This window comes from Actinomadura kijaniata NBRC 14229 (genome assembly GCF_001552175.1).
Classification (GTDB): domain Bacteria; phylum Actinomycetota; class Actinomycetes; order Streptosporangiales; family Streptosporangiaceae; genus Spirillospora; species Spirillospora kijaniata.
On record NZ_BCQR01000008.1, the window covers coordinates 56,353 to 112,603 of the forward strand.

A 56,251-nucleotide genomic window follows, 5' to 3' on the forward strand; every position below is an offset into this window, starting at 1 on the left:
GCACTGGACGATCCTGCTGGGCCTCGGCGCGGTCTGGATCCTCGACGGCCTGGAGGTCACGGTCGTCGGCGTGATCGGCCCCCGGCTGACGGGGGAGGAGGGCGGGCTCGGCCTGAGCGACGCGCAGGTCGGCCTCGGCGCGTCGATCTACGTGATCGGCGCGTGCCTGGGCGCGCTGCTGTTCGGGCACCTCACCGACCGGTTCGGGCGCAAGAAGCTGTTCCTGGTCACGCTGGCGCTGTACCTGGCGGCGACGGTGGCGACGGCGTTCTCGTTCAACGCCTGGTGGTTCTACGCCTGCCGGTTCCTGACCGGGGCGGGCATCGGCGGCGAGTACGCCGCGATCAACTCCGCGATCGACGAGCTGATCCCCGCCCGGCTGCGCGGCACGGTGGACGTGCTGGTCAACGGGTCGTTCTGGCTGGGCACCGCGTTCGCCGCCGCCCTGTCGATCCCGATCCTCAACGGCGAGCTGATCCCCGAGGACCTCGGCTGGCGCGCCCTGTTCGCGCTCGGCGGGCTGCTGGGCCTCGGCGTGCTGGTCGTGCGGCGCACCGTCCCCGAGAGCCCGCGCTGGCTGTTCATCCACGGCCGCGAGGAGGAGGCCGAACGCGTCGTCGCCGGCATCGAGCGCAGGGTCCGCGAGGAGACCGGCCGGGACCTGGAGCCGGTCGAGGAGACGATCCGCGTCCGGCAGCGCCGCACCATCGGCTTCGGCGAGATCGCCCACACCGCCCTCAAGCGCTACCCGCGCCGCACCCTGCTGGGGCTGTCGCTGTTCGTCGGGCAGGCGTTCCTCTACAACGCCGTCTACTTCACCTACGCGCTGGTGCTGGCCAAGTTCTTCCAGGTGTCCGACTTCCACGTCGGCTACTACCTGATCCCGATCGGGCTGGGGAACTTCCTGGGGGCGTTCCTGCTGGGGCGGCTGTTCGACGTGGTGGGCCGCCGCACCATGATCGCGACCTCGTACATCGGCTCGGGCGTGCTGCTGGTGGGCACCGGGTTCCTGTTCCGCGCCGAGGTGCTGACCGCCTGGACGCTGACCGCCTGCTGGTGCGCGGTGTTCTTCCTGGCCTCGGCCGGGGCCAGCGCCGCCTACCTGACCGTCAGCGAGATCTTCCCGATGGAGACCCGCGCGCTGGCGATCGCGGCGTTCTACGCCGTGGGCACCGGCCTCGGCGGCGTGGTGGGCCCGGTGCTGTTCGGCCGCCTGGTGGAGACCGGCGACCCGGCGGCGGTGGCGGGCGGCTACTTCCTGGGCGCGGCACTGATGATCGCCGCCGGGATCGTGGAACTGCTGATCGGGGTGGAGGCGGCTCGGCGTTCCCTGGAGGACATCGCCCGCCCCCTGTCCGCCGAGCCCACCTGACCCGCGTTTTCCGCGCGCCCCCGGCGCCGACCGGCCCGGGGGCGCCGTGCCGCGGTGGATCCCTTCCCGCGCGCATGGACGGCGTCGTCCATGCGGCCGTGGAGGAAGCGACCGAGAGCCGGCACCGGCGCGACGCCTGGATCGTCGGCGGGCAGCCCGCCGAGGGCGGCCGGTCGTCACACGGGCGTGACGGTGGCCGGGACGGTCAGGACGCGGTCGGGGCCCAGGACGCGGACCGGGCCCTCCAGGGTGACCGATCCGCGCAGGGGCAGGTCCTGGCTGGAGCGGCCCACGGCGATCTCCACCACACCCGGTTCGACGACGCGCCGCAGGTCCGGGCCGGTGAAGGAGGTGCGGTCGGCGTGCACGGCGAAGGCCACGCGCGCCGCCCGCCCGGGTTCCAGCCGCACCCGCGCCCAGCCCGCCAGCCAGCGTTCGGGCCGCACGACCGAGGCGACCGGGTCGGCCAGGTAGAGCTGGACGACCTCGGTCCCGGCGCGGTCGCCGGTGTTGCGCACGACGGCGCTCACCGTCACCGTCCCGTCGGTGGGGGCCCGCTCGTCGGTCCGCAGGTCGGAGTAGTCGAAGCGGGTCCAGGTCAGGCCGTGGCCGAACGGGTACAGCGGCGCCGGGTCGACGGTGCTCCAGTCGTGGGCGGCGTCCATCCGCGACCGCAGGTACGGCACCGGCGGGGAGGCCGGGTCGCGCGGCACGCTCAGCGGCAGCCGCCCCGAGGGGTCCAGGCGGCCCGACAGGACGCCCGCGACCGCTCCGGCGCCCTCCTCGCCGGGGAAGAACGCCTGGACAAGCGCGGCGGCCCGGCCGGCCAGGGCCCCCAGCGCGTAGGGGCGCCCGCTGAGCAGCACCACGACCGTGGGCGTGCCGGTGGCCAGCACCGCCTCGGCCAGCTCGGCCTGGCGCCCTGGCAGCGCGAACGTCGCGGCGTCGCAGCCCTCCCCGGAGGTGCCGCGACCGAACAGCCCGGCGCGGTCGCCGAGCGCCAGCACGCACAGGTCGGCCTCCGCCGCGGCGGAGGCCGCGGCGGCGATGTCGGCGTCCGCGGGCACCCGCACGTCCCCGGCGGCCACCACCCGCACCTCGGCGTCGCCGAACTCGGCGCGCACCGCCTCGGCCAGCGACGGGATCGCCACCCCGAGCGGGAGTCCGGGGTGGTGGCCGCCGACATGGTTGGGGAAGCTGTAGCAGCCGAGCATGCCCGCCGGGTCGTCGGCGAGCGGCCCGACCAGCGCGATCGGGCCCCGCCCGGTCCAGGGCAGGACGCCGCCGTTGGCCAGCAGCACCACCGACTCCTCGGCCAGCCGCCGGGCCAGGTCCCGGTTGGCGGGCGGGTCCAGATCGGCCGGCGGCCCGTCCTCGGGCCCGTCCCCGGCGGTGGCGCCGTCGAGCAGTCCCAGTTCGGCCTTCAACGTGAGCACCCGGGTGACGGCGCGGTCCAGCAGCTCTTCGGGGACGGTGCCGCCGCGCACCCGCTCCACCAGCGGCTCGCCGTAGCAGCGGACGGTGGGCAGCTCCATGTCGATGCCGGCGCGCAGGGCCAGCGCCGCGGCGTCGCCGCGCGACCCGGCCACGCGGTGGCGGCTCTCCAGGAAGGAGATGCCGAAGTAGTCGGAGACGACGACGCCGGTGAAGCCGAGCTCGCCGCGCAGCAGCCCGGTCAGCAGGCGCTCGTCCGCCGCGGCGGGCATGCCGTCGGTGTCGGTGTAGGAGTGCATGACCGCGCGGGCGCCGCCCTCGCGCAGCGCCATGACGAACGGCTCCACCATGACGTCGGCGAACTCGCGCGGCCCCATCGGCGCCGGGGCCATGTTGCGCGCGGCGCGGGAGGCCGAGTAGCCGACGAAGTGCTTGAGCGTGGCGACCACGCCGGAGCGTTCCAGGCCGCGCACGTAGGCGGCGCCGACGGTCCCGACCAGGTAGGGGTCCTCGCCGACGCACTCCTCGGTGCGGCCCCAGCGCGCGTCGCGCACCACGTCCAGCACCGGCGCCAGCCCCTGGTGGACGCCCAGCCGCCGCATGTCCGCCCCGATCGCGGCGGCCACCTGCTCCACCAGCTCGGGATCGAAGCTGGCCCCCCATGCCGGCGGGGCGGGGTAGAGGGTGGCGCCCCAGGTCATGAGCCCGGTGAGGCACTCCTCGTGGACGATCGCGCCGATGCCGAACCGGTTCCCGGCCGCCACCCGCCGTTGCAGGTCACGCAGGCGGGCGGCCCCCTCGGCGGGCGTCACCGGGGCGGTGCCGAACACCCGGGTGAGCTGCCCGAGCCCGGAGCGGACGACCTCGTCCAGGGTGGCGGCGGGCTCGCCGGAGTCGTCCTCCATGGGAGCCACCGGCCCGCCGGGGGCGGCGGGCATCGCCCAGTACCCGGCGAGCTGTCCCGCCTTCTCCTCCGGGGTCATCCGGGCCACCAGGGCGGCGACCCGGTCGGCGACCGGCAGCGCCGGGTCGCGCCAGGGCCCGCCGACCGCGCCGGCGGCGGAGAGGGCTTCGGTCATCGGTCCCTACCTTCTTTCGGGGGCGTCCGAGGAGTGGGGCGGGGCGGTGGAGCCGCGGACGCGCAGCTCGGTGGCGAGCTCCACGCGCGGGGTCAGCGGCCGGCGCCCGTCCAGGAGCTGGAGCAGCGTGCGGGCCGCGATCCGGCCCATCTCCTCCAGGGGCTGGCGCACGGTGGTCAGCGGCGGCGACATCCACTCGCAGGCGGGCAGGTCGTCGAAGCCGACGACGCTGAGGTCCTCGGGCACCCGCAGCCCCGCCAGCCGGGCGGCCTGGTAGGCGCCCATCGCCTGCTGGTCGCTGCCCGCGAAGACGGCGGTCGGCGGGTCCGGCAGCGCCAGCAGCTCGCGGGTCCGCTCGAAGCCGCCCTCGTGCCGGAAGTCGCCGTAGCGCACCAGGTCCCGGTCCACCGCGATCCCGGCGCGCTCCAGCGCGCTGCGGTAACCGTCCACGCGGGCCTGGGTGCACAGCATGTCGGCGGGCCCGCCGATCACCGCGATCCGGCGGTGGCCCAGCCCGACCAGGTGCTCGGTGGCCGCCAGCCCGCCGGCCCAGTTGGTGGCGCCGACGCTGGCGATGTCGCCGTCGGGCAGGTTCACCGGGTCGACCAGCACCAGGCCGACCCCGGCGCGTTCGAGCTGCTCGCGCTGGTGCCGGGTCATCCGCGAGGTCACCAGGATGACGCCGTCGCTGTGGTGCTGGACGGCCACGTTCTGCCAGCTCGGCGGGCGGGCGTCGTGGTCGCCGACCTGGGAGACGACCATGCCGATGCCCTTCTCGGCGCACTCGGCCTCCACGCCCCGCATGATCTCGATCGCCCAGGGGCTGTCCAGCCCCTTGATGACCAGGTCGATCAGGCCGGACCGGCGGGCGCGGCGGGTGCCGCCCGGCCCGGGGTAGTTGTGGGTGCGCAGCAGCTCCTCGACACGCCGGCGGGTCTCGGCGGCCACGTCGGTGCGGCCGTTGAGGACCTTGGAGACGGTGGCGGGAGAGACCCCGGCCTCGGCCGCGATCAGGGCCAGCGTCGGCCGCCCCGGCCGGTCGGAGACGTCATCGGATGCGCGTGCGGACACGGTCTCTCCTCCCGAGAACGATTGCGAACAGTATCGCAATCTTTCGGGCTCGCCTAGCCTCCGCCGATACCCTCTCAGGCCCTGCGGGGAAGGGGGTTTCACGTTCGGCGGCGGAAACCGGAATGAGGTATTGACCACATTCGGGGTTCTCTTTAGAGTTCCACGGCAGTAACACCTTCGAAGCCTTTCGAAATGTTTCGGAAGATCGTTTTTCTGCCCTCGGCCCCGACCATCCCGAGCCCAGGAGGCCCCCATGGGCATCGCGTCACCCTCACGCCGCTCCTTCCTCTCCGCCGCCTCCGCGGGCGCGCTCGTGGCCGCGACCGGACCACTGCTCGGTGCCTGCGGGAACGACGGCGGCTCCGGGGCGGGCGGGAAGGTCACCCTGGAGTTCTGGAACATCGCCACCACCGAGCCGCAGAAGACCCAGTACCCCAAGGTCGTCCAGGCCTTCCAGGCGGCCAACCCCAACGTCACCGTCAGGATGACCGCCCTGGAGAACGAGGCCTACAAGGCGAAGATGACGGCGCAGACCACCTCCGGGAAGCTGCCGGACATCTTCGTCTCCTGGGGCGGCGGCGTGCTGAAGCAGCAGGTCGAGGCCGGCCTGGTCGAGGACCTCACCCGGCGGGCCGCCGACCTGTCGGCCACCCTGAACCCGCTGTCGATGGAGGCCTACCGGTTCGATGGCAGGCTCTACGGGATCCCGTACGACATGGGCATGGTCGGGTTCTGGTACAACAAGCGGCTCTTCGCCAAGGCGGGCGTCAAACAGCCCCCCGCCACCTGGTCGGCGTTCCTGGACGCCGTCCGCAGGCTCAAGGCCGCCGGCATCACCCCCATCGCGCTGGCGGGCAAGGAGAAGTGGCCCGGCCACTACTACTGGTCCTACCTGGCGATGAGGATCGGCGGCGGCGCGGTGTTCGAGCAGGCCGAGACGTCCAGGGACTTCTCCGCCCCGGTCTTCGTCGACGCCGGGCGGCGGCTGAAGGAGCTGGCCGACCTTCAGCCGTTCCAGCAGGGCTACCAGGGCGCCGGCTACCCGACGCCGGGCGGGCAGGCCGCCCTGATGGGCACCGGCCGCGCCGCCATGGAGCTCATGGGCCAGTGGGCACCCTCCGTGCAGGAGGACGCCGGCGGCGACCTCGGCGCCGACCTCGGCTTCTTCCCCTTCCCCACCGTCGAGGGCGGGAAGGGGACGCTCACCGAGGTGTTCGGCGGCGGCAACGGCCACGCCCTGCGCAAGGGCGCCCCCAAGGAGGCCATGGACTTCCTGAGGTTCTTCCTCAACGCCGAGAACGAGCGCATGTTCGTCTCCTCCGGCGCGTTCATGCCGGTGGTGAAGGGCGCCGAGAGCGCCATCACCGACCCCAACCGCAAGCAGGTGGCCCAGGCGATGACCGGGGCGACCGGCTTCCAGCTCTTCCTCGACCAGGCGTTCGCGCCCGCGGTCGGCCAGCAGGTCAACGACAGCGTCGCCGAGCTGATCGCCGGCCGTGCCACGCCCGAACAGGTCACCCGGTCGATCACGCAGGCCGCCAGGACCCAGTGACGGCCGTGAGCGGAACGAGCCGACGGCACCGGCCGGGCCGGGAACGGGAGGAAGGACGATGACCTCGGGACCGCCCGCGACACCGGGCGCCTCCGCACCGGCCACCTCGACCCCCGGAGCCCCACCCGGGGACGCGGCGGCCCCGGACGCGTCCACCCCGGACGCGTCCGGGGCGACCGTGCCCGCCCGGAGCGCCGCGCGGCCCCGACGGCTGCGCCGATGGCTGTCCAGCGCCTGGTTCCTGATCCCGGCCCTGGTGCTGTTCGCCCTGTTCGTGCTGCTGCCGATCGCGATCGCGGGGTACGCCGCCTTCTTCCGGTGGGGCGGGTTCGGGCCGCCGAGCGAGTTCGTCGGCCTGGACAACTTCACCCGGATGGCCGGCGACCCGATCTTCCGCGGCGACCTGTGGCGCGGGCTGGTGCTGGTCCTGCTGTCGCTGGTGCTGCAACTGCCGCTGGCCGTCGGCACCGCCGTGCTGCTCAACGGCCGCATGCGGGGCCGCGCCGTCTACCGGATGGTCTTCTTCGCGCCGTACGTGCTGTCGGAGGTCGTCACCGGTGTGCTGTTCGGCATGATCTTCCTGCCGGGCGGCGGGCTCGCCGACCACCTGGTGGAAGACCTGCCGCTGCTGGGCGGGCTGGCGGGCCGCTGGTTCTCCGACCCCTCCACCGCCATGCCGACCCTGTTCCTGGTGATGACCTGGAAGTACTTCGGCTTCCACATGATGCTCTACCTGGCCGGGCTGCAGAGCATCCCCGGCGAGGTGCTGGAGGCGGCCTCGATCGACGGCGCCGGGGCCTGGCGGCGGTTCCGCCACATCGTCCTGCCGCTGCTGGGACCGACGCTGCGGATCAGCGTGTTCCTGTCGGTCATCGGCTCCATCCAGCTCTTCGACCTGGTCTGGGTGATCACCGCCGGCGGGCCGTCGCACTCCACCGAGACGATGTCGATCACCATGTTCCAGTACGGGTTCAAGCGCTACCAGGTGGGCTACGCCAGTGCCATCAGCGTGGCCATGTTCGCCATCAGCCTGGTGTTCTCGCTGCTCTACCAGCGCTACGTCCTGCACCGCGACCTGCGCGGTGCCGTCACCGCCCCGGGAGCGCCCCGATGAGCACCGCCGCCCAGAGCACCCCCGCCCCGGCGCCCTCCGCGCCATCACGCCGGCCGCGCCGGTGGACGGGGAGCCTCGCCCGGCACCTGACCGTCTGGGTGATCGGCGCGTTCATCGTCGTGCCGCTCGGCTACGCGGTGCTGTCGGGCTTCAAGAGCACCGGCGACCTGTCGCGCGACCCGTTCGGGCTGCCCTCGCCCTGGCGGGGGTCCAACTACACCGGCATCCTGACCTCGGACACGTTCTGGCGGCAGATCGCCAACAGCGCCGGGATCGCGATCGCCACCACGGCGCTGACCGTGGGGGTGTCGGCGATGGCGGCGTTCGCGTTCGCCCGCTACGCCTTCCGCGGCCGGGAGATGTTCTTCACCCTGTTCGCGATGGGGCTGATGTTCCCGTTCGCGGTGGCGGTGCTTCCCCTGTTCGTGCTGCTGAGAGCGTTCGGCCTGCTGGACAACCCGCTGGGCGTGGTGCTGCCGCAGGCGGCGTTCGGCCTGCCCATGACGATCATCATCCTGCGCGGGTTCTTCCGGACGATCCCCGCCGAGCTGGAGGAGGCCGCCACCATGGACGGCTGCGGCCGGTTCGGGTTCTTCTGGCGGATCCTGCTGCCCATGGCGCGCCCGGCGCTCGGCACCGTGGCGGTGCTGGCCACCGTCACGAGCTGGAACAACTTCTTCCTCCCGCTGCTGGTGCTCAGCCAGCCCCGCTGGCAGACGATCCCGGTCGGCGTCCAGCAGTTCCAGGGCCAGTACGCCACCGACTACGCGCTCGTCCTCGCCTACATCGTGCTGGCGATGGTGCCAGCCCTGGCCTTCTACGCGGTGGCCGAACGCCAGCTCATCAGCGGCCTCACCGCCGGCGCGACCAAGGGCTGACTCCGCCTGCGGGCACCGTCAGAGCGTGCGCGGCCACTCCCTGGTCCGGCACCCGCGGCTCCCCTCCCGGCTGACGGGCCGCACGTGGAGCCGCGGGAGGTGCTGGAGGACCGCATCCAGCGCGAGGCCCACCACTACCGCGGCCGGGTTGAGGAGGACCTGACGGAACCGGTGCCGACGAGACCTTTCCAATTGGCTCCAACGTGGGAGGTCGACCACACGAGCGATGGTTCTCCGCACAGCGTCAGCTTCGCTGGAGCAGCGAGGCGGGCGGCTCGGTGGTTGACGGCTCGGTGGTTGACGGCTCACCACCGAGCCGCCCGCCTCGACCTTGATCGGCTCACCGCGGGGATCGTGCCGTCGCCCGGTTCGCGGTGGGGGTCAGGTGCGGGTCCAGCGTTGGTTGCCGCCGTTCCAGCAGGAGTAGAGCTGGATCAGGGCGCCGTTGGCGGTACCGGCGGCGTCCAGGCAGAGGCCGGACTGGACTCCGACGATGGATCCGTCGGAGTTGAGGCGCCATTTCTGGTTGTCGCCGCCCCAGCAGTTGTAGATCTGGACTTTGGCGCCGTTGGCGGTGCCGGCGGCGTCCAGGCACTTGTTGCCGTAGACCCTGAGCTCGCCTGCGGCGGTGGAGGTCCACTGTTGGTTGGTGCCGTCGTGGCAGTCCCACAGCTGGAGCTGGGTGCCGTCGGTGGTACTGGCGCCGGGCACGTCCAGGCAACGTCCCGAACCGACGCCCTTGATCGTCCCCGAACCGGGGGTGGGCGGCGAGGTGGCGTTGAGGGCGTTGAGGACCGAGGTGTAGGCGGCTTTCTTGTTGCCGTTGCCGTCGAACAGCAGCGGTGTGTGCTCGGGGCGCCAGGAGTCGGTGTCGCGCACACCCCAGACGGTGATGCCGAGGCAGCGCGGGACGGCCAGGCAGTCGTTGGTCACGTTGGCGTAGGTCGTGGGCGAGGCGCCCTGGATGTCCAGTTCGGTGATGGCCACGTCGACGCCGAGGGCGGCGAAGTTCCGCAGGGTGGTGCGGAAGTTGCCGTCGTAGGGGCTGCCGCTGTTGAAGTGGGACTGGAAGCCGACGCAGTCGATGGGCACGCCGCGCTGCTTGAAGTCGCGGACCATGGCGTACATGGCCTGGGTCTTGGCCCAGGTCCAGTTCTCGACGTTGTAGTCGTTGTAGCAGAGCTTGGCGGCCGGGTCGGCGGCGCGCGCGGTGCGGAAGGCGACCTCGATCCAGTCGTTGCCGGTGCGCTGGAGGTTGGAGTCGCGGCGGGCGCCCGAGCCGCCGTCGGCGAAGGCCTCGTTCACGACGTCCCACTGGGCGATCCTGCCCTTGTAGTGGGCCATGACGCCGTTGATGTGGTTGATCATCGCCTGGCGCAGCGCGCCGCCGCTGAGGTTCCGCATCCAGTCGGGTTGCTGGGAGTGCCAGGCCAGGGTGTGGCCGCGTACCTGCTTGCCGTTCTGGACCGCCCAGTTGTAGACGCGGTCGGCGGCGGTGAAGTCGAACCGGCCCTGCTGGGGTTCGGTGGCGTCGATCTTCATCTCGTTCTCGGCGGTCACCGAGTTGAACTCGCGGTTCGCGATCGTGGTGTACACCGGGTCGTTGAGCCTGCCCGAGGCGATGGCGGTGCCGAAGTAACGGCCGTTCTGCGCCGCCCCGGCGCCCAGCGTGCCGGCCGCGGCAGCTGCCGGAGCCGGTGTCACCAGAGCGACGGTCGCGCTGAGCACCCCGAGGGCGCATGTGACGAGGGCCCGCTTGCGGATTTCGAATCTGGGCATGGCGTTCGTAGGCACGTCTGTTCCTCCATGAATGAACGAGGAGTGGAGGCGCGGGGCATATCCCGCGCGACAGACGCCGCGTTCCGGTATGGGGAACGCACACACCACCAGGGCGTCGCGGACTCAGTGTGTGAGCGCCTACAGATCCTGTCAATAGTCGTGAAATATTCCAGCGCGTGTTTCCAGTCGCCGGGTGACGCAGGCGTTCTATCAGCCGGTTTGTGTTCGAAAACTTTTCGAAGGTCCGGGGCCCTTGACGATGCCGCTTCGCCTCGTATTTACTCCGGCCACCACCACCTCCCGATCACCGATGGAGAGAGGGCCTCATCCGACGCAGAATGTTAGCGCTAACATCCAGGTCGAACGGAAGGAAGTACTTCATGTTGAGGATCGGTGCGATCCTGGCATCGCTCCTGCTGTCGGCGTCCTTGTCCGTAACCAACACCCAGAACGCCGAGGCTGCGACAGTGGATGTGGACAAGTGGTACGTCCTGGTCAACCGCAACAGCGGCAAGGCCCTGGACGTCCACAACCTGGCGACCAACGACGGCGCCCGCATCACCCAGTGGACCAGGAACGACCAGAACCAGCAGCAGTGGCGGTTCGTCGACGCCGGCGGCGGTTACTACCGCGTCCAGTCCCGCCACTCCGGCAAGGTGCTGGACGTCCACAACTTCTCCACCGCCAACGGCGGCCCGATCGTCCAGTGGGCCGACCTGAACGGCGCCAACCAGCAGTGGAGGCTGGCCGACAGCCCGGGTGGCCACGTGCGGCTCATCTCACGCCACAGCGGCAAGGCCCTCGAAGCGCAGGGCGCCTCCACCGCCGACAACGCGAACATCGTCCAGTACGACGACTGGGGCGGCGCCAACCAGCAGTGGCAGCTCGTCCAGGTCGGCGGTCCCACTCCGACGTGCGACCTTCCGTCGACATACCGCTGGACGTCAACGGGCCCGCTGGCGCAGCCCAGGCCGGGGTGGGTCTCGCTCAAGGACTTCACCGTCGCCCCGTACGGCGGTAGGCATCTCGTCTATGCGACGACGCACGACACGGGGACGAGATGGGGTTCGATGAACTTCGGCCTGTTCACCAACTGGTCGGAGATGTCCTCGGCCGGCCAGAACGCGATGACGAATTCCGCCGTCGCGCCCACGCTCTTCTACTTCGCACCGAAGAATATCTGGGTGCTCGCCTACCAGTGGGGGAGAAGCGCCTTCTCCTACCGGACGTCGAGCGACCCCACCAACCCGAATGGCTGGTCATCAGAGCAGGTGCTCTTCTCCGGAAGCATCACCGGCTCCGGAACGGGGCCCATCGACCAGACGGTCATCGGCGACAGCACGAACATGTACCTTTTCTTCGCCGGTGACAATGGCAAGATCTACCGGGCCAGCATGCCGATCGGGAACTTCCCGGGCAGTTTCGGAACGACCTCTACAGTGATCATGAGCGATACGACGAACAACCTGTTCGAAGCCGTTCAGGTCTACAAACTCCAGGGCCAGAACCGCTACCTCATGCTCGTCGAGGCGATCGGCTCGCAGGGCCGTTACTTCCGCTCGTTCACGGCGACCAGCCTGAACGGTTCGTGGACACCGCAGGCCGCGACCGAGGCCAACCCCTTCGCCGGCAAGGCCAACAGTGGCGCCACCTGGACCAACGACATCAGCCATGGCGAACTGATCCGCACCAGCGCCGACCAGACCTTCACCGTCGATCCCTGCAATCTGCAGTTCCTCTACCAGGGGCGCAGCCCCAACTCCGGCGGCGACTACGGCCTCCTGCCCTACCGGCCGGGTCTGCTGACGTTGCAGCGCTGACGGCGTGACACAGGTCCATGGGGTGGCCGGCCCACCCCATGGACCGGGCCCACCCGCGGTCGGCGTGGTGGGCCCGGTGCTGTTCGGCCGCCTGGGGGAGACCGGCGGCCACTTCCCTGGCATTGTGCCGTTCGTTAATCACTTGTCCGGTGTTCCGGGCCGGGACTACCGTGCCGCAGTGGATCTCTTCTCGCGTTCATGGGCGGCTTTGCGCACGGCGGTCGCCGAACTTCCGGACGAGTACTTCGAACGGCCCTCCGGCTGCACCGGCTGGCTGGTGCGCGACCTGGTGTGCCACCTGGTCATCGACGCCCAGGACGTCCTGATCACCCTGGTCACCCCCGCCGACACCGAACCGACCGTGGACGCGGCCGGCTACTGGAGCCTCCTTGACGAACCCCCGACCGGCGACGACCCGCTCGACGCGCTGATCCCGCGGCTGGCCGCCGCCTACGGCGAGCCGCGGTGGCTGAAGTTCCACCTCGACGACGTCGGCTCCGCCGCGGGCCGCGCCGCCGAGCTCGCCGACCCCGCCGCCCGCGTCAGCACCCAGGACATGGTGCTGACCGTCGGCGACTACCTGTCGGCGTACGTGCTCGAATGGACGCTGCACCACCTCGACCTGATCGCGCACCTGCCGTCGGCCGCCGACCCGCCCGCCGAGACCCTCGCGGCGGCGCGCGCCGCGCTGGAGAAGATCGCCGGAAGCCCGTTCCCCGCCTCGTTCTCCGACGCCGACGCGCTGTTGGTCGGCACCGGACGCCGCGCACCGGCCGACGCGGAGAAGGCCGCGCTGAGCGACTTCCCCGCCAAGCTCCCCCTCATCCTCGGCTGATCCTCGGCCGCACGGACGTGACCGGCCTTCTGTCCCGGCGGTGGCGTGAAGGCGGCGCCCCGAGCCGGGCGGCCAGCGCCTCGGGCGCACGTCCGGCCGGAGGGGGAGGTGTGCGGGAACCCGTTATGCAACATTGATGTACAACGCTGTTACACATCCGCCGGTTTCCCGCTAGCCTGCGGTCATGCCCGGCATCCGCGAGTCCGCGTTCGCTCCCGCCCTGACCTTCGCCTTCGAGATCCGCGCCCGCCTGGCCCCGACCCTGCACGTCGGGCACGGCGAGGGCGAGAGGACCGAGTTCACCCCCATCACCGGCGGCACGGTCGACGGCCCGCTGCTGCGCGGGACCGTCCTTCCCGGTGGCGGCGACTGGTCCAGCACCCGTGGCCGCGTCTGCGAGCTCGACGCCCGCTACCTCCTCCAGGCGGAGGACGGCGCGGTCATCGACATCGTCAACCGGGGCTACTACCACGAGGGCGCCGACAGCCCCGACCAGCACGACGGCGACCTGCGGGTGACCGAGACGGGGGTGTACTACCGCACCTCGCCCACCTTCCGCACCGACGCCCCGGCGCATCGGTGGCTCGCCGAAACCGTCTTCGTCGGCCTGGCGCGCGAGGTGGAGGCCGACGTCGTCGCCATCCGCATGTACGCCCTCGCCTGACGTTCGCGGCGAACCGGCGTCCGGCTGGTCTCGTGCCCGCTCCGCCGGTACGGTCGCCGCATGAGCGATGGCAAGGTCCGGAGCGCCCTGCGGGACCTGGTCCACCGGTACGCCTCCGGGCTCGACCGGCGGCGGCCCGAGGTCGTCGCGGGCCTGTTCACCGAGGACGGCGAGCTGGTCGTCCACGAACGCGACGCCCCGCCGCGCGTCTACCGGGGCCGCGCCGAGATCGCCGAGGCGACCGCCGCCCTCGACCGCTTCGCGGTGACCCACCACCTGGTCGGCAACCACCTGCCCGACCTGACCCGCGACCCGCCGACCGCCGAGACCTACTGCGACGCGCGCCACGTCTACGAGACCCCGCGGGGGCCGCGCGTCTTCGTCATGGTCGCCCGCTACCTCGACACCTTCGCCCGCGACGGCGACGCCTGGCTGTTCGCGTCCCGGCACATCCACGTGGACTGGACCGAGGACCGCCCCCTCGTCCAGGACTAGAACGCCCCGGCGCCCGGCACGGTCACCACCGCGGGGTGGGCCACCAGGTCGTGGTGCCAGCCGGGGCGGCGGCCCACCGTGTGCAGGATCAGCGCGTCCCCGTGAAGTGGCCGCGACCTCGGCGGATCCTGCGGTTGACACGGGCGTTCATCGTGCGCTGCATCCAGCGGGACACCGGTCCGGGCGGGTCGCGGGGTCAGGAGAAGAACTCGGTCAGGTGCCGGACGACCTGCTCGGGCTGCTCCTCGGGGAGGTAGTGGCCGCTGCCGGGCACCTCGATGACGCGGAGGTCGGCCGCCTTCGGCTCCAGCACCGACCGCAGCAGCCCCCGGGTGCCCTCGCCGCCCAGGGCGAGGAGCGGCGCGGTCACGGGGGCGTAGGTCTCGCCGTCGGCGATGTCCTGGGCGAGGGCGCGGTACCAGGAGTTCCCGGCGCGGATCGCGTCCTCGGTGTCGTAGGCGTGCGCGTAGACGGCCCGGTCGTGGTCGCCGATGGCGCCGGGGTCGGCCGCCAGGTAGTCGCACATCCAGTCGATCAGATGGCGGGAACGGCCGGCGAGCAGGCGTTCGGGCAGGCCGGGAACCTGGTTGAACGCGAACCACCACAGGAAGGGGGCGGGGGCGGCGTGGATGTCGCCCGCGACCTGCTGGCGTCCGGGCACCGGGAGCAGCGGGAACCGGTGGAACCGGTCGTCGGGGGGCGCGATGTCGAGCAGCGCGATCCGGCGGACGCCGCCGGGGTGGTTGGCCGCCAGCGCGTAGGCGACCATCCCGCCGATGTCGTGCCCGGCGACGTGCGCCGCGTCGTACCCCAGGTGCTGTATCAGCGCGTGGACGTCGTCGGCCATGGTCCGCTTGTCGTAGCCGCCGGCGGGCTTGTCAGAGCCGCCCATGCCCCGCAGGTCCACCGCGACGACCCGGAAGCGCTCGGCGAGCGCGGGCATGATCTTGTGGAACTGCCACCAGGTCTGCGGCCAGCCGCCGAGCAGGAGCAGCGGATCCCCGTGGCCGCCCGCCACGTGGTGCAGCCGGACCCCGTTGACCTCGGCGTGGTCGCTGACGAAGCCCCCTCGCAGCGAACGGGCCAGCTCGGCGTCGGACACCGTGAACGGCATGCGGACTCCCGGAAAGTCGATACTAGAGTACGTAGGTACGTATATTTGCGTACCGCGGGTCCGCCGGCAAGTCGGGGCCGGAGAACCATCCGACGGTCTTGGTACGGTGAGACCATGAGGCGTCTCCACCCCGACCCCGAGCAGATCCGTCTCGACGGCGTGCTGTCGGCCCTGGGAAACCCGGTGCGCCTCGGCGTGGTCCGCGCGCTGACCGGAGGCGCCGAGCGCACCTGCAACAGCGTTCTCGCCGAGCTGGGGATCACCGCCAAGTCGACGATGACCCACCACTGGCGCGTCCTGCGGGAGAACGGCGTGATCTGGCAGGTGCCGTCGGGCCGGGAGACCCTGGTGTCCCTGCGCCGCGACGACCTGGACGCCCGCTACCCGGGCCTGCTGGACGCCGTCCTCACCGGGATCCGGGTCGACGAGACCGCCTCCTGACCCGCCGGAACCCCGCGGGGCGCCCCGGTCAGGGGCGCGGGCACGCGGTCGCGGACCCGACCGCGGCGGGGGCCCGCCCGGTGAGCCGTTCGGCCGCCGCCCCCAGCCAGGCCGACCCGAGCGTGAGCAGGCAGGAGAGCAGGACCAGGGCGGTGGCCCCGCCGGGGGAGAGGAACAGCGCGATCACGGCGGCGCTGCTCCCGAATCCGAGGCAGCCGCTCGCGTACATCACGGAGTTGCCCGCGGAGAGGCTGTGCGCGGGCAGCGCCCGGTGCAGCGACAGGTTCCGCGCGGTGACGAGCCCCGCCTGGGCGGCGCCGGCGGCGGTGAGGGGGACCGCCACGGCGAGCAGCCCGGCGCGCGCTCCGGCGGCGGCGAGGGCGACCAGGACGGCCGTGGCGGTCAGCAGCGCGAGGCTCTGGAGGCGGTACGAACCGGGCCAGGCGCGCAGACCGTACAGCAGGCCGCCGGCAACCGCCGCGATCGAGAACGCGCTGAGCAGCACGCCCGTCCAGCCGATGGCGAGGCCGTGCCGTTCCAGCAGGGGCGCCAGCGCCACCTCGACGGTCGCCGACAGGTACATGGCCACGGCGCTGGTGAGGTAGATCGGCCAGGCCGCGAGCAGGGCGCGGGCCGAGCCGCGCTCCCCGTCCGGGCGGGACGCGGGCACGTCGCCGATGCCCGGAAGGCCGCGCAGGAACGGCACGGACGCGAGGGCGCCCGCGCTCGTCAGCAGGAGGGGCAGGCGGCCGTCGACGCCGACGGCGAGGCCGGTCACGAGGGCGGGGGAGGCCGCGAAGACCAGGTTGGTCAGGGCCGACTCCCAGCCGAGCCCGGTGCGCACCTCGTCCTCGGGCAGCATCCGGGTCAGCAGGGTGCGCAGGCCGCCGACGAGCCCGGCGACCGCGCCGCCCGCCACGCCGGCCAGGACCACCAGGGCGGCCGTCGGCAGCCACCGGACGCCGGCGGCGACGGCCACGAGCGCCGCCGCCGTGACGACGAGCGCGAGCCGCGCCTCGCCGAGCATCGGCCGCCGGTCCAGCCGGGCGCCGAGCGGCGGCGCGGCGACGCACTCGGCGGCCACGCACCCGGCGGCCATCCAGGCCCCCGTGCGGTAGTCGCCGAGCTGCGTCTTCGACAGCATCACGAACATGATCGGCGCGGCCGCCGCGGGGACGCGCGTGACCAGGCGGACGCTGCTCCAGCGGACCATCCCGCGCCTGCGCAGCAGGTCGCGGTACCGCCTCACCGGGAGCCCTGCCTGGCGTACGCCCGGACCGGGAAGGTCGCCAGGCCCCGCACCTTGACCGGCACGGCGGTGAAGGTGAACGGGCCGTCGTCGAGCTTCTCCAGGTCGCGCAGGTGCTCCACGATCGGGATGCCGGCCGCGAGCAGGGCGGAGTGGACGGGCCGCCGCCCGGCGCTGTCGGGGGAGGTGTCGTCGATGTTGACCGAGTCGATGCCGACCAGCCCGGCGCCCCGTTCGGCCAGCAGGTCCGCGGCCTCGGCGGTGAGGTGGGGGTGGTCGCGCCCGCCGTACCGCGCCGTCTTCCAGTGCCGGCACCAGCCGGTGCTGATCAGGACGGCGCGGTCGCGCACCTGGAGGCCGGCGAACGCGGCGGGCGGGATCGCCCGCGCGCCGGTGCGCACCAGCACGCCGGGGAGCTCCACGACCACCTCCAGCGGCAGCCCGCTGAGGTCGAAGCCGTCGCGGTAACGGTGGGCGGGGGTGTCCAGGTAGGTGCCGGTGTTGCCGACCATGGTGATCCTGCCGATGCGGAACTCGGTGCCCGGATGGTAGGCGCGGTGCGAGTCCTCCCAGCTGAGGTAGTCGTCGATGACGGGCGCGGGCAGCCCCGGGTAGGCGGCGAAGCCGGTGCCGATCTCGTGGCTCAGGTCGATGATGCGCACGGTGCCGCTCACCTCCGGTCGGCCGGGGTGAACAGCTCCCGGATCCGCGCCTCCCGCTGCCGGGCCGCGCCGATGCCGTCGGCCGCCACGCAGTAGCCGACGGTGCCGTTCAGCCGGGTGAAGTCGCAGGTCAGCAGCGTTCCCGTCCGGGTGGACGGGTCGAAGGCGTGGCCGGTGTCCGCCAGCCTGCGCAGCGCCTCGCCGAACGAGGGCACCGCCCAGCCGGCGCGGTCGAGCAGGGCGCGGCCGGGCCCGGCCAGGCGGCCGACGACGTCGTGCAGGTGCGTGGCGCCGCTGAGCCGGCTGTTGGTCTCGTTCAGCAGGACGGCGCCGTCCGGGGTGACCAGGCCGTCCACGCTCATCGTGCCGCGGTAGCCGATCGCGCGGTACGCCTCGCACAGCCTCCGGGTCAGGCGCAGCAGGGCGGCGCGGGCGCCCGGCGCGAGTCCGGGCACCGGGATGGCGATGCCGTCGAGCAGCGGCGCCATGAGCAGCTCCCCCTCGCCGGTGGGCTCGATCCCGCCGTCGGTCACCAGGTACTCGGCGTAGACGGGGCGGACCCCGGGCAGGTAGCGCTCGACGACCAGCCGGCCGCGCCCGCCGTCGGTCAGCCAGGGCCAGCGTTCGGCCAGGTGGGCGCGGACGGCGGGGCGGCCGTTGAGGACCACGACGCGGTCGGCGCCGAGGGGCCGCACCACGCCGTCCGGGCTGAGGATCTCGTTGCCCTCGCCGGCGCTTTGCAGGTCCCGTTTGAGGATCACCGGGTGGCCGGCGTCCAGCCAGCGCACGACGGCGTCCTCGGCCTGCCGGGGCCGGGCGGCGGTCGTGCCGGGCGCCAGCGGGATGCCGAGCCCGGCGGCGACGGCGCGGAACAGCGCCTTGCTGTTGGCGGCCGCGGCGCCGCCCTGGGCGAGGAACGCGTGGCCGGGCACGGCCCGCGGGGCGCCGAGCGCCTCGGCCAGCGCCACCACCGACGCGTCGGGGTAGTACGCCCGGACGCGGGTGAGGGGGCGGCCGTCCAGGGCGGCGCGCAGCGCGGTGCGCAGGCGCTCGTCGGCCAGCCGGTCGGCGGTCAGCACCGCGTCGCCGGCGTGCCCGGCGGGCGGCACCACGATCCGCAGGGACGGCGCGTGGACGCCGGTCGTCCGCGTGACGTGTTCGACGAACGCGTCCTGCGGCGCCGCGGGCAGGACGACGACGTCGCCGTCCCGCGCGAACCACAGGGCCCGCTCGGCGGCGCAGCCCGCGAGCCGCAGCTGCGCGTCGGTGAGCAGCGCGGGGTCGCCGGACATCTCCTCGGTCTTGACGTTGCCGATGTGCAGTGTGGTCATCTCAGGTCGCCTCCGGATCCTGTGCGAGCAGCCCGGCGAAGCGCCTCCTGCTCTCGGCGATGTGGGCGGCGATCGCCGCGGCGGTGGCCCCGGTGTCGGGCGTGGCGGGCCGGACCCGCCACGCCGCCCACCAGGTCCGCCCGTCGGCGCGGTCCTCGCGGAAGACCGCCTCGATCTCCGGCGTCGGCCGGTCCAGGCGGACGGTGAACTCGGCGTCGGGCGTGACGAGCCGGATGAGGTCGCCGGTGAACGAGCCGCTGACGATCCCGGGCACCTGGCCCGAACCCAGCAGCGGGGCGAACCGGAAGGCGCGGCCCTGGACCGAGGCCCCGCTCCGCGCCGGGGCCCGCGCCGGGGTCCGCGCCGAGCACGGCCGGGCGCTCATGACGGGCGTCCCGGGCCGCCGCGGGCCGCGCGCGACGACCGCAGGTTGGCGGTGGCCTCGCGGGCCACCCGCCAGTAGAAGGAGGGGTAGCCGCGCTCGACGTGCTTGGCCGAGGCGCGCACCTCGGGGTGGCGCTCGCGCAGCCGGTTGATCGCCACGGTCATCGCGGCGTGGTGCTCGACGTGCAGGTTGTTGCCGTTGGTGAACCAGGTGCTGAACCGGCTGCCGGTGATCGACCGCGTGTTGCGCAGCACGTCGTCGGTCCCGTCGTCGCACAGCACGTGCTCGGGGAGCTCCAGCAGGAAGTGCATCGGGACGGCCACCAGCAGGGGCAGCAGCCACAGCCGGAGCACCAGCGCGCCGTGGCCGAGCGCGGCGACCAGGACGGCGGCGCCGACGACGGCGCCCATCAGCCGGTACTCGGCCATCACCTCGCGGCGGCGCCGGTCGGGGATCCGGCCGAGGTCGTACCGCCAGGCGCCGCGCGCGCTGCGGACGATCGCGTCCGCCACGGTCAGCAGGCGCCGGTAGTCGAACGCGCCGCGCAGCAGCGACCGCCAGGTGAGGGGCCGGCGGGCGTCGAACCCGAAGAACTCCGAGTCCCGCGGCGTCCCCAGGTAGCGGTGGTGTTGCAGGTGCCGCACCCGGTAGTGGCTGTAGGCCACCAGCAGTGGCAGGCCGAGCGGGACGCCCACCAGCCGGTGCGGCCGGGCGGAGGTGAACGCCGAGTGGTGCAGGCACTGGTGCTGGAGCTCGACCAGGTGCGTGTACACCGCGCCGAGCAGGAGGACCCCGGCCACCGCCCCCGCGGGACCGCCGAGGAGCTCGACGGCGACGCCCGCGGCGAGGAGCGCCCCGGCGAGCGCGAGCTTGGCGACGAAGACGCCCTGGTCGCGGCGGCTGACCCGGGCCCGCTGGAACAGGCCGGGCACGGGCCTGAGCGCGGCCCCCATCACCGCGTGCCCTTCATGACGTCCCACACGCGCCGGTAGTAGGCGTCGGCGACCCGGACCCGGGTGACGACGCCGAGGCTGATCTCGCGGAGCAGCTCGGGGGAGCGCGCGACGAGCGGGACGAGGACCCCCTCGATCCACTCGGCGCCGTGGTCGGCGTCCACGTGCACGTGGATCCGCTGGTAGGCGAGCACGTCCTCGGGGACGCCGAGCCGCGTGCAGCCGTCCACCATGGCCTGGAAGCGCGGCGAGGCGCTCTGCTCCAGCACGCCCATCGCGCCCAGCGCGCGGGGGGTGAGATGCCGGTGGACGCCGTAGGCCAGCAGCAGCGCGGCGTTCTCGTACACCTCGGGGAAACCCAGGCGGGACCGGTCGACGCCGCGGGCGTCCAGGTGCGCCCGCATGTAGGCGGCCGAGTGCGCGAACATGCGCGTGTGCATCCGCTCCAGGACGCCCTCGCCCATCTCGTCCCAGTAGTTCTCGGCGATGGTGAGCTTGGCCTCGCCCTCGGCGCCGATCTGCACGAGCGCCATCAGGTCGTCGAACCTGCTGTCCACCAGCTCCTCGGCCAGGAAGAACAGCGCGATCTCGGCGAGCGTGGCCTCCTCGGCCAGATAGGCGTTGAACTCCGGCTGGACGTGGTCGGCGGCGGTGCGCAGGAACCAGGGGCGGAACTCCCCGGCGGTCCGGGGCAGTTCCCGCGCGGCCGCCCGCGTCTCCTCCCAACGCAGCCAGGCGTGCTCGATCGCGCCGATCTCCGGGTCGGTGTTCAGCCGGGGGATGCGCGCGAAGTCCGACGGACCGGCGAGGTAGGCGACGTAGTGGGCGTGCAGCCGTCGCAGCAGCCGCAGCCGGACCGCCTGGTCGGGCGCGGTGCCGGGATCGGCGGGGAAGCCCAGCGCGAGGTCGCGCCCGATCCCGGTCGTGGTCTCCCGCATGCTCTCGGTGAGCGCGGCGTCCATGTGCGTGTCCTTCCACGTGAGCGGGGCGGCCCGGAAAGGGCCGCTCGTCGTCGCGGGGTAGGCACGAGTCTCGGCCGGGCCGCGGGGCGGGCTCCACGACCGTGAAGCAGAGCCGCACGGTCGGCGGGGTGGCCACTCCCGGCCTCTGATCCACTTGCTTGAAGTTTGAACAAACGGGTCGGCCGAGGCCGTCTCCTCCTTCGTGAACACCAGACAGCTACGCACGCTCCGCGCTGTGAGGGAGCACGGTTCGGTCCACGCCGCGGCCGCCGCCCTCCACCTGTCACCGTCGGCGGTCTCCCAGCAGCTCCGGTCGCTGACGGCCGTCTGCGGGTTCTCCGTCGTCGAACGCCGTGGCCGGGGGGTCCAGCTCACCGACCGCGGCCTGGAGATGGCCGCGCTCGGCGAGGAGATCCTGTCCCGGTGGGACAGCGCCGTGGACTCGCTCCGCCGCACGGCCGAGATCCCGGTCGAGCGGCGGGCCCGCGCCGTGCGGCTGGGCGCGTTCCCCTCGGTCTACCGCACCTGGCTGTTCCCGGTGGTCCGCCGCCTGAGGACCCGGACCAGGATGGCCTTCGAGCTGTTCGAGACCACGCCGCACGAGGCGTACCGGGACATCGCGGCCGGCCGGCTGGACCTGGCGGTGGTGGTGCGCCCGCCGGGCCCCCGGACCGCGCCGCTCGCCAGCCACCCGCTCTACCGCGACCCGTTCGCGCTGGTCGTGCCCCGTTCCCTGGGCGGGATGCCGGCCGGGTCGCCGCTGCGCGGGCTCGCCGACGCCGACTGGGTGTTGCCGGGCCGGGAGACCCACTGCCACGAGGTCATCGTGGACCACTGCGCCCGGCTGGGGTTCCGGCCCCGGGCCGCCGCGCGCAGCAACGACTGGAAGGCCATGCAGGAGATGGCCGCGCTGCTGGGCGCGGTCGCCCTGGTCCCCGGTTCCTGCCTGGAGCCGACGGCCGGCCTGGTGCCGGTGGACCTGCCCGCCGCCGACCGTCTCGCGTGGGAGATCGAGCTGACCACCCGGGCGTCGGCGACGGCGATGCCCTGGTTCGCCGCGTTCGAGCGGGAGGTCTCCCGGCTGTCGCTGGAGGAACGGATGGCGATGGCGGGGAGGACGCCGTGACGGGCCCGTTCTACCACCGGGGCGCCCGCGAGATGCAGCGCCGCCTGGACACCGAGCGGCTCGCGCGGCGCCTCGCCGACCGGTACGTGCTGGACGGGCTGGGCGACGGCGACATCGCGCTCATCGGCGCCGCCGACCGCTTCTTCCTCGCGACCGCCGACGACCGCGGAAGGCCCGACTGCTCCTACAAGGGCGGGCTGCCCGGGTTCGTCCGCGTGCTGGACCGGCGGACGCTGGAGTTCCCCAGCTACGACGGCAACGGCATGTTCCGGAGCCTCGGCAACATCCTGGTGAACCCGGCCGTGGGCCTGCTGTTCATCGACCACGGCCGCCCGATCAAGCTGCGCCTCAACGGTGACGCGTCCGTCTCGACGGACCCGCGGCACACCGCCCGCTTCGAGGGCGCGGACGCGACGGTCACGGTGCGGATCCGCGAGGTCTTCGAGAACTGCCCGCGCTACCTGCACGACCCGGTGACCGGCGCGCGCTCCAGGCACTGCCCCCGTCCCGGCCACATCCCGCCGGATCCCGACTGGAAGCGCAAACCCGAATACGACGGCATCGTCCGCCGCACCGGCGTCGAATGAACCCGCCGCGGGCGGGCCGTTCCGCCGAGCCGAGGCCCTGACCTGTGTTTTTCCAGGGTCCCGGGGGTAGGGCGTGTACGGACTGTCACGTATTGTTATTGATCACGTGCAACGCGTCGTCACGGGGGCGGCGTCCCGTGTCGTTCCCGCCGTCCGAAGGGAGCACGCCATGCCCACACCCCGCGTCGTGATCGTGGGCGCCGGATTCGCCGGCTACAACGTCGCCCGGCTGCTGGAGCGCAGGCTGCGCCGCGGCCAGGCCCAACTCAAGATCATCGCACCGCACGGCTACTCGCTCTACCAGCCGCTGCTGCCGGAGGTGGCCGCGGGCGTGCTGGACCCGCGCTCGATCGCCGGGCCGCTGCACCGCATGCTGCGCCGCACCCAGCTGGTCCCCGGCAGGGCGACCGGCGTGGACCTGGCCGCCCGCACCGTCGAGGTCGACATGATCGACGGGTCGGTGAAGGCGGTGCCCTACGACCGCCTCGTGCTGTGCCCCGGCAGCGTCACCCGCACCTTCGACATCCCCGGGCTGAAGGAGCACGCCCACGGGATGAAGAACCTGGCCGAGGCCGTCTACATGCGCGACCACGTCATCGCCCAGCTGGAGCTGGCCAGCGCCACCGACGACGCCGCCGAGCGCGCCGCGCGCCTCGGCTTCCTGGTGGTCGGCGGCGGCTACTCGGGCGTGGAGACCGCCGCCAACCTGCACCTGCTCACCCTCAACGCGATGCGGCGCTTCCCGCGCCTGGACCCCGACCTGCTGTCGTGGACGCTGATCGACCTCGCGCCGCGCCTGCTGCCCGAGCTCGGCGAACGGCTCGGCGACGTCGCGATGGCCAAGCTGCGCCGCCGCGGCATCGACATCCGGCTGCGCGTCAGCCTCAAGAGCCTCACCGCCGACAGCGCCGAGATGACCGACGGGCGCGTGCTGCCGACCCGCACCGTCATCTGGACGGCCGGGGTCACGCCCGCGCCGGTCGTCGCCACGCTGGACCGGCCGACCGAGAAGGGTCGCCTGGTGGTCGGCGCGGACCTGCGGCTGCCGGGCCACCCGGAGGTGTTCGCGCTCGGCGACGCCGCCGCCGTGCCCGACCTGGCCAGGGGCGACGGCGCGATCTGCCCGCCGACCGCCCAGCACGCCACCCGCCAGGCCCGCGCCGTCGCCCACAACGTGGCCGCGTCGCTGACCGGCCGGGAACCGCGCCCCTACCACCACCGCGACCTCGGCATGGTCGTCGACCTGGGCGGCCCGCAGGCCGTCGCGCGCCCGCTGGGGGTGCCGCTGACCGGCGTGCCCGCGCAGGCCGTCACGCGCGGCTACCACCTGTCCACGGTGCCGTCGCTGCGCGCCAAGGCGCGGGTGCTGGGGGACTGGCTGCTGCACAGCCTGGCGGGCGACGACCTGATCCGGCTCGGCTTCCTCGACACCCGCACCGGCCGCCAGGTGGACCTGGAGCACTCGGTGCCCGACCAGGACGCGCGGGTCTCGGGATCGCGATCGGCCGGTAAGGATTCGGCAAGGCGGGGCGACCGGGTGACGCACGCGGGGTAGGCCCCGCTCCGAAGCGAAACGATCAAGGGGGAGCGATGCGCGTGCGGGCGGCGCTGGCGGCGGCCGCCGTCGCGGCGGGCCTGGCCGCCGGGTGCGGCTCCGACGGCCCCGCGACGCCCGTCGTCAACCTCTACAACGCGCCGCAGCAGAACCTGTCCGCCATCGTCGAACGCTGCAACGGCCTCGCCGGGGGCCGCTACCGGATCGTCCTCAACACGCTGCCGCGCGGCGCCGACGACCAGCGCGAGCAGCTGGTGCGGCGGCTGGCCGCCGAGGACGACGGCCTCGACGTGCTCGGCCTGGACGTCACCTGGACCGCCGAGCTCGCCGAGGCCGGATGGATCCGCGAGTGGACCGGCGCCCACGCCGAACGGGCCCGGCGCGGCACCCTCACCCGGCCGCTCGACACCGCCACCTGGCAGGGCAGGCTGTACGCCGCGCCCTACAACACCAACGTGCAACTGCTGTGGTACCGCTCGGACCTGCTGCCCGAACCGCCCGCCACCTGGTCGCAGATGATGGCCGCCTCCGCGCGGCTGGCGGCCGACGGGAGACCCGCCTACGGCGAGGTCACCGGCGCGCAGTACGAGGGCCTGGTGGTGTGGTTCAACAGCATGGTCGCCTCCGCCGGGGGGAGCATGCTGAGCGCCGACGGCGAACGCGTCGACCTCGGCGCCCCCGCCCGCAGGGCGCTCGCCGTCATGCGGGACTACGCGCGCTCCCGGGCCGCCGACCCGTCGCTGGCCAACACCAAGGAGGACGACGCCCGGCTGGCGGTGGAGAGCGGCCGCGCCGCCTACGAGGTCAACTGGCCGTTCGTGTACGCCTCGATGGCCGGCAACCGGCCCGGCATGCTGCGCCACTTCCGGTGGGCGCCCTATCCGGGCATCGACGGGCCGGGCCGCTCCCCGCTGGGCGGCGCGAACTTCGCCGTCAGCAGCTACTCCAGGCGGCCCGCGCAGGCGTTCGAGGCCGCGCTGTGCCTGCGCGACCCCGAGAGCCAGCGGATCGCCGCCGTCCGGGACGGCCTGCCGCCCACCCTGGAGTCGGTCTACGACGCCGAGGGCATGCGCGAGGCGTACCCGATGAAGGAGGCGATCCTGGCGGCGCTGAAGACCGCCGCGCCCCGGCCCGTCACCCCCACCTACCAGAACGTCTCCACGGTCACGGCGGTCGCGCTGTCGCCGCCGGGCTCCATCGACCCCGACCGCACGCTGGCGAGCCTGCGCGAGCAGATCGCCGAGGCGCTGCAGAGCAAGGGGGTGCTGCCGTGACGGCGCGCGCCGGCACCGCCGCCCGCACGCCCAGCGAGGGCAGGAGGGCCGAACGCCGCCTGGGCTGGTGGCTGTGCGCGCCCGCCGCGCTGGTGATGGTGCTGGTCGCCGGATGGCCGGTGCTGTACTCGCTGCTGCTGTCGCTGCAACGCAACGACCTGCGCTTCCCCGACCGGCGGGCCTGGGTCGGGCTGGACAACTACGCCACCGTGCTGACCAGCCCGTTCTGGTGGCAGGCGTTCGGCCTGACCCTGCTGGTCACCGCGGTCAGCGTGGTGCTGGAACTGGTGCTCGGCATGGCCGTCGCCGTCGCGATGTACCGGACGGTCGTCGGCCGCGGGCTGGTGCGGACCGTCGTGCTGATCCCGTACGGCATCGTCACCGTCGCCGCCGCCTACGGCTGGAAGTACGCCTGGACGCCCGGCACCGGCTGGCTCGCCGGGATGCTGCCCGCGGGGGAGGCCCCGCTCACCGAGCACTGGCCCGCCGTCGGCATCATCATCCTGGCCGAGGTGTGGAAGACCACGCCGTTCATGGCGCTGCTGCTGATGGCGGGGCTGGCACTGGTGCCCGAGGACACCCTGAAGGCCGCCGCGATGGACGGCGCGACCGCCTGGCAGCGGTTCACGATGGTCACGCTGCCGCTGATGAAGCCGGCGATCCTGGCGGCGCTGCTGTTCCGCACGCTGGACGCGTTCCGCGTCTTCGACAACATCTACGTGCTCACCAACGGCGCGCAGCAGACCTCCTCGGTCTCGGTGATCGCCTACCACAACCTCATCGGCGGCCTGAACCTCGGCGTCGGCTCGACCATGTCGGTGCTCATCTTCCTGACCGTCGCGCTGGTCGCGTTCGTGTTCGTCAAGGGCTTCGGCACCGCCGCGCCCGGCCGGGACCCGGAGGGACGGCGGTGACGACGGGGCGGAACAGGGCGAGGTGGAGCGCCGTCAACGCGCTGGTGCTGCTGTACGCGCTGGTGCCGGTCGCGTGGATCGCGGCGCTGTCGTTCAAGACGCCCGCCACCATCAGCGACGGGGCGTTCTGGCCCCGCCGGTGGACCCTGGACAACTACCGGGGCATCTTCGCCAACGACGACTTCGTGCGCGGCCTGGTCAACTCGATCGGCATCGGGCTGATCTCCACCGCGGTCGCCATCGCCGTCGGCACGCTGGCCGCCTACGCGATCGCGCGGCTGGCGTTCCCCGGCAAGTCGCTGGTGCTCGGCGTCTCGCTGCTGATCGCGATGTTCCCGCAGATCTCGCTGGTGACGCCGCTGTTCCAGATCGAGCGCGGCCTCGGGCTGTTCAACACCTGGCCCGGCCTGATCCTGCCGTACGTCACCTTCGCGCTGCCGCTGACCATCTACACGCTGTCGACGTTCTTCCGCGAGATCCCGTGGGACCTGGAGAAGGCCGCCAAGATGGACGGGGCGACGCCGTTCCAGGCGTTCCGCCTGGTCATCGCGCCGCTGGCGATGCCCGGGGTGGTGACCACGGCCATCCTGGCGTTCATCGTGTGCTGGAACGACTTCCTGTTCTCGATCTCGCTGACCTCCTCCGACGCGGCCCGCACCGCGCCGGCCACGATCTCGTTCTTCACCGGCAGCTCCCAGTTCGAGGACCCGACCGGGTCGATCGCGGCGGCCGCCATGGTGATCACGGTGCCGATCGTGGTGTTCGTGCTGCTGTTCCAGCGCCGGATCGTGTCCGGCCTGACCTCCGGAGCGGTGAAGGGATAGTGGGGGAGAGGATGGGGTCCCGCCATGGCTGAGATCGCGCTGGAGAAGGTCGGCAAGACCTATCCCGACGGCTACACCGCCGTGCACGCCCTCGACCTGACCGTCGCCGACGGCGAGTTCGTCATCCTGGTCGGGCCGTCGGGCTGCGGCAAGTCCACCACCCTCAACATGATCGCGGGCCTGGAGGACATCACCTCCGGAGAGCTGCGCATCGACGGGACCCGCGTCAACGAGGTCGCCCCGCGCGCCCGCGACATCGCGATGGTGTTCCAGTCCTACGCCCTGTACCCGCACATGACCGTCCGCGAGAACATCGGGTTCCCGCTGCGGCTGGCCGGGATGGACAGGGCGCGGGCGGCCGGGAAGATCGAGGAGACCGCGCGGATCCTCGACCTGGAGGGCCTGCTGGACCGCCGCCCCGCGCACCTGTCGGGAGGGCAGCGGCAGCGGGTGGCGATGGGCCGGGCCATCGTCCGCGACCCCAGGGCGTTCCTGATGGACGAGCCGCTGTCCAACCTGGACGCCAAGCTGCGCGTGCAGATGCGCACCACGATCTCCCGGCTCCAGAAGCGGCTGGGCACCACCACCGTGTACGTCACCCACGACCAGACCGAGGCGATGACCCTCGGCGACCGCATGGTGCTGATGAACAAGGGGCGCGTCCAGCAGGTCGGCCCGCCCGACGAGCTGTACCGGCGCCCGCACAACCTGTTCGTGGCCGGGTTCGTGGGGTCCCCGGCCATGAACTTCCTGCCCGCCGAGATCCAGGACGGCGCCCTGCGGAGCGTGATCGGCCGCATCCCGCTGACCGACCGGATGCGGAACGCCCTGCAACGGCGCCGCGGCGTGCCCCGCGAACTCGTCCTCGGCGTCCGGCCCGAGGCGTTCGCCGACCCGCGGCTGGGAGGCGTCCACGGCGGGGCGGAGCCGTGCTCCTTCACCGGGCAGGTGGAGATCCTGGAGTCGCTGGGCGCCGAGAAACTGGCCTACCTCACCCTGGACGCGGACGCCGCGGTGCGCTCCGAGCACCTGGCCGACGCGTTCCAGGGCCGGGAGTCCTGGAGCGGCGACCAGCTCGTCGCCCGCCTCGACCCGGCGTCACCGGTCCGCGAGGGCGACGAGCTGGAACTGGTCTACGACCCGGACGCGATCCACCTGTTCGCGCCCGACACCGGCGTCAACCTCACCGAGGACGCCTGACCCTCTCCGGCGGGGCGGCGCCAGGTGGCCGGCGAACGCGGCCGGGGCGGCTCTCAGCCGATGTCGAGGCGGGCCAGCAGACGCATCAGGCCGGGGGACAACCGGGAGATCAGGCGGCTCACCTTCGCCTCGGGGGTGACCGCGACGACGGCCCGGTCGCGCCGCACCGCCGCCACGATCTGCTCGGCGACGCCCTCGGGGCCGAAGTTGCGCAGCGCGTAGGCGCGGGAGGCGCGGTGCCGCCGCTGCTCCTGGTCCTCGGCCGCCAGCCCCACGAACCGGGAGGTCCGGGTGATGTTGGTGTTGACGATGCCGGGGCAGATCGCGCTGACCCCGATGCCGTGGCCCTTCAGCTCGGCGCGCAGGCACTCCGACAGCATCAGCACCGCCGCCTTGCTGGTGGCGTAGGCGGGCAGCGTCCGCGACGGGGTGAAGGCGGCGGCCGAGGCGGTGTTGACGATGTGGCCGCCCTCGCCGCGTTCGGCCATCGCCGCCCCGAACAGCCGCGATCCGTGGATCACGCCCCACAGGTTGACGTCCAGCACGCGCCGCCAGTCCTCGGCGGTGTGCTCCAGGAACGGCCCGGCCATGCCGATGCCCGCGTTGTTGACCACGACGTCGGGGACGCCGAGGTCGTGCAGCACCGTCTTGGCGAAGTGCTCCATCGCGCCGGCGTCCGACACGTCCACCTCGAAGGCGTGGGCGTCGGGGCCGACCAGCCCGGCCAGCTCGGCGGTGCGCCGCGCCGACGGCAGGTCCAGGTCGGCGGCGACCACCTCCGCGCCGCGTTCGGCGAACGCCAGCGCCGTGGCGCGCCCGATGCCGCTGCCCGCTCCGGTGACGACCACCAGGGAGCCCTCGAACGGCCGCCGTCCCGCCTCCACCCTCGCGCGGCGCAGCGCCCGTGACCCGGCGGGGGTCAGCGTCCCGCCGGTGGCGCCGGTGATGTGCTCGCCGATCCATCGCGCGATCACTCCGGGGTGGCTGCGCACCACCCAGTGCCCGGCGTCGATCGTCCGCAGCGACAGCCGCGGTGCCCGCGCGTTCAGCCCGGCGACCAGGTGCGGCGACACGAACAGGTCCCGGGTCGGGACGATGACCTGCGTGGGGACGCTCGTGCGGCGGTCCAGCGGCCGGCGCAGCCGCTGCGTCATGTTGGCCCGGTACAGGCCGACCCCGGCCGCGCCGTCGCGCGCCAGCGTCCGCGCCGGGTGCCCGGCGCGGGGCGCGACGCCCTCCCCGGCCTCCAGCGCGCGGGTGAACAGCCGGGTGATCCCCGCCCGCCACAGCGTCTCGGGCAGCAGCGGCGTCTGGAAGAAGTAGATGTACCAGGACCGCAGCGCCTGGCCGAGGGAGCGCTTGAGGTCGCGCGGGGTGGGGCGGCGCAGGCCGCGGCGCGTCAGGTGCGCCACGTGGTCCAGGCACGGCCCCGAGATCGAGGTGAACGAGGCGAACCGGTCGGGCATGGTGCAGGCCGCCTCCCACCCCTGGATCGACCCCCAGTCGTGCCCGACCAGGTGCACCTTCCGGTCCGGCGCGGTCGCGTCCAGCACCGCGCGCAGGTCGGCCATCAGGTAGGAGAAGGTGTAGCGGCGCCGTCCGGACGGGCGGGACGACGCGCCCGCGCCGCGCACGTCGTAGCGCACCACGTGGTACCGCTCGGCCAGCTCGGCGGCGACCTCGTCCCACACCGCGTGGGTGTCGGGGTAGCCGTGCATGAGCAGAACGGTCGGCCTGCGGGGGTCGCCCTGCTCGTAGACGGCCAGGTCGACGCCGTCACCGCGCACCTTCCGGGCGCGCCTGGCGGGGGAGGGCACGGTCGTCATGCGTTCGCCTTCTCGTTCGGTGCGGCCTCGTCGGCGCGCGCGGCCCAGCGGTGGACGTGCGGGAGGTCGTCGTCGAGCCAGTAGGCGTCGTCCTCGGTCACGACGAGGATCTCCTCGAACTTCACTCCCACGCCCCGGAACCCGATGTGCGGCTCGACGGCCCACAGGCCGGGCGTCGGCGGGTGCTGGGAGCGCCGGGCGCCGTTCCACAGCGGGGAGCGGCCCTCCAGGCGTTCCTTGACCAGTTCGCGCCCGAGCGTCTGCAGGAACCGCACGCCGAACGGGAAACCGACGCGCCTGGGAAGTATCCCACCGATGATCCCGACCTGGTGGCCGATGACACGTCCGGGGTACTTGCGGTGCCGGTTCCGGTAGCCCTGGCGCTCGATGAGCGCGTCGACCTCGGCGTAGATCTCGGCGAACGGCCGCCTCCGCCGCACCAGCTCCAGGATCAGCGTCCGGTACTCGGCCAGGTCGGTGTCGAGCCGCTCCCACACGCGGTTCTCGCCGAGGACGCCGCCGTAGCCGATGTCGGCGGAGTAGCCGTCGCGCACCGGGGCCATGTCGAGGATGTAGGGCATCCCCTCCTCCAGCCGCCGGCCGCTGGGCAGGAAGGCGGCGGGGGTGCGGAAGCCGGTGAACGCGCTGCGGTCGCCGAACCAGGCGAACGGGGTGTGCAGCCAGTCGTCCACGCCGTTGGAGAGCAGCCAGCGGCGCATGCGGCGGCACGCCTCGCGTTCGGTCACGCCCGGTTCGAGGGTGGCGGCCACCTCGGCGGCGCACCGGTAGCACAGACGCTGCATCTCACGGAATCGCTCGAGCTCCGCCGCGTCGTCGGTGCGGGCGAGCGCCACTTTATTAGACACAGTGTTAATTAAGCGTCCGTGCCGGGGCCCGGTCAAGCCGCGCCCGGCGTGACGCGCGCCACGCCCGGCGGGGAGGCGTGCGGTCAGTAGGGGGTGTACCCGGCCTGCCGGGCGGCCGGGGAGTGCATCAGGTACTCCAGGGCCCGCGGGGTCGAGCACACCTGCGACGGGTGGTGCGAGGGCCGCAGGTAGACGGGGGCCTCGCCGAGCAGCAGCCGGAAGACCCCCGGGACGTGTCCCTTGCGGACCGAGCGCCGGTAGGCCCGGTACACGCGGGGCAGCGTCACCCTCCCCTTGATCGTCGGGTCCTGCCGCAGCAGGTACAGCGACCCGCCGATCAGCGCCCAGTACAGGAAGGACAGCGACACCAGCCAGGCCGCGACCCGCATCGGGTACCGGCCGCCCACCGCCCGGTAGACGTCGAACACCACCGACCGGTGCTCGACCTCCTCGGCGCCGTGCCAGCGCAGCAGGTCCAGCATCGTGGGGTCGACCCCCGCCTTGTCCAGCCGGTCGTTGTCCATGATCCACTGGCCGAGGACGGCGGTGTAGTGCTCGATCGAGGCCACGGCCGCCAGCTCGAACCGCAGCCGCCACCGCCACCTGCGCGGCGACCGGACCTTCAGCTCGGCCATCTGCCGGGCGCGGTCGGCGTTGCCCTGCCCCGCCGGTCCGGTGATCCGGGAGACGTCGATGCCGTTGGCCTCCAGGATCTGGTCCAGCACCCCCTGGTGGGAGCGGGCGTGCACCATCTCCTGCCCGATGAACCCCTTGATCTCCTCCAGCAGCCGGGGGTCCCTGATGTGGGGCCGCGCGTCCTTGACGCACTGGATGAACCACTTCTCGCCCTCGGGCAGCACGAGGTGGAAGGAGTTGATGATGTGGGTGGCGACCGGGTCCCCGGGGATCCAGTGCAGCGGCGTGTCCGACCAGTCGAACGACACGCGCCGGGTCCTGATGGGAGGGTGCCTCTCGTCGATATCGAAGGCCGGGCCGTCGGGCGTCGGAAGCCTCGTCATTCCCTCTCCTCCACCGGTGCGCGTCAGGTCACGTGCGCAGCGTACAGACCGCACTTACTGATGAGTAGGAAAAGTATTGAACCCCTGGGGCGCGGCCGAACTCTTGTGCCCTGGGCCACATCACGGGTCCGCCGGACTGTGCCCGGATGACAAGAAGAGATCAGACCGTGATCCGGTGGGCGCCGGTGTAGACGTTCATCGTCTCGCCGCGCAGGAACCCGACCAGGGTCATCCCGGCGTCCTCGGCCAGCTCCACCGCCAGCGACGACGGGGCCGACACCGCCGCCAGCACCGGGATCCCGGCCTGCATCGCCTTCTGGGTCAGCTCGAACGAGGCCCGCCCGCTCACCACCAGCACGTGCCCGGCCAGCGGCAGCCGCCCCTGCCGCAGGGCGTGGCCGACGACCTTGTCCACGGCGTTGTGCCGCCCCACGTCCTCGCGCAGCGCCACCAGCTCCCCGGCGGCCGAGAACAGGCCCGCCGCGTGCAGGCCGCCGGTGCGGTCGAACACCCGCTGCGCCTCCCGCAGCCGGTCCGGCAGCTCCGCCAGCAGCCGCGGGGTCAGCGTCAGCGGGTCGGCGGCCACGTCGTAGGGCCGGTCGTCGCGCAGCGCCTCCACGCTGGCCTTCCCGCACACCCCGCACGCGCTGGTGGTGGTGAACGCCCGCGTCAGCAGCGTCTCGGGCGGCCGCACGCCCGCCGCCAGCACCACGTCCAGGGTGTTCTGCTCAACAGTGTCGGCGCAGTACCGCATGGCCGCGATGTCCCCGGGCCCCGCGACGACCCCCTCGGCGGCCAGGAACCCGGCGACCAGGTCGAAGTCGTCGCCGGGGGTGCGCATGGTGATGGTCAGCGGCCGCCCGCCGACCCGGATCTCCAGGGGCTCCTCCACCGCCAGGGTGTCGGGCCGCCGTCCTCGCGTCCCGGCGGTGCTGAGCCGCAGGACGGGCCTGCGCACGGTGATCCGACCCATGCCGTGACGGTACCGCCGAACCGGCGGCCCCGCGAAGCGAGGGGCGGGTCGCGGCGGTATGTCCCGGCCGCGCGTCCCTGCCGGAACGGGACCGGGCACCCTGGTGGGCGGGGCGCGCCGGGACCGACTCTTGGAACGTGCCGGAGCGCTTCCGGGGGACGTGGAGCGCACTCGGATCCGGCCGTTCGCGACCACGGGGAGAACACCGCACATGCGCACGCTCATCACCCTGCCGTTCCTGCTGGGCGGACTCGCCCTCGGCGCCTCGGCCTGCCAGTTCACCCAGACGGTGGACGACGACAAGATCGAGGCCCAGATCAGCCGGAAGCTCGGGATCACCGCCGACTGCCCCGGCGACCTGTCGGGCGAGGTCGGCGCGACGCTGCGCTGCACCGCGGCGAACGCGCCGGGCGTCGCCGCCGTCACCGTGACCGTCACCTCCGTCGAGGACGACCAGGTCAACTTCACGATGAAGGCCGGGGCCTGACCCGGCCCGCTAGTCGGGGACGCCGCGGGGACGCGGCGTCCGCCACCCGTACCGCATCGCCAGCAGCCGCAGCAGGAACGCCAGCACCGCCGACCCGGTCGTGACGATCCCGCCGTGCAGGTCCAGCCAGTGCGCGAACGCCATCATGGTCGCGCCCAGCAGGGCGGGCAGGGCGTACAGCTGCCGGTCGTACAGCACCGAGGGGATCTGCCCGCTCATCATGTCGCGGAGGATGCCGCCGCCGACGGCGGTGATGACGCCGAGCAGCACCGCGTGCAGCGGCGACAGGCCGTGGTCGAGGGCCTTGAGGGTGCCGGTGACGCAGAACAGCCCGAGCCCGGCGGCGTCGAAGAACAGCACGGCGGGCAGCAGCCGGGTGACCTGCGGATGCCAGAAGAACACCAGGGCGCCGGCGACCAGCGGCGTCAGTACGTAGCCCAGGCTGGTGAACGCGGCCGGCGGCACCGCGCCGATCACCAGGTCGCGCAGGATCCCGCCGCCCAGCGCGGTGATCTCGGCCAGCACCACCATGCCCACGACGTCGAGGCGCTGGCGCACCGCCGCCAGCGCCCCCGACACCGCGAAGACGAAGATCCCGACCAGGTCCAGCAGGCCGAGGACACCCAGCTCCTCCATGGGACGATCTTCCCGCACCGACGGTCACCCGCGGTAACGCGGAGGAGCCGGCGGTCCTCAGGGCGGGTCCGTCCGGTAGCGGGGGTTGGTGGCGTGCCACTCCATCCCGCCGCCCATCCAGGCCCGCAGCCCACGCAGCAGCCGCTGGAGATCGGGGGAGGGGACCGCCGACAGTTCCAGGTGGCCGCGTTCGAACGACCGCACCAGGTCGTTGTGCAGCTCCACCGCCACCTCGGTCGCCTCCCGCACCGAGCAGCCCCGGTCGGCGGCGATCAGCAGGACCAGGTTGCAGACCGGGTTCTCGTCGGCGGCGTCCTTGGCGACCGAGTGCAGGTCGTTGACGATCACGCTGGCGGTGCCCGCCTGGAACGCGGCGCGGCGGACCCGGGGCTCGTAGAACAGGTCGGCCGGGACCTCGTAGCCGCCCACCACGTCGATCAGCGTCATGGACGTGTAGAAGCTGTCGTGCTGGCGGGCCGCCAGGTACTCCCAGGCGGGCGGGTGCTCGCGCGTCTCGCGCCAGGCCGCGTACGCCGTCCAGCTCACGAACATCGCGAACGTCGAGTAGCAGACCCGCTGGACCTGGGACGGGGTGGCGTACCGTCGCAGATGGCCGGTGGCCGAGCGCAGCATCCGCAGCACCAGGTCGTCGCGGAGCGCGGCCTCCAGCGGCGGGGTGAAGTCCCCCGCCGGGGGGACCTCGTCCATCGCCGACATCGCCAGGGTGAGGCGCGGCGGCAGCAGCGAGGGGACCGCGCCGAGCGCGGTGTCGTCGGCGTAGTAGTCGTCGGCCGCCCACCAGCTCGCGTTGAGCTCGGCCGCCACCAGCAGGCGGTCGGGGTCGTCGCCGTCGGGGTGCGCGAGGGTCACCAGCCGCCCGAACCGCGCCCCGGCCAGGCCCTCCAGCTCGTCGTCGCGGAAGCCCCGCCGGCGCGCCCAGTCCAGCAGGCGGCGGTCCACCTCGGCGGCCAGGACGTCGTCGACGCGTTCGGGGAGCGGGCAGTACAGGGGGGTGTGGGAGCCGTCGCCCCACTCGCGTTCGACGTAGGCCCCGCCGGAGGGGAACGGGGCGGTGTGCGGCAGCTCGCGGCTGGGGCGGGAGACCGCCAGCAGCGCGGGCAGCTGGGCCGCCGAGGTGCCCAGCCCATGGGGCAGGCCGTGCGGGAGACCGTGGGGAAGACCGTGGGGGCTCATCGTCAGACCCGGTCCGCGGCGATCAGCAGGTACTGGAAGCCGCCCTCACGGTAGGCCTCCAGGAACGTGTCCTCGATGCCGGTGGCGACCGAGGACTCGCGGCGCAGCTCCCAGTAGGGGATCGTCTGGGCCGTCAGGTCGACGACCGCGCACGGGACCAGGCGGTGGGCGGCCATCGCGCGGAAGTAGGCGCTGCGGGGGTGGATGTCGCACACGTAGTGGGCGTTGATGGTGGAGACCGCCCGCGACGGCAGCCCGTACACGTCGTTGTAGCAGCCGGTGATCGTCACGTACCGGCCGCCGCGCGCCAGCAGCCGGGAGTGCTCGGCGAACAGATCGTCCAGCACCACGTACATGGTCGACTCGTTGTTCCAGCTCGCCTGGAACGACCCCGACTCGAACCCGGTGTCGAGCATGTTCCGGAAGTGGAAGCGGACCTTGTCGGCGACGCCGCGCTCGGTGGCCCGCTCGTTGGCGAAGTCGACCTGCTGCTGGGAGATGGACACCCCGTCGACCCGGCAGCCGAACGCGGCGTTGGCCAGGATCGACGACCCGCCCCGCCCGCACCCGGCGTCCAGCAGCCGGTGCTCGGGCCGGATGTCGCCGAGATGGCCGAGCAGGAACGCGGCCTGGTCGTTCTCCAGCCGGTGCAGCTCCCTGATGACGGCCTCGTCCCTGGCCTTCTCGTCCTCGATGTCGAGCACCGACCGGTCCGCCGCGCCGATGCCGTAGTGGTGGTGGTAGATCCCCGACACATCGCCCAGCCGCAGGTTCACCGGGTTGCGCTCGGCGTTCCAGTAGTCGGCGACGTCGCTCTGGTACTCGCTGGCGATGGTCATGACGACTGCCTTTCGGTGATCTCGACGTTCTCCAGAACGCCGATCGCGTCGGGGACGAGGACCGCGGTCGAGGAGTGGGCGGAGACGAGGTAGTGGAGGACGGCGTGCTCGTCGATCCCGGTGAACCGCACCGACAGGCCGGGCGCGCGCTCGTCGGGCAGGCCGGTGCGGCGCAGCCCGACCACGCCGTGGGCGTCCTCCCCGAGGCGCATCGCGACGATCGAGGTGGTCCCCCGGTCGGAGATCGGGATCTTCGGGCAGGGCAGGATCGGGACGCCGCGCCAGGCGGGGACGGGGCGGCCGTCCTCCACCACCGGCTCGGGGTACAGGCCGTGCCGGGTGCACTGGCGGTGGAAGGCGGCGATGGCGCGGGGGTGGGCCAGGAACAGCCGGGTGCCGCGGCGGCGGGTGAGCAGCTCGTCCATGTCGTGCGGCGTCGGCGGGCCGGTGCGGGTGCTGATCCGCTGGTCGAACTCGGCGTTGTGCAGCAGGCCGAACGCGCGGTTGTTGAGCAGCTCCCACTCCTCGCGTTCGCGGACCTCCTCGACGACCAGCCGGATCTGCTGCTCCAGCTGGTCCATGGGGTGGCTGTAGAGGTCCTGGACGCGGGAGTGGACGCGCAGCACGGTCTGCACGGGCGACAGCCCGTACTCGCGGGGGGCCAGCTCGTACTCGGCGAACCCGGCGGGGATCTCCGGCTCGCCGTGGTGCCCGGCGGCGAGGGGGATGTCGGCCTCGCCCTTGCGGTTGGCGGGACGCGCGGCCCCGGCCCGGCGGGCGGCGACGTGCTCGCGCAGGGCGGGCGAGGCGTCCACGAGCTCGCGGACGGCGCCGCGCGGGGCGGTCAGGAGGGTCCCGGCGGTCACGGCGCGGTGGGTGTGCGGCCACACGGGGTCGGGCTCGTGCAGCAGCTCCTCGCCCAGCGTCGCGCCGCCTCCGACGACGGCGAGGCTCCGGACGCCGCCGTACTCGCCGGGCCCGAGGCGTTCGACCTTGCCGTGCGCGACGACCAGCATCTCCCCGACCGGCGTCCCGGCCTCGGTGAGGACCTCGCCGGGCCGCAGCTCGCGGGCGGTGAACAGCCCGGCCAGGCGCTCCAGCGCGGCCCGGTCGGCGAGGCCGTGGAGCGGGGGCAGCTCGGTGAGGGTCTCGGGGACGATCCGGACGTGGTCGGCGCCCTCCTGCACGAACGCCGGCCGGCCGCGTCCCGGCGTCACCCGCAGGCGGCGGTTGACCCGGTAGGTGCCGCCGCGCACCTCCACCCACGGCAGTTTGCGCAGCAGCCACCGCGGGGTGATCCCCTGCGTCTGCGGTACCGACTTGGTGGTGGTCGCCAGATTGCGCGCCGCGCGGGTGCCGAGGCTCAGCGCGGACGCGGACGCGGGGGGCGGCGCGGAGGCTGCCTCGCTGGTCATCTCGGGGGCTCTCCCATCTGCCGGGGGCGGCGCACGCAGGGAAGGCTAATTGCCGTGCCCCGGCCCCATAAGGGGGAGATCCAGCAGAGAAAAATGCACCGTCCGTGCAGGGAAATGTGTCCCGGCGGACAACAGAAAACGGAATTATCGCCAAAAAATGGAAGGAAAATGGGGGATGGGGAGGGCTTCGCGCACCGGCGCGGGCGTCACTCGTCGCGGTCGTAGTTCCAGTTGGCGACCACGGCGGCGAACGGCGGGATCACCATCGCCACCACCGTCATCGCGACCGCCAGGGCGGGCGAGAAGAGCCGCACCACCGTCCAGGCGAGCACGAACAGGGTCAGGCAGGCGCCCATCATGACGCCGTAGGCCAACTTGCGCCGCCTCATCCCTCCACCGTATTACCTGGGGATCGCCTCCCCACGGAAGGAAAGCGGCATGACGGACCTGTTCAGCCTGGCGGGCAAGACGGCGCTGGTGACCGGCGGGACGCGCGGCATCGGCCTGATGATCGCGCGGGGCCTGCTGCGGGCGGGCGCGGCGAAGGTGGTGATCAGCTCCCGCAAGCCGGAGGCGTGCGCGAAGGCGGCGGCCGAGCTGGCGGAGTTCGGGACCGTCGAGGCGATCCCGGCGGACCTCGCCACCGAGGCCGAGTGCCTGCGGCTGGCCGCCGGGCTCGGCGACGGCCCGCTGCACGTCCTGGTCAACAACGCGGGCGCGACCTGGGGCGCGCCGCTGGCGGAGTTCCCGGCGTCGGCGTGGGACAAGGTGGTGGACCTCAACCTGAAGGCCCCGTTCTTCCTCACCCGGGCGCTGCTGCCCGCGCTGCGCGCCGCCGCCACCGACGACGACCCGGCCCGCGTCATCAACATCGGCTCGGTCGACGGGATCATGACGCCGACCGACCGGTACTCCTACACCGCCAGCAAGGCCGGGCTGCACCAGCTGACCCGCGTGCTGGCCAAGGAGCTGGGGCCCGAGCGGATCACGGTCAACGCGGTGGCGCCGGGCCCGTTCGAGTCGAAGATGATGGCGGCGACGCTGGAGGCGTTCGGCGAGACCATCGCGGGCGCGGTGCCGCTGCGCCGGATCGGGCGGCCCGACGACATGGCGGGCGTGGCGGTCTTCCTGGCCAGCCGCGCCGGGGCCTACGTCAACGGCGCGGTGATCCCGGTCGACGGCGGCCTGACCGCGCTGTGACCGCGCTGTGACCGGGGAGGGAGCCGGGTGACGGCCGGGTGAGGGTCGGGTGGCGACCGGGACCGGATCACCATTACGGCCGCCGCTGCGTGATCGGTTCACTACGCTGGGCGATGTGGTCGAGTCTGCTTCCCCTTCCGAGGCCGTCCCCCGTCCCAGGGAGAGCACCGGGCCGCGCGCCCGGCTGCGCGCCCTGGTGGAGGCCCCGGCGTTCCAGCGCGTCGTCACCATCCTGATCGTCGTCAACGCCCTGGCGCTCGGGGTGGACACGGTGCCCGCCCTCTCCGGGCCGTTCAGCGAGGCCGCCGCCGCCGTCGACCAGGTGGCGCTGGTGCTGTTCACGGCGGAGCTGGGGCTGCGCCTGGTCGCCCACGGCCGCCGCTTCGCGCGCGACCCGTGGAGCGTGTTCGACCTGGCGGTCGTGGCGATCGCGCTGCTGCCCGACTCGGGCGGGCTGTCGGTGCTGCGGGCGCTGCGGGTCCTGCGGGTGCTGCGGCTGATCTCGGCGGTGCCGAGCATGCGGCGGGTGGTGGCGGCGCTGCTGGGCGCGATCCCCGGCATGGTGTCGACCATCGGGCTGCTGGTGCTGATCCTGTACGTGTCGGGCGTGATGGCGACCGAGCTGTTCGCCGAGGCCGCGCCCGACCACTTCGGCGACCTGGGCGCGTCGCTGTTCACCCTGTTCCAGATCATGACCGGGGACGGCTGGTCCGACGTCAGCCGCGAGATCATGAAGTCCCAGCCGCTGGCCTGGGCGTTCTTCGTGGTCTACATCCTGGTCACGACGTTCGCGGTGCTGAACCTGTTCATCGCGATCGTGGTGAGCGCGATGGAGGAGGAGGCGCGCCTCGACCTGGAGAACGACCGGGAGGTCGGGGAGCAGCCCGGGGGAGAGGCCGGATCGGCGGCGGTGCTGGCGGAGGTGCGGGCGCTGAGCGCGCGGGTGGAGGCGCTGCACGCGGAGGTGGCCGGGCGGCCCGGCACCGCCTCCCGCTGAGTCCCGTCGGCGGGAGGCGGCGCCGGGCCGGGTCAGGAGGCGTACAGCCCCTCGAGGGCGTCGCCGTACTTGCCGTGCACGACGCGGCGCCGGAGCTTGAGGGTGGGGGTCAGCTCCTCGCTCTCGGCGGTCCACTCGGCCGGCAGCAACCGCCACTTCTTGACCTGCTGGACGCGGGCGAGCCGGGCGTTGGCGTCCTCGACGGCCCGCGCGACCTCCTCCAGGACCAGCGGGTGCTCGGCCAGCTCGGCGACGTCGGCGGCCTCGACGCCGCGGGCGGCGGCCCACACCGGCGCGACCTCGCCGTCCAGGGTGATCAGGGCGACGACGTAGGGCCGCCGGTCGCCGTAGGCGAGGGCCTGCCCGATCAGCGGGTGCTCCTTGAGGTGGTTCTCGATGAGGGAGGGCGCGATGTTCTCGCCGCCCGCCGTGATGATGATCTCCTTCTTGCGGTCCACGACCCGCAGGAAGCCGTCGTCGTCCAGCACGCCGATGTCGCCGGTGCGGATCCAGCCGTCCGCGTCGATCAGGTCGGCGTCGGCCCGCGGCCGGTTGAGGTAGCCGGGGGTGCAGGTCGCGCCGCGCACCAGGATCTCCCCGTCCTCGGCGAGGGAGAGCTCCACGCCGGGGAGGGCGCGGCCGACGGTGCCGAGCTTGAACGCGTCGTGGAGGTTGGCGGTGATCGCGCCGGTGGTCTCGGTCATCCCGTACGCGTCGAAGATCTTCAGGCCGAGCCCGGCGAAGAACCGGGCGACCTCCTCCGGCAGCGGGGCGGCGGCGCTGGAGGACTGCACGACGCGGTCCAGGCCGAGCAGCCCGCGCATCGGGGCGAGCACGGCCTGGTCCCAGCGCGCGAACCCGGCCGCCACCTCGTCGGGAACGGGCGGGTTGCCGTACTCCTGCGCCGCCACGTACCGGCGGCCCGCCTCCAGCGCCTGCGCGACGGCGGCCTTCTTCCGCTCGTCCGGCTCCCCGGCCAGCACCGCCTGGATCCCCGCCATGATCTTCTCCCAGACGCGCGGGACGCCGAAGAAGGTGTGCGGCCGGACCTCCCGCAGCACGGTGGTGAGCTGGGCGGGGTCGGGGCAGAAGTGGATGTGGGCGGCCAGCCGGATCGGCAGGTAGTAGCTCAGGACGCGGTCGGCGATGTGCGCGAACGGCAGGTAGGAGATCGCGGTGGGCCGCTCGGGCAGCGCGGACGCGCCGCCCACCATCTCCGCCTCGTGCAGCACCATCGAGTGGGTGATCCGCACGCCCTTGGGGTCGCCGGTGGTGCCGGAGGTGTAGAGCAGGCAGACGGTGTCGCCGGGGGTGAGGGCCGTCCAGCGGGCGTCCAGGGCGGCGGCGTCGGCGGCGCGGCGCTCGGCGCCCAGCGCCAGGAGGTCGTCCCAGGTCAGGAACTTGTCCCCGGCCGGGCAGGCCGCGGCGTCCACCACGACGACGCGGCGCAGGGCGGGCAGCCGGTCCAGCACCGGGAGCCACCGGTCGAGCTGGTCGCGACCGTCGAGCACCGCGACCTTGGCGGCGCAGTCGGTGGCGATGAACGCGACCTGGTCGGGGGCCAGGGTGGCGTAGACGGTGGTGGGGACGGCCCCCGCGTGCATCGCGCCGGAGTCGGCCAGCAGGTGCTCCACGCGGTTGGGCATCATCAGCGCCACCACGTCGCCCGGCTCCAGGCCGAGCGCGGCGAACCCGGCGGCGGCGTCCAGGGCCCGGTCGCGGAACGCGCTCCAGGTGAGGGTGCGCCAGCCGTCGGCGTCGCGGTCGGAGTAGGCGGGCCGGTCGCCGTGCGCGCGGACGGTGCCGGCGAGCTCGGTGCAGACCGTCCGTCCCGCCAGCCGCCGGGCCAGCCCCTCCCGCGCCTCCTGGATACCGGCATCGACCATCTCGCGCCCCTCTCGGTCCGTGCGGCTGGATAAGTGATTACTTGCAGGGGGCATCGCATCATGCCGAACGGCGTTCGGGCAAGGGGTGGGGTGAACGCGTTCGGCCCGGCCCGGCGGGTTTACCGGCTGGTCGGAGGCGGTGTAAGGCGACCGGTGACCGAACGGTGGCGCAGCGTTTCTTGATCGTTAATGGTCGGGGTGGGTACGGTCCCCGCGTGACCTCCCAGGCAGCGGCCCACTCCGTCCCCCTCCGGCTGACCCGGTACGCCCACGGCGGCGGCTGCGCCTGCAAGATCCCGCCCGGCGAGCTGGAGGAGCTGGTGGCCGGGCTGAGCGACGGACCGGGCCTCGCTCCCGCCCCGCCCGGCACCGAGCTGTTGGTCGGCGCGGCCGACGGCGACGACGCGGCCGTGCTGCGCGTCGACGGCGACCGCGCGGTGGTCTCGACCGCCGACTTCTTCACCCCCGTCGTCGACGACCCCTACGACTGGGGCCGGATCGCCGCCGCCAACGCCCTGTCGGACGTCTACGCCGTCGGCGGCACGCCGCTGATGGCGCTCAACCTGCTGGGCTGGCCGCGCGACGTGCTGCCCGCCGAGCTCGCGCGGGAGGTGCTGCGCGGCGGCCGGGACGTGGCCACCGCCGCGGGCTGCCCGATCGCCGGCGGGCACAGCGTCGACGACCCCGAGCCCAAGTACGGCCTGGCCGTCACCGGGATCGCCGACCCCGCCCGGCTGCTGCGGCTGGACGCGGGCCGCCCCGGCGTCCCGCTGTCGCTGACCAAGCCGCTCGGCATCGGGGTCCTCAACGCTCGCCACAAGGCGACCGGGGAGGTGTTCCCGCAGGCCGTCGCCGCGATGACCGCGCTGAACGCCGACGCCTCCCGGCTCGCCCTGGAGCGGGGCGTGATCTGCGCCACCGACGTCACCGGGTTCGGGCTGCTCGGCCACCTGTACAAGCTGGCCCGCGCCAGCGGCGTGACCGCCGTGGTGCACGCGGCGGCCGTGCCCCGCCTGGAGGGCGCCCGGGAGGCGGTGCGCGACGGGTTCGTGCCCGGCGGGACGCGCCGCAACCTGGCCTGGATCGCCCCGCACACCGACTTCGGCGCGCTGCCGGAGGAGGAGCGGCTGCTGCTGGCCGACGCCCAGACCTCCGGCGGGCTGCTGGTCGCGGGGGAGATCCCCGGCGCCCCGGTGGTCGGGGAACTGGTGCCGCGGGGGCGGCACACCCTCGTGGTCCGCTGACCACCCTCGGTGACAACACCCGGAACTTGGCAGGTCAAAGGATCGGATAGCCTCCCCGACGGACTGTTCGCCCGGCGCCGGTCCGGGGTAGGCCCCGATCACGCCGGGTGGCGACGATCTCCGGGGGGAAACACCGTATGGCGACGCCCACGTCTGCCGGTGCGACGTCGGGTCGCACCTTCTTCGGTCATCCATGGGGCCTGGCCACGCTCTTCTTCACCGAGCTGTGGGAGCGGTTCAGCTTCTACGGCCTGCGCGCGATCCTCGTGCTGTTCCTGATCGCGCCGCCCGCCGACTCCGGCCTGGGCATGGCCGAGGGCACGGCCAAGGCGCTGCTCGGCGTCTACATGGCGATGGTCTACTTCGTGGCCCTGCCCGGCGGCTGGATCGCCGACCGGATCCTCGGCGCCCGCCGGGCCGTGCTGGTCGGCGGCGTCGTCATCATGTGCGGCCACCTGTCGATGGCCGTCCCCGGCGGGGCGGGCTTCGTCTACCTCGGCCTCATGCTGATCATCCTGGGCACCGGGCTGCTGAAGCCGAACATCTCCACGATGGTCGGCAAGCTGTACGACGGCGAGCCCGACGCCCGCCGCGACTCGGCGTTCTCGATCTTCTACATGGGCATCAACATCGGGTCGCTGGCGCCGTTCCTGGTCGGCTACCTGGGCCAGGACGTCAACTGGCACGTCGGCTTCGGCGCCGCCGCGGTCGGCATGGCGCTGGGCCTGGCCCAGTACGTGATCGGCGGGCGGCACCTGCGGGGCGTGGGCGACCGGCCCGGCAACCCGCTCACCCCGGCCGAGCGCACCCGGGTGTTCCGCACCGTCGGCCTGGTGCTGGCGCTGGTCGCCGCCGTGCTGGCGGCCTTCGCGGTGACGGGCCGGCTGACCGTCGACGGCGTCACCGTCGCGCTGACCGCGCTGGCGATCGTCGTGCCGGTCGCCTACTTCGCGTTCATGTTCCGCAGCCCCGAGGTGAGCGGCGAGGAACGCGTGAGGCTGCGCGCCTACGTGTGGCTGTTCGTCGCCGCCGCCCTCTTCTGGATGATCTTCGACCAGGCGGCCGGGCCGCTCAACATCTTCGCCCAGCAGAAGGTCGACCTGACCATCCTCGGCTGGGACATGCCCTCGTCCTGGACACAGAACATCAACCCCATCCTGATCATCTGCTTCTCGGCGGTGTTCGCCTGGCTGTGGGTCAGACTCGGCGACCGGGTCGGCACCCCGCACAAGTTCGCGTTCGCGCTGGTGATGTGCGGGCTGTCGTTCGTGGTGATGTCGATCGCCTCGAACGCCGCCGCGGGCGGGGCCCGGATCTCGCTGCTGTGGCTGATCGCGGTGTACCTGCTGCAGACCCTCGGCGAGCTGTGCCTGTCACCGGTCGGCCTGTCGGTGACCACCCGGCTGGCCCCGCAGGCGTTCGCCAGCCAGATGATGGGCGTGTGGTTCCTGGCCACCGCCGCCGGGGACGCCGTCGGCGGGCAGGTCGCCCGCTTCCAGGGCGCACTGGGCGATGTGACCTACTTCCTGCTGCTGGGCGCGCTCACCGTGGCCGCGGGCGTGGTGATGTTCCTGTTCGTGCGGGCGCTGCGCCGCCTGATGGGCGAGGACCGCGCGCCCGCCGCCGACCCGGCCGGCACCCGCGCGTAGCGGGCGTGATCGCCCCCGGTGTGCGTTCCGTCACGGATCGTGTCGATGATCGCGTGGTGGGTAGGGGAGGGATGACGGTTCCGCGACAGGCGGGAGCCGACGCCTCATGACCGAAGGAGCGGACATGACCATCGGGGGGATCATCACGGCCATCATCTTCGGCGCGATCATCGGCGCGCTCGGCCGGCTCGTGGTGCCGGGCAAGCAGCACATGCCGATCTGGCTGACGGTGGTGGTGGGCATCGTGGCGGCGTTCATCGGCACGGGGCTCGCCCACCTGTTCGGTCTGAAGACCGAGGGGTGGAACTTCTGGGAGACGCTCTTCCAGGTGGCCGTCGCGGCCATCGGCGTCTACCTGGTGGCCGCCTTCTGGCCGAAGCGCTCCGGCAGCGACTACTGACCGGTGGCCTGCCGCCCGGCCGCCGTCCCGGACCCCCGGGACGGCGGCCGGGCGCGCGCCGGTCCGGGTGCCGGGTCAGGCTCCGGGTCAGGCGCCGGGGGAGCGCAGCACCGGGCGCAGCTCCTCCAGGACCGCCGGGTCCTCGATCGTGGACGGCACCGGCACCTCCTGCCCGTCGGCGATGCCCCGCATCACGCCGCGCAGGATCTTGCCGGACCGGGTCTTGGGCAGCGCCCGCACCACCGTGATCTCCTTGAGCGCCGCGACCGGCCCGACCTGCCGCCGCACCATCGCGACCAGCTCGTCGCGCAGCGCGGCGGGGTCGGCGTCGGCGCCGCTCTTCAGGACCACCAGCCCGCGCGGCACCTGGCCCTTCAGCTCGTCCCGCACGCCGATGACGGCGCACTCGGCGACCGCCGGGTGGGCGGCGATGACCTCCTCCATCGTGCCGGTGGACAGCCGGTGCCCGGCGACGTTGATCACGTCGTCGGTGCGGCCCATCACCCACACGTAGCCGTCCTCGTCCAGGTGCCCGCCGTCGCCGGTCAGGTAGTGGCCGGGGTGACGGGTCAGGTACGACTCGACGAACCGCTCGTCGTCCTGCCACAGGGTGGGCAGCGTGCCGGGCGGCAGCGGCAGCCGGATCACGATGTCGCCGTCGGCGCCGGGCGGGACCGGCTCCCCGTCGGGGCCGAGCACCCGCACGTCGTAGCCGGGCACCGGCACCGACGGCGACCCCGGCCTGACCGGCAGCGGCTCCAGGCCGCGCGGGTTCGCCACGATCGGCCAGCCGGTCTCGGTCTGCCACCAGTGGTCGATCACCGGCCGGTCCAGCACGCGCGCCGCCCAGTGGTAGGTGTCGGGGTCCAGGCGCTCCCCGGCCAGGAACAGCGTCTCCAGCGCCGACAGGTCGTACCCGGCCGGCAGCCGCCCCTCCGGGTCCTCCTTCTTGATGGCGCGGATCGCGGTCGGCGCGGTGAACAGCGCCTTCACCCGGTGCTGGGCCGCCACCCGCCAGAACGCGCCCGCGTCCGGCGTCCCGACCGGCTTGCCCTCGTACAGCACCGTCGTGCAGCCGGTCAGCAGCGGCGCGTACACGATGTAGGAGTGCCCGACGACCCAGCCGACGTCGGAGGCCGCCCAGAACACGTCGCCGGGGCCGACGCCGTAGACGTTCTCCATCGACCAGCGCAGCGCGACCGCGTGGCCGCCGTTGTCGCGCACCACGCCCTTGGGACGGCCGGTGGTGCCGGAGGTGTAGAGGATGTAGAGCGGGTCGGTGGCGGCGACCGGCACGCACCCGGCGGGCTCGGCGGCGGCGACGGCCTCGTCCCACTCCACGTCGCGGGGCCGCGCCAGGTCGGCGTGCAGCTGCGGGCGCTGCCGGATCACGCACCGCTCCACCTTGTGCGACGCCAGCTCCAGGGCCTCGTCCAGCAGCGGCTTGTAGGCCACCACCCGCGCCCCCTCGATCCCGCAGGACGCCGACACCACGGCCTTGGGCCGGGCGTCGTCGATCCGCACCGCCAGCTCGCGGGCCGCGAACCCGCCGAACACCACCGAGTGGACCGCGCCCAGCCGCGCGCACGCCAGCATCGCGACCACCGCCTCCGGGATCATCGGCAGGTAGATCACCACGCGGTCGCCGCGGTCCACGCCCTGCGCCCGCAGCGCCCCGGCGAACCGCGCCACCTCCTCGGTCAGCTCCCGGTAGGTGTAGGTGCGCACGGTCCCGGTGACGGGGCTGTCGTAGATCAGGGCGGGCTGGTCGCCGCGGCCCTCCTCCACATGCCGGTCCAGGGCGTTGTCGCAGGTGTTCAGCTCACCGCCGGTGAACCACCGGTAGAACGGGGGAGCGCCGTCGTCCAGCACCCGGTCCGGCGGGACCAGCCAGCGGATGTCGCGGGCCGCCAGCCCCCAGAACCGGGTCGGATCGGCGATGCTGCGTTCGTACGCGGCCGCGTAGGCGCCCATATCGTCCTCCGGAGCAGTCGGACCACCCCAACATCGGGAATTGGGGCGTTCCCCTATACGGCCCGCCCGGGGCCCGATTCGTCAAGGCCCCGCGCCGGTCCGATCCGCGGACCGCTCAGTGACGGGGGTGGCGCAGCCCGTGCGCCGTCGCGACCGCCGCGGCCAGCAGCGCCCCGGCCGCCGCGAGCCAGAAGCACAGCACGTAGGCGTCCAGCGACGGCGCCCTCGCCCCGGTGGCCGTCCCGGCGGTCAGGACGGCGGCGGTGGCCGCGCCCGCGACGCTGCCGCCCGCGACCCGCACCAGCGAGTTGATGCCGCTGGCGATGCCGCTCTGGTCCATCGGCACGTGCTGCACCGCCAGGGTGCCGAGCGCCGCGTAGGCGATCCCGAACCCGACGCCCTGCACCGCGTTGAACACCAGCATGTCGGTCACGGTGCCGTTGAACACCGCCAGCCACGCGTAGCTGAGCGCCGCGAACACCGCCCCGATCGCCAGCGTGAACGCCGCGCCGAGCCGCTGGGCCAGCCGTCCCGACAGCATCGAGGCCGCCAGCATCGTCACCGTGCTCGGCAGCGTGTACAGGCCCACGTCCAGCACCGACCCGCTCAGCCCGTACCCGGCGACCGCCGCGGGCGTCTGCACGAACGTGGAGATCAGGGTGAACGCCGCGAACATCGAGAAGCCCAGCAGGACCGACGCGACGTTCGCCGACAGCGACCGCGGCCCGACCAGCAGGCCCAGCCGCACCAGCGGCTCGCGCACCCGCGTCTCGACCAGCACCCACACCGCGCACAGCGCCGCCGCCGCGCCGAACAGCCCGAGCACCCCGCCGGAGGTCCAGCCCCAGCGGTTGCCCTGGCTGATCCCGAGCAGCAGGCACACCAGCCACGCGCCCAGCAGCAGCGCCCCGGCCACGTCGGGGCGGCCGCCCGAGCGCGTCCCGACGTCCGGCGCGGCGAACCGGATCAGCACCGCCCCGGCGCCCGCCAGCCCCGCCGTGATCCAGAAGACCGGGTGGTGGCTGGTGGTGTGGTCGGCGATCACGCCGGTGACCAGCATGCCGATCGTGCCGCCCACGCCCATCGTGGCGCTGACGATCCCGATGCCGGTGGTGACGCGTTCGCGGGGGAAGGTGTCGCGGATGACCCCGATCGCCAGCGGGACCAGCGCCGACGACGTCCCCTGGAGGGTCCGGCCCACGACCAGCACGCCCAGCGACTCCGACAGCGCGCACACCACCGACCCGGCCACCAGCAGCCCCATCGCCAGCAGGATCATGCGCTTCTTGCCGTACATGTCGCCGAACCGCGTCAGCAGGGGAGTGGCGACCGCGCCCGCCAGCAGGGCGGCGGTGAACACCCAGGTCACCGCCGTCACCGACGTGTGGAACCGCTCCATCAGCCGGGGCAGCAGCGGCAGCACCAGCGTCTGCTGCACCGACACCACCATCCCGGCCGTGGCCAGCGCCACCAGCGTCAGGCCGGGGCGCGGGGCGCCCCCGGGACCGGTGCGGGCGCCGGGCGCCGTCGTGACGGCACCGGTCATGGGACCTCCAGGAGAAACAGGGGGAAAGCGTGTCGAAGGCCACGACAAGGATGAAGCGTACTACTTACTTAAGTTAAGTAATATGCCTGTAAGATGGATCACATGCCCGCGCCACACTCCTCCGCCGTCGCCGACACCCGTCCGGCCGGGGTCGTCGAGCTGGAACGCGGCCTCACCCGCGTGGCCCACCTGCTGACCCGTGCCCGCCAGCACGACCGCACGGTCAGCGCCGCCGGGGTCCCCGTCGACCGCGCGGCCGTGCCCCTGCTGCGCCTGCTGGCCGAGACCGGCGAGCCCATGCGCCCCGGCGAGATCGCCCAGCGCCTCGCCGTCGAGGCCCCGCACGTCACCCGCCAGGTCCAGCGCCTGGAGAAGGCCGGCTACCTGGAACGCGTCCCCGACCCGCACGACCGGCGCGCCCAGCGGGTCCGCCTGCTGCCCGCCGGGCACGACGCCGTCGAGGCGATCCGCGGGGCCGCGCTGCGCTGGATGTCCGGCGCCCTTGCGCACTGGCCCGCCGACGACCGGGAACGGCTCGCCGTCCTGGTCAACCGCATGATCGACGACTTTCTCGCCTACTCGGCCTCCGAGTGCGACCACTTCGGCATCGCCGGGCCGCCCGGTGGACCGCTGTCGGCGGCGCCGCCCGGAGCGCGAGGGGGGACCGCCGCCGGAGTGTGACGGACGTCCCGTTCCCGCCCTCCGCGCGCGGTCGGCTTCCGCGACGCCCCCGCCGTCCATAGGGTTGCCTCTCGTGGAGCCCACGCCGTCCCGTCCACCGGCCGACCCCCGGCGCAGCGTCCCCCGCACCGACGCCGTCCTGGCCGATCCCCGCCTGAGGGCCGCCGCCGACCGGCTCGGCCGCGTCCTGGTGAAGACCGCCGTCGCCGACGCGCAGCACGCCGTCCGCGCCGGTCGCCTCGCCCCCGAGGACGTCGCCGACGCCGCCCTGGCCGCCCTCCCCGAGCACGCCACCACGCTGCGGCCCGTCATCAACGCCACCGGCGTCCTGCTCCACACCAACCTCGGCCGCGCGCCGCTGTCGCCCGCCGCCCGCGACGCCGTCCTCGCCGCCGCCGGGACCACCGACGTCGAGTACGACCTCGCCGCCGGACGCCGGGGACCGCGCGGCACCGGGACCCTGGACGCGCTGCGCGCCGCCTGCCCCGCCGCCGAGGACGTCCAGGTCGTCAACAACAACGCCGCCGCCCTCGCCCTCGCCGCGACCGCCCTGGCGCGGGGCCGCGAGATCGTCGTCAGCCGCGGCGAGATGGTCGAGATCGGCGACGGGTTCCGCCTGCCCGACCTGCTCACCGCGACCGGCGCCCGGCTGCGCGAGGTCGGCACCACCAACCGCACCACCGCCGCCGACTACGCCGCCGCGCTCGGGCCCGCAACCGCGTTCGTCCTGAAGGTCCACCCCTCCAACTTCCGCATCGAGGGCTTCACCGCCGCCGCCCCGGTCCGCGAGCTGGCGCCCCTCGGCGTGCCCGTCGTCGCCGACATCGGCTCGGGCCTGCTGGCCCCCGACCCGCTGCTGCCGGACGAGCCCGATGCCGCCACCGCGCTCGCCGACGGGGCCGCCCTCGTCACCGCCAGCGCCGACAAGCTCCTCGGCGGCCCCCAGGCCGGGCTGCTGCTCGGCCGCCGCGACCTGGTCGCCCGCCTGCGCCGCCACCCCCTCTACCGGGCCCTGCGCCCCGACAAGACCACCCTCGCCGCGCTGGAGGCGACCCTGCGCGGCCCCCGGCCCCCCGTCACCCGGATGCTGCACGCCACCCGGCCCGCCCTGCGCGCCCGCGCCGAGGCCCTCGCCGCCGTGCTCACCGCCCACGGGGTGGACGCCGCCGTCACCGACACCGTCGCGACCGTCGGCGGCGGCGCCGCCCCCGGCGTCGAACTGCCCAGCGTCGCCGTCGCCCTCCCGGCCCACTACGAACGGCCCCTGCGCGCCCGCCGCGTCGTCGGCCGCATGGAGGGCGACCGCCTCCTGCTCGACCTCCGGTCGGTCGACCCCGCCGACGACCGGGCGCTCGGCGCCGCCGTCCGCACCGCCCGGGAAGGGAACTGATGCAGGTCGTCGCCACCGCCGGGCACGTGGACCACGGCAAGTCCGCCCTCGTGCGCGCCCTCACCGGCACCGACCCCGACCGCCTGGCCGAGGAGCGCCGCCGCGGCCTCACCCTCGACCTCGGCTTCGCCTGGACCGACCTGCCCTCCGGCCGCCGCCTGGCGTTCGTCGACGTCCCCGGGCACGAGCGCTTCGTCACCACCATGCTCGCCGGGGCCGGGCCCGTCCCCGCCGTCCTGTTCGCCGTCGCCGCCGACGAGGGCTGGATGCCCCAGTCCGAGGAGCACCTGGCCGCCCTGGACGCCCTCGGCGTCCGGCACGGCGTCCTCGCCGTCACCCGCTGCGACGTCGCCGCCCCCAAGCTCGCCCTGCGCCAGGCCCGCGAGCGCCTCGCCACCACCGGCCTCCGCAACGTCGAGTCCGTCACCGTCAGCGCCGTCACCGGCGAGGGCCTGCCCGACCTCACCGCCGCCCTCGACCGCCTCACCGGCCGCCTCCCGGTCCCCGACCCCGCCGCGCCGGTCCGCCTGTGGATCGACCGCGCGTTCACCGTCCAGGGCAGCGGCACCGTCGTCACCGGCACCCTCACCGCCGGGACCGTCGGCACCGGCGACGAGCTCGTCCTGATGCCCGCCGGCGAACGCGTCCGCGTCCGCGCCGTCGAGTCCGCCAAGGAGCGCCTCGACAGCGTCCACGGCGTCACCCGCGTCGCCCTCAACCTCCGCGGCGTCGACCACCACCGCGTCAGCCGTGGCATGAGCCTGGTCACCCCGGCCGCCTGGACCCCCACCACCTGCATCGACGTCCGCACGCGCTTCAACGAGCCCTCCGGCCGCCTGCCCCGCCAGATGATCCTGCACATCGGCTCGGCGGCCGTCCCGGTGCGGTTGCGTCCCCTCGGCCCCGACACCGCCCGCCTCACCATCAACGCCCGCCTGCCCCTCCACGTCGGCGACACGGCCCTGCTGCGCGACCCGGGACGCCGTGCCGTGGCGGGCGTGCACGTCCTGGACGTCCGCCCGCCCACCCTGGTCCGCCGGGGGGCCGGCGCGGCCCGCGCCCGCGAGCTGGCGACCTGGCCCGACCGCCCCAGCGGCGACGTCCTGCTGCGCCGCCACGGCGTCCTGACCCGCGCCGACCTGGCCCTGATGGGCTGCGCCGCGCCCGTGGACGCCGTCGAGGTGGACGACTGGCTGGCGGACCCGGTGCACTGGGACGACCTGCACCACCGCCTGGTCAAGGAGGTCACGGCCCACGCGGCGGACCACCCGCTGGCCCCCGGCCTCCCGCTGGAGGCGGCCCGGCTGAGGCTCTCGCTCCCCAGCCGCGCGCTGGTCGCCGCCCTGGTCCGCGACCCGCTCCGGTTGTCGGGCGGCCGCGTCCACGCCCGGACCGAACCGCCGCCCCAGGTGACGGCGGCGGTGTCCCGGCTGCGCGGCCACCTGGCCGGGGCCCCGTTCCGGGCCCCGACCTCCGAGGAGCTCGCGGGCCTCGGCCTGACCCCCGCGGTGCTGGCCGCCGCCGCCCGCGAGGGCCTGGTCCTGCCGCTGCCCGGCGACGTGGTCCTCCTGCCCGACGCGCCCGCGCGGGCGCTGGCCCTGCTCGCCGGCCTCCCGCAGCCCTTCACCCTCGGCCAGGCCCGCCAGGCGCTCGGCGCCACGCGCCGGGTGGCGGCCGCCCTGCTGGAACACCTCGACCGCGAGGGCGCGACGCGCCGGACCGGCGACGCCCGCACCGTCCGCGACGGCTGAGGGGGCGGGCCCTGTTCCCCGTCGAGAGATGGTGATACGGATTATGTATTGACGTATCACCGACGGGAGCCGCCATGCCCGAGCCGGACACCCGCACCGCACCGCCCCCTCCCGTACGGGACCGCCCCGAGGGCCGCATCCCGGGGCCCGGATCGCTCATCTGGCGTTACGCCGGTGACTGGCGGGCCGGGCTCATCGGGCGGGGCACCCTGCTGCTCCAGGTGGCGCACCCGGTGGTCGGCGCCGGGGTGGCCGACCACTCGGAGTTCCTGGAGGACCGCTGGGGGCGCCTGCTGCGCACCGTCGAGTCCACGACGCGGTTCCTGGGCTACCGGGGCGACGCGGCGGGCCGCCGGGAGACCGCCCGGCTCCGCGAGATCCACCGGGACATCAAGGGCGTGGACGCGCGGGGCCGCCGCTACCACGCGCTCAACCCCGAGGCCTACCTGTGGGTGCACGCCACCCTGCTGCACGGGATGCTGGAGGCGCAGCGCCTGTTCGCGCGTCCGGTGCCCCCCGCCCGCGCGGCCGCGCTGTTCGAGGAGTGGCGGCAACTGGCGTTCGCCCTGGGCGTCACCGAACGCCACGTCCCGGCGGACCTGCCCGCCTTCCGCCGCCACTTCGACGCGATGGTGAACGACCGGCTGGAGGACAACGAGACCGTCCGGTTGCTCATCCGGCTGGACCATCAGCCACTGCCGCCCCCGCCGCGCTGGCCGCTGCCGGACCTGGCGTGGCAGGGCCTGGCGGTCCCCACCACCGCGATGCTGCGGCGGGCGGGCGTCGGCAGCCTGCCACCGGTGCTGCGCGCGCGGTTCGGCCTGGCGTGGTCGGCCGCCGACGAGTGGCGTTTCCGGAGGTTCGCCCAGGCGATGCGGACGGCCGACGCCGCCCTGGTCGGTCCGCTGCGGTACACGCCGATAGCGGCCAGGGCGATGCGCGCGGCCCGCCACCGCCGATAGCCTGGCCGCACGATGGACGACGACGGCGACGATCCCCTGCGCGGCCTGCTCACCGGCGCGACGCGGAGCGAACCGGACCCCGGCGAGCCCCTGACCGACCGCATCCTGGACGCCGCGCTCGGCCTGTTCGAGACCTTCGGGCTGCGCAAGACGACGATGGACGACGTCGCCCGCGCCTCCGGGCTGGGCCGCGCCACCGTCTACCGCCGCTTCCCCAGCAAGGCCGAGCTGGTCAGCGGGGTGCTGATGCGCGAGGCCCGGCGGTTCTTCGCCGAGCTCGACCAGGCCGTCGCCGACGTGCCGGGGCTGGAGGAGGGGATCGTCGAGGGCTTCGCCGCGACGGTGCGGATCAGCCGGGAGCAGCGGCTGTTCAACCGGCTGATGACGATCGAACCGGACCTCCTGCTGCCGCACGCGACCTCCGCGGCCGGGCCGCTGCTGGCCGCCGCCCGCGGGTACCTGGCCCAGCGGCTGCGCCCGGTGTCGGCCGACGAGGGGTTCGACCCGGAGCTGGTGGCCGAGATCCTCGTCCGGCTGACCCACTCGCTGTCGCTCACCCCGGCCGGGCTCATCCCGCTGGACGACGACGGCGCCCGCGCGTTCGCGCGCCGCTACCTGGTGCCCATCGTCAACGGCCACCGCCGCCCCCGGCCCGACGCCTGACCCGGGACCAGGCCCCGGCGCCGAAGATCCGCACACGCCAGATCTTCGCTGGCGGCCCCCAGCAACTGGCACTTTGCCAACAAGTGTGCGCCGTGCCATGCAGGACCCTCGACGGCGGATGAAGGGCGTGCATACACTGAGACGAAATTAGTCTTTTCGTATCAACGCAGCAGGCGCTCGTCGGGAGGCCGCACCATGACGTTGACCGAACCCACCCCCCTCACCCCGTCCCCGGGACACGTGCCCGAGGAGACCGGGAGAACGGCCGGGCAGCGCGAGCCCGAGCCGTTCGGCCCGGGCTCGATCCTCTGGGACGACCTCGGCATGTACCTGTCGGCGGTCGCCGGGAACAGCGCGTTCATCCTCCAGGCCATGCACCCGGCGATCGGGACGGTGGTCGACCAACTCTCCAGCTTCCGCGCCGACCCGGTCGGCCGGGCCATGCGCAGCTTCGCCTCCGTGCAGACCTGGGTGTACGGCGGGGAGGAGGCGATCGCCGAGGGCAGGCGGCTGCGGCGGATGCACAAGCCCCTCAGCGCCGAGGACGAGAACGGCACCCGCCACCACGCCCTGTCCGCCGAGCCGTGGGCGTGGGTGCACCTGACGGGCTACTACGCCGCCGACACCGTGGCCCGCCGCTTCTCGCCCGAGCCGCTGACCCCCGAGCGGGAACGGCGGCTGTTCGAGGAGTTCATGAACCTCGGCCGGATCCTCCAGGTGCCCGAACGGATGCTGCCCGCCACCGTCGCCGACTTCTGGACCTACTTCGACCGCATGGTCGCCGACACCCTGGTGCCGCACCGGGTCGCGCTGGAGGTCCTGGACCGGATGGACAAGGTGCCGCCCACCGTGCCGGCGCGGCTGCGTCCCCTGCTGGCCCCGCTGAGCCTGACCGGCGGGCGCCTGGCCCGCTTCGTCACCGTCGGCACGCTCCCGCCGGGCGCCCGCGACAAGCTCGGCCTCTCCTGGACGGCCCGGGACGAGCGCCGGCTGCGCGTCCTGGCCACGGTGCTCGGCCGCACGGCGCCGCTGCTGCCCGAGCGCGTGCGCTACATGCCCATCGCCTACCGCGCCCGCCAGGCCGCCCGCGCCCACCGGCGCTGGCAGGAGGCCCTGGCCGGACGCCCCCTCTGACCCCGGCCGGGGAGGGGCCGCCGTTCGTCCGGGTCGGTGGGAAAATGAGTTGTTCCGCACCTGGTGTCTCTGGCTTCATGGTGCGCGGTTCGGATCATCGTCGATGTCGCGGAGAGGAGCAGGTGATGCCGTACCAGACGCTCAAGGGCGGTCGTGTTCCGATCCGGATGTGGACCGACCCGACCACCGTCGAGGACGTCGCGCTGGAGCAGCTGCAGAACGTGTCGCGGCTGCCGTGGGTGGAGGGCCTGGCGGTCATGCCGGACGTGCACTACGGCAAGGGCGCGACCGTGGGCTCGGTGATCGCGATGCGCGACGCCGTCTCCCCGGCCGCCGTCGGCGTGGACATCGGCTGCGGGATGACGGCCGTCAGGTCCAGCCTCACCGTCGAGGACATGCCCGACGATCTCGGCCTGCTGCGGTCGCGGCTGGAGCGCACGATCCCGGTCGGCTACCACGCGCACAAGGACCCGGTCGACCCGTCCGCGCTGCCGGGACTGAAGGAACGCGGCTGGTACGACTTCTGGAAGCGCTTCGACGAGCTGCACCCGGCGGTGCGCGGCCGGTTCGGCAAGGCCCGCGCGCAGCTCGGCAGCCTCGGCGGCGGCAACCACTTCCTCGAACTGTGCGCCGACGACGAGGGCGCGATCTGGCTGGTGCTGCACTCGGGGTCGCGCAACATCGGCAAGGAGCTCGCCGAGCACCACGTCGAGGCCGCCCGGAAGCTGCCGCACAACCAGGACCTGCCCGACCCCGACCTCGCGGTGTTCCTCGCCGGGACCGCCAAGATGGAGGAGTACCGGCGGGACCTGTTCTGGGCGCAGGAGTACGCGCGCCGGAACCGGGCCG

51 protein-coding genes (2 of these 51 running past the window's edge) are annotated in these 56,251 nt (G+C 73.5%); 29 read left to right on the forward strand and 22 right to left on the reverse strand.

The genetic code is table 11. From position 1 onward, the window contains the following. Positions 1-1,372, forward strand: partial view of an MFS transporter gene (locus tag AKI01S_RS03215; protein WP_067812083.1) — the 3' portion only. Its footprint begins 74 nt before the window's first position; only the last 1,372 of its 1,446 coding nucleotides appear in the window; its start codon lies beyond the left edge, outside the window; its stop codon occupies positions 1,370-1,372. Positions 1,373-1,548: 176 nt separating this feature from the next. Here AKI01S_RS03215 and AKI01S_RS03220 read toward each other — a convergent pair whose 3' ends face one another. Beyond that, positions 1,549-3,885, reverse strand: a complete 2,337-nt coding sequence (locus tag AKI01S_RS03220) for a beta-xylosidase/alpha-l-arabinosidase (protein WP_067812085.1) — start codon at positions 3,883-3,885, stop codon at positions 1,549-1,551. A 6-nt stretch (positions 3,886-3,891) separates the two neighbouring features. Continuing rightward, positions 3,892-4,956 carry a LacI family DNA-binding transcriptional regulator gene (locus tag AKI01S_RS03225; RefSeq protein ID WP_067812087.1) on the reverse strand — a complete coding sequence of 355 codons (1,065 nt, stop codon included), beginning with the start codon at positions 4,954-4,956 and terminating at the stop codon, positions 3,892-3,894. A gap of 253 nt (positions 4,957-5,209) precedes the next feature. On the opposite strand from AKI01S_RS03225, the gene AKI01S_RS03230 reads away from it, so the two are divergent. From AKI01S_RS03230 to AKI01S_RS03240, 3 genes are read left to right on the forward strand one after another with little or no spacing between them, the layout of a single operon-like run. Then, complete coding sequence (locus AKI01S_RS03230) at positions 5,210-6,508, forward strand: extracellular solute-binding protein (protein WP_067812088.1); 1,299 nt, start codon at positions 5,210-5,212, stop codon at positions 6,506-6,508. A 58-nt stretch (positions 6,509-6,566) separates the two neighbouring features. Beyond that, positions 6,567-7,622: a carbohydrate ABC transporter permease gene (locus AKI01S_RS03235; RefSeq protein WP_083998813.1), complete on the forward strand. Its 1,056-nt coding sequence runs from the start codon at positions 6,567-6,569 to the stop codon at positions 7,620-7,622. Beyond that, positions 7,619-8,500, forward strand: a complete 882-nt coding sequence (locus AKI01S_RS03240) for a carbohydrate ABC transporter permease (RefSeq protein WP_067812089.1) — start codon at positions 7,619-7,621, stop codon at positions 8,498-8,500. The genes AKI01S_RS03235 and AKI01S_RS03240 overlap by 4 nt, the downstream gene beginning before the upstream one ends. A 381-nt stretch (positions 8,501-8,881) precedes the next feature. On the opposite strand, the gene AKI01S_RS03250 is transcribed toward AKI01S_RS03240, so the two are convergent. Next, complete coding sequence (locus AKI01S_RS03250; RefSeq protein ID WP_067812093.1) at positions 8,882-10,279, reverse strand: endo-1,4-beta-xylanase; 1,398 nt, start codon at positions 10,277-10,279, stop codon at positions 8,882-8,884. 380 nt (positions 10,280-10,659) lie between these two features. On the opposite strand from AKI01S_RS03250, the gene AKI01S_RS03255 reads away from it, so the two are divergent. The 4 genes from AKI01S_RS03255 (at position 10,660) to AKI01S_RS03270 (ending at position 14,093) form a co-directional block, all read left to right on the forward strand. Further along, positions 10,660-12,099, forward strand: coding sequence for a non-reducing end alpha-L-arabinofuranosidase family hydrolase (locus AKI01S_RS03255; protein ID WP_067812095.1), 1,440 nt, complete (start codon positions 10,660-10,662; stop codon positions 12,097-12,099). A 178-nt stretch (positions 12,100-12,277) separates the two neighbouring features. Continuing rightward, entirely contained in the window at positions 12,278-12,934 is a 657-nt protein-coding gene (locus AKI01S_RS03260; protein ID WP_067812097.1) for a maleylpyruvate isomerase N-terminal domain-containing protein, read from the forward strand. A 184-nt stretch (positions 12,935-13,118) separates the two neighbouring features. Beyond that, positions 13,119-13,598, forward strand: coding sequence for a DUF3237 domain-containing protein (locus AKI01S_RS03265; protein WP_067812099.1), 480 nt, complete (start codon positions 13,119-13,121; stop codon positions 13,596-13,598). 60 nt (positions 13,599-13,658) lie between these two features. Beyond that, positions 13,659-14,093, forward strand: coding sequence for a nuclear transport factor 2 family protein (locus tag AKI01S_RS03270; RefSeq protein ID WP_067812101.1), 435 nt, complete (start codon positions 13,659-13,661; stop codon positions 14,091-14,093). A gap of 196 nt (positions 14,094-14,289) precedes the next feature. On the opposite strand, the gene AKI01S_RS03275 is transcribed toward AKI01S_RS03270, so the two are convergent. Next, positions 14,290-15,207: an alpha/beta fold hydrolase gene (locus AKI01S_RS03275; protein WP_067812103.1), complete on the reverse strand. Its 918-nt coding sequence runs from the start codon at positions 15,205-15,207 to the stop codon at positions 14,290-14,292. Between the two features lie 114 nt (positions 15,208-15,321). Between AKI01S_RS03275 and AKI01S_RS03280 the strand changes: the two genes are divergently transcribed. Further along, positions 15,322-15,648, forward strand: a complete 327-nt coding sequence (locus tag AKI01S_RS03280; protein WP_067812105.1) for an ArsR/SmtB family transcription factor — start codon at positions 15,322-15,324, stop codon at positions 15,646-15,648. A gap of 28 nt (positions 15,649-15,676) precedes the next feature. Here AKI01S_RS03280 and AKI01S_RS03285 read toward each other — a convergent pair whose 3' ends face one another. The 6 genes from AKI01S_RS03285 to AKI01S_RS03310 are packed head-to-tail and all read right to left on the reverse strand — an operon-like array spanning position 15,677 to position 21,190. After that, on the reverse strand, positions 15,677-16,897 hold the full coding sequence (locus AKI01S_RS03285; RefSeq protein ID WP_157419633.1) for an MFS transporter: 1,221 nt from the start codon (positions 16,895-16,897) through the stop codon (positions 15,677-15,679). Then, positions 16,894-17,559 carry a cyclase family protein gene (locus AKI01S_RS03290; protein WP_067812198.1) on the reverse strand — a complete coding sequence of 222 codons (666 nt, stop codon included), beginning with the start codon at positions 17,557-17,559 and terminating at the stop codon, positions 16,894-16,896. Before AKI01S_RS03290 ends, AKI01S_RS03285 begins: the two co-directional genes overlap by 4 nt. 8 nt (positions 17,560-17,567) lie before the next feature. Next, positions 17,568-18,890, reverse strand: coding sequence for a preATP grasp domain-containing protein (locus tag AKI01S_RS03295; RefSeq protein WP_067812109.1), 1,323 nt, complete (start codon positions 18,888-18,890; stop codon positions 17,568-17,570). A gap of 1 nt (position 18,891) precedes the next feature. Then, a complete protein-coding gene (locus tag AKI01S_RS03300) occupies positions 18,892-19,275 on the reverse strand; it encodes a hypothetical protein (RefSeq protein WP_067812111.1) in 384 nt (127 codons plus the stop codon). Beyond that, positions 19,272-20,228, reverse strand: a complete 957-nt coding sequence (locus AKI01S_RS03305; RefSeq protein ID WP_067812113.1) for a fatty acid desaturase family protein — start codon at positions 20,226-20,228, stop codon at positions 19,272-19,274. The genes AKI01S_RS03300 and AKI01S_RS03305 overlap by 4 nt, the downstream gene beginning before the upstream one ends. Next, positions 20,228-21,190, reverse strand: coding sequence for an iron-containing redox enzyme family protein (locus AKI01S_RS03310; RefSeq protein ID WP_218009539.1), 963 nt, complete (start codon positions 21,188-21,190; stop codon positions 20,228-20,230). Before AKI01S_RS03310 ends, AKI01S_RS03305 begins: the two co-directional genes overlap by 1 nt. 202 nt (positions 21,191-21,392) lie before the next feature. Here AKI01S_RS03310 and AKI01S_RS03315 point away from each other — a divergent pair, with 202 nt between their 5' ends. From AKI01S_RS03315 to AKI01S_RS03345, 7 genes are all read left to right on the forward strand, one after another. Beyond that, the gene (locus tag AKI01S_RS03315) at positions 21,393-22,316 is read left to right on the forward strand and encodes a LysR family transcriptional regulator (RefSeq protein ID WP_083998817.1); all 924 of its coding nucleotides are present in this window, start codon (positions 21,393-21,395) and stop codon (positions 22,314-22,316) included. Then, a complete protein-coding gene (locus AKI01S_RS03320) occupies positions 22,313-22,903 on the forward strand; it encodes a pyridoxamine 5'-phosphate oxidase family protein (protein WP_218009540.1) in 591 nt (196 codons plus the stop codon). Before AKI01S_RS03315 ends, AKI01S_RS03320 begins: the two co-directional genes overlap by 4 nt. Before the next feature lie 169 nt (positions 22,904-23,072). Then, positions 23,073-24,458 carry an NAD(P)/FAD-dependent oxidoreductase gene (locus AKI01S_RS03325; protein ID WP_067812117.1) on the forward strand — a complete coding sequence of 462 codons (1,386 nt, stop codon included), beginning with the start codon at positions 23,073-23,075 and terminating at the stop codon, positions 24,456-24,458. Positions 24,459-24,493: 35 nt separating this feature from the next. Beyond that, on the forward strand, positions 24,494-25,732 hold the full coding sequence (locus AKI01S_RS03330; RefSeq protein ID WP_067812119.1) for an ABC transporter substrate-binding protein: 1,239 nt from the start codon (positions 24,494-24,496) through the stop codon (positions 25,730-25,732). Then, positions 25,729-26,646, forward strand: a complete 918-nt coding sequence (locus tag AKI01S_RS03335) for a carbohydrate ABC transporter permease (protein ID WP_067812121.1) — start codon at positions 25,729-25,731, stop codon at positions 26,644-26,646. The genes AKI01S_RS03330 and AKI01S_RS03335 overlap by 4 nt, the downstream gene beginning before the upstream one ends. Continuing rightward, a complete protein-coding gene (locus AKI01S_RS03340; protein WP_067812123.1) occupies positions 26,643-27,470 on the forward strand; it encodes a carbohydrate ABC transporter permease in 828 nt (275 codons plus the stop codon). Before AKI01S_RS03335 ends, AKI01S_RS03340 begins: the two co-directional genes overlap by 4 nt. A gap of 24 nt (positions 27,471-27,494) precedes the next feature. Next, a complete protein-coding gene (locus AKI01S_RS03345; RefSeq protein ID WP_067812125.1) occupies positions 27,495-28,670 on the forward strand; it encodes an ABC transporter ATP-binding protein in 1,176 nt (391 codons plus the stop codon). Between the two features lie 53 nt (positions 28,671-28,723). On the opposite strand, the gene AKI01S_RS03350 is transcribed toward AKI01S_RS03345, so the two are convergent. The 4 genes from AKI01S_RS03350 to fdhD form a co-directional block, all read right to left on the reverse strand. Next, entirely contained in the window at positions 28,724-30,496 is a 1,773-nt protein-coding gene (locus tag AKI01S_RS03350) for an SDR family oxidoreductase (RefSeq protein WP_067812127.1), read from the reverse strand. Beyond that, entirely contained in the window at positions 30,493-31,350 is an 858-nt protein-coding gene (locus AKI01S_RS03355) for a M24 family metallopeptidase (protein ID WP_067812129.1), read from the reverse strand. The genes AKI01S_RS03350 and AKI01S_RS03355 overlap by 4 nt, the downstream gene beginning before the upstream one ends. 95 nt (positions 31,351-31,445) lie before the next feature. Further along, a complete protein-coding gene (locus tag AKI01S_RS03360; RefSeq protein WP_067812131.1) occupies positions 31,446-32,381 on the reverse strand; it encodes a metal-dependent hydrolase in 936 nt (311 codons plus the stop codon). Positions 32,382-32,541: 160 nt separating this feature from the next. After that, the gene (gene fdhD / locus AKI01S_RS03365; protein ID WP_067812133.1) at positions 32,542-33,354 is read right to left on the reverse strand and encodes a formate dehydrogenase accessory sulfurtransferase FdhD; all 813 of its coding nucleotides are present in this window, start codon (positions 33,352-33,354) and stop codon (positions 32,542-32,544) included. A 211-nt stretch (positions 33,355-33,565) separates the two neighbouring features. Between fdhD and AKI01S_RS03370 the strand changes: the two genes are divergently transcribed. After that, positions 33,566-33,841: a DUF4333 domain-containing protein gene (locus AKI01S_RS03370; RefSeq protein ID WP_067812135.1), complete on the forward strand. Its 276-nt coding sequence runs from the start codon at positions 33,566-33,568 to the stop codon at positions 33,839-33,841. A gap of 9 nt (positions 33,842-33,850) precedes the next feature. On the opposite strand, the gene AKI01S_RS03375 is transcribed toward AKI01S_RS03370, so the two are convergent. From AKI01S_RS03375 to AKI01S_RS03395, 5 genes are all read right to left on the reverse strand, one after another. Beyond that, the gene (locus AKI01S_RS03375; RefSeq protein WP_067812138.1) at positions 33,851-34,477 is read right to left on the reverse strand and encodes a trimeric intracellular cation channel family protein; all 627 of its coding nucleotides are present in this window, start codon (positions 34,475-34,477) and stop codon (positions 33,851-33,853) included. Between the two features lie 57 nt (positions 34,478-34,534). Then, a complete protein-coding gene (locus AKI01S_RS03380; protein WP_067812140.1) occupies positions 34,535-35,671 on the reverse strand; it encodes a family 2 encapsulin nanocompartment cargo protein terpene cyclase in 1,137 nt (378 codons plus the stop codon). Positions 35,672-35,673: 2 nt separating this feature from the next. Next, entirely contained in the window at positions 35,674-36,510 is an 837-nt protein-coding gene (locus AKI01S_RS03385) for a geranyl diphosphate 2-C-methyltransferase (RefSeq protein WP_067812142.1), read from the reverse strand. Beyond that, positions 36,507-37,925 carry a family 2B encapsulin nanocompartment shell protein gene (locus AKI01S_RS03390; protein ID WP_067812144.1) on the reverse strand — a complete coding sequence of 473 codons (1,419 nt, stop codon included), beginning with the start codon at positions 37,923-37,925 and terminating at the stop codon, positions 36,507-36,509. Before AKI01S_RS03390 ends, AKI01S_RS03385 begins: the two co-directional genes overlap by 4 nt. A gap of 206 nt (positions 37,926-38,131) precedes the next feature. After that, positions 38,132-38,314 carry a DUF3099 domain-containing protein gene (locus AKI01S_RS03395; protein WP_067812146.1) on the reverse strand — a complete coding sequence of 61 codons (183 nt, stop codon included), beginning with the start codon at positions 38,312-38,314 and terminating at the stop codon, positions 38,132-38,134. Between the two features lie 49 nt (positions 38,315-38,363). Here AKI01S_RS03395 and AKI01S_RS03400 point away from each other — a divergent pair, with 49 nt between their 5' ends. Both AKI01S_RS03400 and AKI01S_RS03405 read left to right on the forward strand, forming a co-directional pair. After that, positions 38,364-39,125, forward strand: a complete 762-nt coding sequence (locus tag AKI01S_RS03400) for an SDR family oxidoreductase (protein ID WP_067812148.1) — start codon at positions 38,364-38,366, stop codon at positions 39,123-39,125. A 115-nt stretch (positions 39,126-39,240) separates the two neighbouring features. After that, entirely contained in the window at positions 39,241-40,122 is an 882-nt protein-coding gene (locus AKI01S_RS03405; protein ID WP_157419634.1) for an ion transporter, read from the forward strand. Between the two features lie 32 nt (positions 40,123-40,154). On the opposite strand, the gene AKI01S_RS03410 is transcribed toward AKI01S_RS03405, so the two are convergent. After that, positions 40,155-42,008, reverse strand: a complete 1,854-nt coding sequence (locus AKI01S_RS03410; protein ID WP_067812150.1) for an AMP-dependent synthetase/ligase — start codon at positions 42,006-42,008, stop codon at positions 40,155-40,157. Positions 42,009-42,223: 215 nt separating this feature from the next. Here AKI01S_RS03410 and selD point away from each other — a divergent pair, with 215 nt between their 5' ends. From selD to AKI01S_RS03425, 3 genes are all read left to right on the forward strand, one after another. Beyond that, complete coding sequence (gene selD / locus AKI01S_RS03415) at positions 42,224-43,252, forward strand: selenide, water dikinase SelD (RefSeq protein ID WP_067812152.1); 1,029 nt, start codon at positions 42,224-42,226, stop codon at positions 43,250-43,252. A 137-nt stretch (positions 43,253-43,389) separates the two neighbouring features. Then, positions 43,390-44,901, forward strand: coding sequence for a peptide MFS transporter (locus AKI01S_RS03420; RefSeq protein WP_083998819.1), 1,512 nt, complete (start codon positions 43,390-43,392; stop codon positions 44,899-44,901). Positions 44,902-45,025: 124 nt separating this feature from the next. After that, complete coding sequence (locus AKI01S_RS03425) at positions 45,026-45,301, forward strand: GlsB/YeaQ/YmgE family stress response membrane protein (protein WP_067812154.1); 276 nt, start codon at positions 45,026-45,028, stop codon at positions 45,299-45,301. A gap of 87 nt (positions 45,302-45,388) precedes the next feature. On the opposite strand, the gene AKI01S_RS03430 is transcribed toward AKI01S_RS03425, so the two are convergent. Together AKI01S_RS03430 and AKI01S_RS03435 are read right to left on the reverse strand one after the other, a co-directional pair. After that, positions 45,389-47,275: a propionyl-CoA synthetase gene (locus AKI01S_RS03430; RefSeq protein WP_067812156.1), complete on the reverse strand. Its 1,887-nt coding sequence runs from the start codon at positions 47,273-47,275 to the stop codon at positions 45,389-45,391. A gap of 115 nt (positions 47,276-47,390) precedes the next feature. Beyond that, complete coding sequence (locus tag AKI01S_RS03435) at positions 47,391-48,821, reverse strand: MFS transporter (RefSeq protein ID WP_067812158.1); 1,431 nt, start codon at positions 48,819-48,821, stop codon at positions 47,391-47,393. Positions 48,822-48,923: 102 nt separating this feature from the next. On the opposite strand from AKI01S_RS03435, the gene AKI01S_RS03440 reads away from it, so the two are divergent. The 7 genes from AKI01S_RS03440 to AKI01S_RS03470 all read left to right on the forward strand — a co-directional run. Then, the gene (locus tag AKI01S_RS03440) at positions 48,924-49,502 is read left to right on the forward strand and encodes a MarR family winged helix-turn-helix transcriptional regulator (protein ID WP_067812160.1); all 579 of its coding nucleotides are present in this window, start codon (positions 48,924-48,926) and stop codon (positions 49,500-49,502) included. Between the two features lie 73 nt (positions 49,503-49,575). Beyond that, positions 49,576-50,892, forward strand: coding sequence for an L-seryl-tRNA(Sec) selenium transferase (gene selA, locus AKI01S_RS03445; RefSeq protein ID WP_067812162.1), 1,317 nt, complete (start codon positions 49,576-49,578; stop codon positions 50,890-50,892). Beyond that, positions 50,892-52,643, forward strand: a complete 1,752-nt coding sequence (selB, locus tag AKI01S_RS03450; RefSeq protein ID WP_067812164.1) for a selenocysteine-specific translation elongation factor — start codon at positions 50,892-50,894, stop codon at positions 52,641-52,643. The genes selA and selB overlap by 1 nt, the downstream gene beginning before the upstream one ends. 74 nt (positions 52,644-52,717) lie before the next feature. Then, entirely contained in the window at positions 52,718-53,605 is an 888-nt protein-coding gene (locus AKI01S_RS03455; RefSeq protein ID WP_083998823.1) for an oxygenase MpaB family protein, read from the forward strand. 12 nt (positions 53,606-53,617) lie between these two features. Continuing rightward, a complete protein-coding gene (locus AKI01S_RS03460) occupies positions 53,618-54,268 on the forward strand; it encodes a TetR/AcrR family transcriptional regulator (protein WP_067812166.1) in 651 nt (216 codons plus the stop codon). Positions 54,269-54,463: 195 nt separating this feature from the next. Then, positions 54,464-55,402 carry an oxygenase MpaB family protein gene (locus AKI01S_RS03465; protein WP_083998825.1) on the forward strand — a complete coding sequence of 313 codons (939 nt, stop codon included), beginning with the start codon at positions 54,464-54,466 and terminating at the stop codon, positions 55,400-55,402. A 125-nt stretch (positions 55,403-55,527) separates the two neighbouring features. After that, positions 55,528-56,251 carry the 5' portion of an RtcB family protein gene (locus AKI01S_RS03470; protein ID WP_067812168.1) on the forward strand. It continues 470 nt past the right edge of the window, so the window shows 724 of its 1,194 coding nt (coding positions 1-724); it begins with the start codon at positions 55,528-55,530; its stop codon lies off the right edge, out of view.

Bases quoted from the DNA above. Each gene is read 5' to 3' on its own strand.
- AKI01S_RS03460 (WP_067812166.1), top strand. From the start codon at position 53,618: ATGGACGACGACGGCGACGATCCCCTGCGCGGCCTGCTCACCGGCGCG.
- AKI01S_RS03250 (WP_067812093.1), bottom strand. From the start codon at position 10,279: ATGCCCAGATTCGAAATCCGCAAGCGGGCCCTCGTCACATGCGCCCTC.
- AKI01S_RS03235 (WP_083998813.1), top strand. From the start codon at position 6,567: ATGACCTCGGGACCGCCCGCGACACCGGGCGCCTCCGCACCGGCCACC.
- AKI01S_RS03330 (WP_067812119.1), top strand. From the start codon at position 24,494: ATGCGCGTGCGGGCGGCGCTGGCGGCGGCCGCCGTCGCGGCGGGCCTG.
- AKI01S_RS03220 (WP_067812085.1), bottom strand. From the start codon at position 3,885: ATGACCGAAGCCCTCTCCGCCGCCGGCGCGGTCGGCGGGCCCTGGCGC.
- AKI01S_RS03360 (WP_067812131.1), bottom strand. From the start codon at position 32,381: ATGACGAGGCTTCCGACGCCCGACGGCCCGGCCTTCGATATCGACGAG.
- AKI01S_RS03370 (WP_067812135.1), top strand. From the start codon at position 33,566: ATGCGCACGCTCATCACCCTGCCGTTCCTGCTGGGCGGACTCGCCCTC.
- AKI01S_RS03325 (WP_067812117.1), top strand. From the start codon at position 23,073: ATGCCCACACCCCGCGTCGTGATCGTGGGCGCCGGATTCGCCGGCTAC.
- fdhD (WP_067812133.1), bottom strand. From the start codon at position 33,354: ATGGGTCGGATCACCGTGCGCAGGCCCGTCCTGCGGCTCAGCACCGCC.
- AKI01S_RS03275 (WP_067812103.1), bottom strand. From the start codon at position 15,207: ATGCCGTTCACGGTGTCCGACGCCGAGCTGGCCCGTTCGCTGCGAGGG.
- AKI01S_RS03300 (WP_067812111.1), bottom strand. From the start codon at position 19,275: ATGAGCGCCCGGCCGTGCTCGGCGCGGACCCCGGCGCGGGCCCCGGCG.
- AKI01S_RS03425 (WP_067812154.1), top strand. From the start codon at position 45,026: ATGACCATCGGGGGGATCATCACGGCCATCATCTTCGGCGCGATCATC.
- AKI01S_RS03385 (WP_067812142.1), bottom strand. From the start codon at position 36,510: ATGACCATCGCCAGCGAGTACCAGAGCGACGTCGCCGACTACTGGAAC.
- AKI01S_RS03375 (WP_067812138.1), bottom strand. From the start codon at position 34,477: ATGGAGGAGCTGGGTGTCCTCGGCCTGCTGGACCTGGTCGGGATCTTC.
- AKI01S_RS03395 (WP_067812146.1), bottom strand. From the start codon at position 38,314: ATGAGGCGGCGCAAGTTGGCCTACGGCGTCATGATGGGCGCCTGCCTG.
- AKI01S_RS03280 (WP_067812105.1), top strand. From the start codon at position 15,322: ATGAGGCGTCTCCACCCCGACCCCGAGCAGATCCGTCTCGACGGCGTG.
- AKI01S_RS03420 (WP_083998819.1), top strand. From the start codon at position 43,390: ATGGCGACGCCCACGTCTGCCGGTGCGACGTCGGGTCGCACCTTCTTC.
- AKI01S_RS03350 (WP_067812127.1), bottom strand. From the start codon at position 30,496: ATGACGACCGTGCCCTCCCCCGCCAGGCGCGCCCGGAAGGTGCGCGGT.
- AKI01S_RS03265 (WP_067812099.1), top strand. From the start codon at position 13,119: ATGCCCGGCATCCGCGAGTCCGCGTTCGCTCCCGCCCTGACCTTCGCC.
- AKI01S_RS03465 (WP_083998825.1), top strand. From the start codon at position 54,464: ATGACGTTGACCGAACCCACCCCCCTCACCCCGTCCCCGGGACACGTG.
- AKI01S_RS03270 (WP_067812101.1), top strand. From the start codon at position 13,659: ATGAGCGATGGCAAGGTCCGGAGCGCCCTGCGGGACCTGGTCCACCGG.
- AKI01S_RS03310 (WP_218009539.1), bottom strand. From the start codon at position 21,190: ATGGACGCCGCGCTCACCGAGAGCATGCGGGAGACCACGACCGGGATC.
- AKI01S_RS03455 (WP_083998823.1), top strand. From the start codon at position 52,718: ATGCCCGAGCCGGACACCCGCACCGCACCGCCCCCTCCCGTACGGGAC.
- AKI01S_RS03345 (WP_067812125.1), top strand. From the start codon at position 27,495: ATGGCTGAGATCGCGCTGGAGAAGGTCGGCAAGACCTATCCCGACGGC.
- AKI01S_RS03380 (WP_067812140.1), bottom strand. From the start codon at position 35,671: ATGAGCCCCCACGGTCTTCCCCACGGTCTCCCGCACGGCCTGCCCCAT.
- AKI01S_RS03230 (WP_067812088.1), top strand. From the start codon at position 5,210: ATGGGCATCGCGTCACCCTCACGCCGCTCCTTCCTCTCCGCCGCCTCC.
- AKI01S_RS03240 (WP_067812089.1), top strand. From the start codon at position 7,619: ATGAGCACCGCCGCCCAGAGCACCCCCGCCCCGGCGCCCTCCGCGCCA.
- AKI01S_RS03430 (WP_067812156.1), bottom strand. From the start codon at position 47,275: ATGGGCGCCTACGCGGCCGCGTACGAACGCAGCATCGCCGATCCGACC.
- AKI01S_RS03295 (WP_067812109.1), bottom strand. From the start codon at position 18,890: ATGACCACACTGCACATCGGCAACGTCAAGACCGAGGAGATGTCCGGC.
- AKI01S_RS03305 (WP_067812113.1), bottom strand. From the start codon at position 20,228: ATGGGGGCCGCGCTCAGGCCCGTGCCCGGCCTGTTCCAGCGGGCCCGG.
- AKI01S_RS03440 (WP_067812160.1), top strand. From the start codon at position 48,924: ATGCCCGCGCCACACTCCTCCGCCGTCGCCGACACCCGTCCGGCCGGG.
- AKI01S_RS03435 (WP_067812158.1), bottom strand. From the start codon at position 48,821: ATGACCGGTGCCGTCACGACGGCGCCCGGCGCCCGCACCGGTCCCGGG.
- AKI01S_RS03390 (WP_067812144.1), bottom strand. From the start codon at position 37,925: ATGACCAGCGAGGCAGCCTCCGCGCCGCCCCCCGCGTCCGCGTCCGCG.
- AKI01S_RS03410 (WP_067812150.1), bottom strand. From the start codon at position 42,008: ATGGTCGATGCCGGTATCCAGGAGGCGCGGGAGGGGCTGGCCCGGCGG.
- selB (WP_067812164.1), top strand. From the start codon at position 50,892: ATGCAGGTCGTCGCCACCGCCGGGCACGTGGACCACGGCAAGTCCGCC.
- AKI01S_RS03255 (WP_067812095.1), top strand. From the start codon at position 10,660: ATGTTGAGGATCGGTGCGATCCTGGCATCGCTCCTGCTGTCGGCGTCC.
- AKI01S_RS03400 (WP_067812148.1), top strand. From the start codon at position 38,364: ATGACGGACCTGTTCAGCCTGGCGGGCAAGACGGCGCTGGTGACCGGC.